51 protein-coding genes (2 of these 51 only partly in view) are annotated in these 55,746 nt (G+C 75.4%); 26 read left to right on the forward strand and 25 right to left on the reverse strand.

All coding sequences use genetic code 11. The features are described 5' to 3' along the window. The 3 genes in view from AC4OR8_RS01355 to AC4OR8_RS01365 are tightly spaced (at most 37 nt apart) and all read left to right on the forward strand, a layout consistent with a single transcriptional unit that may run on beyond the window. Positions 1–683: the 3' portion of a DICT sensory domain-containing protein gene (locus AC4OR8_RS01355; protein WP_492163771.1), read on the forward strand. The gene continues 250 nt to the left of window position 1, outside the view; 683 of the gene's 933 nt are visible here — the last part of the coding sequence; its start codon lies off the left edge, out of view; its stop codon occupies positions 681–683. A gap of 37 nt (positions 684–720) precedes the next feature. Beyond that, a complete protein-coding gene (locus tag AC4OR8_RS01360; protein WP_492163772.1) occupies positions 721–2,067 on the forward strand; it encodes a flavin monoamine oxidase family protein in 1,347 nt (448 codons plus the stop codon). Further along, positions 2,064–2,519 carry a hypothetical protein gene (locus AC4OR8_RS01365; RefSeq protein WP_492163773.1) on the forward strand — a complete coding sequence of 152 codons (456 nt, stop codon included), beginning with the start codon at positions 2,064–2,066 and terminating at the stop codon, positions 2,517–2,519. Before AC4OR8_RS01360 ends, AC4OR8_RS01365 begins: the two co-directional genes overlap by 4 nt. 261 nt (positions 2,520–2,780) lie before the next feature. On the opposite strand, the gene AC4OR8_RS01370 is transcribed toward AC4OR8_RS01365, so the two are convergent. Further along, positions 2,781–5,069, reverse strand: coding sequence for a SpoIIE family protein phosphatase (locus tag AC4OR8_RS01370; protein ID WP_492163774.1), 2,289 nt, complete (start codon positions 5,067–5,069; stop codon positions 2,781–2,783). 148 nt (positions 5,070–5,217) lie between these two features. On the opposite strand from AC4OR8_RS01370, the gene AC4OR8_RS01375 reads away from it, so the two are divergent. Genes AC4OR8_RS01375 through AC4OR8_RS01385 form a run of 3 tightly spaced genes read left to right on the forward strand, consistent with a single transcriptional unit; the run spans position 5,218 to position 7,912 of the window. Continuing rightward, a complete protein-coding gene (locus AC4OR8_RS01375; RefSeq protein WP_492163775.1) occupies positions 5,218–5,649 on the forward strand; it encodes an SRPBCC family protein in 432 nt (143 codons plus the stop codon). After that, positions 5,646–7,286 carry a phytoene desaturase family protein gene (locus AC4OR8_RS01380; RefSeq protein WP_492163776.1) on the forward strand — a complete coding sequence of 547 codons (1,641 nt, stop codon included), beginning with the start codon at positions 5,646–5,648 and terminating at the stop codon, positions 7,284–7,286. Before AC4OR8_RS01375 ends, AC4OR8_RS01380 begins: the two co-directional genes overlap by 4 nt. After that, on the forward strand, positions 7,283–7,912 hold the full coding sequence (locus AC4OR8_RS01385; protein ID WP_492163777.1) for a methyltransferase: 630 nt from the start codon (positions 7,283–7,285) through the stop codon (positions 7,910–7,912). The genes AC4OR8_RS01380 and AC4OR8_RS01385 overlap by 4 nt, the downstream gene beginning before the upstream one ends. 49 nt (positions 7,913–7,961) lie before the next feature. Here AC4OR8_RS01385 and AC4OR8_RS01390 read toward each other — a convergent pair whose 3' ends face one another. The 3 genes from AC4OR8_RS01390 to AC4OR8_RS01400 all read right to left on the reverse strand — a co-directional run bounded on the left by AC4OR8_RS01390 (position 7,962) and on the right by AC4OR8_RS01400 (position 11,146). Continuing rightward, positions 7,962–9,740, reverse strand: coding sequence for a hypothetical protein (locus tag AC4OR8_RS01390; protein WP_492163778.1), 1,779 nt, complete (start codon positions 9,738–9,740; stop codon positions 7,962–7,964). Positions 9,741–9,806: 66 nt separating this feature from the next. After that, the gene (locus AC4OR8_RS01395) at positions 9,807–10,160 is read right to left on the reverse strand and encodes a CDGSH iron-sulfur domain-containing protein (protein WP_492163779.1); all 354 of its coding nucleotides are present in this window, start codon (positions 10,158–10,160) and stop codon (positions 9,807–9,809) included. Continuing rightward, positions 10,157–11,146, reverse strand: coding sequence for an iron-containing redox enzyme family protein (locus AC4OR8_RS01400; protein ID WP_492163780.1), 990 nt, complete (start codon positions 11,144–11,146; stop codon positions 10,157–10,159). The genes AC4OR8_RS01395 and AC4OR8_RS01400 overlap by 4 nt, the downstream gene beginning before the upstream one ends. 201 nt (positions 11,147–11,347) lie before the next feature. Between AC4OR8_RS01400 and AC4OR8_RS01405 the strand changes: the two genes are divergently transcribed. Both AC4OR8_RS01405 and rraA read left to right on the forward strand, forming a co-directional pair. After that, positions 11,348–12,043 (forward strand): SDR family NAD(P)-dependent oxidoreductase, encoded by a 696-nt coding sequence (locus tag AC4OR8_RS01405; RefSeq protein WP_492163781.1) that lies wholly within the window; start codon positions 11,348–11,350, stop codon positions 12,041–12,043. A 39-nt stretch (positions 12,044–12,082) separates the two neighbouring features. Further along, on the forward strand, positions 12,083–12,568 hold the full coding sequence (gene rraA, locus AC4OR8_RS01410) for a ribonuclease E activity regulator RraA (protein ID WP_492163782.1): 486 nt from the start codon (positions 12,083–12,085) through the stop codon (positions 12,566–12,568). 31 nt (positions 12,569–12,599) lie between these two features. Here rraA and AC4OR8_RS01415 read toward each other — a convergent pair whose 3' ends face one another. Next, complete coding sequence (locus tag AC4OR8_RS01415) at positions 12,600–12,797, reverse strand: hypothetical protein (protein ID WP_492163783.1); 198 nt, start codon at positions 12,795–12,797, stop codon at positions 12,600–12,602. A 56-nt stretch (positions 12,798–12,853) separates the two neighbouring features. Continuing rightward, positions 12,854–13,855 (reverse strand): SMP-30/gluconolactonase/LRE family protein, encoded by a 1,002-nt coding sequence (locus AC4OR8_RS01420; protein WP_492163784.1) that lies wholly within the window; start codon positions 13,853–13,855, stop codon positions 12,854–12,856. A 118-nt stretch (positions 13,856–13,973) separates the two neighbouring features. Between AC4OR8_RS01420 and AC4OR8_RS01425 the strand changes: the two genes are divergently transcribed. Continuing rightward, positions 13,974–14,390, forward strand: coding sequence for a VOC family protein (locus AC4OR8_RS01425; RefSeq protein ID WP_492163785.1), 417 nt, complete (start codon positions 13,974–13,976; stop codon positions 14,388–14,390). A gap of 295 nt (positions 14,391–14,685) precedes the next feature. Here AC4OR8_RS01425 and AC4OR8_RS01430 read toward each other — a convergent pair whose 3' ends face one another. Then, complete coding sequence (locus tag AC4OR8_RS01430) at positions 14,686–15,069, reverse strand: STAS domain-containing protein (RefSeq protein ID WP_492164459.1); 384 nt, start codon at positions 15,067–15,069, stop codon at positions 14,686–14,688. Positions 15,070–15,297: 228 nt separating this feature from the next. Here AC4OR8_RS01430 and AC4OR8_RS01435 point away from each other — a divergent pair, with 228 nt between their 5' ends. Then, positions 15,298–16,497 (forward strand): homogentisate 1,2-dioxygenase, encoded by a 1,200-nt coding sequence (locus AC4OR8_RS01435; RefSeq protein ID WP_492163786.1) that lies wholly within the window; start codon positions 15,298–15,300, stop codon positions 16,495–16,497. A gap of 292 nt (positions 16,498–16,789) precedes the next feature. On the opposite strand, the gene AC4OR8_RS01440 is transcribed toward AC4OR8_RS01435, so the two are convergent. From AC4OR8_RS01440 to AC4OR8_RS01460, 5 genes are all read right to left on the reverse strand, one after another. Then, positions 16,790–17,785, reverse strand: a complete 996-nt coding sequence (locus AC4OR8_RS01440; protein ID WP_492163787.1) for a zinc-binding dehydrogenase — start codon at positions 17,783–17,785, stop codon at positions 16,790–16,792. 255 nt (positions 17,786–18,040) lie between these two features. Then, positions 18,041–19,441, reverse strand: coding sequence for a flavin monoamine oxidase family protein (locus tag AC4OR8_RS01445; protein WP_492163788.1), 1,401 nt, complete (start codon positions 19,439–19,441; stop codon positions 18,041–18,043). A 23-nt stretch (positions 19,442–19,464) separates the two neighbouring features. Next, positions 19,465–20,892: an NAD(P)/FAD-dependent oxidoreductase gene (locus AC4OR8_RS01450; RefSeq protein WP_492163789.1), complete on the reverse strand. Its 1,428-nt coding sequence runs from the start codon at positions 20,890–20,892 to the stop codon at positions 19,465–19,467. Beyond that, positions 20,885–22,249 (reverse strand): aspartate aminotransferase family protein, encoded by a 1,365-nt coding sequence (locus tag AC4OR8_RS01455; RefSeq protein ID WP_492163790.1) that lies wholly within the window; start codon positions 22,247–22,249, stop codon positions 20,885–20,887. Before AC4OR8_RS01455 ends, AC4OR8_RS01450 begins: the two co-directional genes overlap by 8 nt. After that, positions 22,242–23,804: a CoA-acylating methylmalonate-semialdehyde dehydrogenase gene (locus AC4OR8_RS01460; RefSeq protein WP_492163791.1), complete on the reverse strand. Its 1,563-nt coding sequence runs from the start codon at positions 23,802–23,804 to the stop codon at positions 22,242–22,244. Before AC4OR8_RS01460 ends, AC4OR8_RS01455 begins: the two co-directional genes overlap by 8 nt. A gap of 35 nt (positions 23,805–23,839) precedes the next feature. Here AC4OR8_RS01460 and AC4OR8_RS01465 point away from each other — a divergent pair, with 35 nt between their 5' ends. Then, positions 23,840–25,516, forward strand: a complete 1,677-nt coding sequence (locus tag AC4OR8_RS01465) for a PucR family transcriptional regulator ligand-binding domain-containing protein (RefSeq protein WP_492163792.1) — start codon at positions 23,840–23,842, stop codon at positions 25,514–25,516. A 39-nt stretch (positions 25,517–25,555) separates the two neighbouring features. Here the strand turns inward: AC4OR8_RS01465 and AC4OR8_RS01470 are convergent, their stop codons facing one another. Continuing rightward, positions 25,556–26,440 (reverse strand): aldo/keto reductase, encoded by an 885-nt coding sequence (locus tag AC4OR8_RS01470; RefSeq protein WP_492163793.1) that lies wholly within the window; start codon positions 26,438–26,440, stop codon positions 25,556–25,558. Between the two features lie 183 nt (positions 26,441–26,623). Here AC4OR8_RS01470 and AC4OR8_RS01475 point away from each other — a divergent pair, with 183 nt between their 5' ends. Beyond that, positions 26,624–28,087: a protein adenylyltransferase SelO gene (locus tag AC4OR8_RS01475; protein WP_492163794.1), complete on the forward strand. Its 1,464-nt coding sequence runs from the start codon at positions 26,624–26,626 to the stop codon at positions 28,085–28,087. Between the two features lie 302 nt (positions 28,088–28,389). On the opposite strand, the gene AC4OR8_RS01480 is transcribed toward AC4OR8_RS01475, so the two are convergent. Beyond that, positions 28,390–28,566, reverse strand: coding sequence for a hypothetical protein (locus AC4OR8_RS01480; protein ID WP_492163795.1), 177 nt, complete (start codon positions 28,564–28,566; stop codon positions 28,390–28,392). Between the two features lie 93 nt (positions 28,567–28,659). Next, the gene (locus tag AC4OR8_RS01485; RefSeq protein ID WP_492163796.1) at positions 28,660–29,406 is read right to left on the reverse strand and encodes a siderophore-interacting protein; all 747 of its coding nucleotides are present in this window, start codon (positions 29,404–29,406) and stop codon (positions 28,660–28,662) included. Positions 29,407–29,633: 227 nt separating this feature from the next. Here AC4OR8_RS01485 and AC4OR8_RS01490 point away from each other — a divergent pair, with 227 nt between their 5' ends. The 3 genes from AC4OR8_RS01490 to AC4OR8_RS01500 all read left to right on the forward strand — a co-directional run bounded on the left by AC4OR8_RS01490 (position 29,634) and on the right by AC4OR8_RS01500 (position 33,667). Continuing rightward, the gene (locus tag AC4OR8_RS01490) at positions 29,634–31,808 is read left to right on the forward strand and encodes an ATP-binding protein (RefSeq protein WP_492163797.1); all 2,175 of its coding nucleotides are present in this window, start codon (positions 29,634–29,636) and stop codon (positions 31,806–31,808) included. A gap of 215 nt (positions 31,809–32,023) precedes the next feature. Then, positions 32,024–33,241 (forward strand): pyruvoyl-dependent arginine decarboxylase, encoded by a 1,218-nt coding sequence (locus tag AC4OR8_RS01495; protein WP_492163798.1) that lies wholly within the window; start codon positions 32,024–32,026, stop codon positions 33,239–33,241. A gap of 30 nt (positions 33,242–33,271) precedes the next feature. After that, complete coding sequence (locus AC4OR8_RS01500) at positions 33,272–33,667, forward strand: response regulator (RefSeq protein ID WP_492163799.1); 396 nt, start codon at positions 33,272–33,274, stop codon at positions 33,665–33,667. 11 nt (positions 33,668–33,678) lie between these two features. On the opposite strand, the gene AC4OR8_RS01505 is transcribed toward AC4OR8_RS01500, so the two are convergent. After that, on the reverse strand, positions 33,679–34,680 hold the full coding sequence (locus tag AC4OR8_RS01505) for an SDR family oxidoreductase (RefSeq protein WP_492163800.1): 1,002 nt from the start codon (positions 34,678–34,680) through the stop codon (positions 33,679–33,681). Positions 34,681–35,060: 380 nt separating this feature from the next. On the opposite strand from AC4OR8_RS01505, the gene AC4OR8_RS01510 reads away from it, so the two are divergent. Beyond that, the gene (locus AC4OR8_RS01510; protein WP_492163801.1) at positions 35,061–35,237 is read left to right on the forward strand and encodes a hypothetical protein; all 177 of its coding nucleotides are present in this window, start codon (positions 35,061–35,063) and stop codon (positions 35,235–35,237) included. Positions 35,238–35,244: 7 nt separating this feature from the next. On the opposite strand, the gene AC4OR8_RS01515 is transcribed toward AC4OR8_RS01510, so the two are convergent. Continuing rightward, a complete protein-coding gene (locus AC4OR8_RS01515) occupies positions 35,245–35,697 on the reverse strand; it encodes a DUF309 domain-containing protein (RefSeq protein ID WP_492163802.1) in 453 nt (150 codons plus the stop codon). Between the two features lie 224 nt (positions 35,698–35,921). On the opposite strand from AC4OR8_RS01515, the gene AC4OR8_RS01520 reads away from it, so the two are divergent. Beyond that, positions 35,922–36,593 carry a Crp/Fnr family transcriptional regulator gene (locus AC4OR8_RS01520; protein ID WP_492163803.1) on the forward strand — a complete coding sequence of 224 codons (672 nt, stop codon included), beginning with the start codon at positions 35,922–35,924 and terminating at the stop codon, positions 36,591–36,593. 38 nt (positions 36,594–36,631) lie between these two features. On the opposite strand, the gene AC4OR8_RS01525 is transcribed toward AC4OR8_RS01520, so the two are convergent. Continuing rightward, positions 36,632–37,303, reverse strand: coding sequence for a DUF4396 domain-containing protein (locus tag AC4OR8_RS01525; protein WP_492163804.1), 672 nt, complete (start codon positions 37,301–37,303; stop codon positions 36,632–36,634). Positions 37,304–37,499: 196 nt separating this feature from the next. Between AC4OR8_RS01525 and AC4OR8_RS01530 the strand changes: the two genes are divergently transcribed. Further along, positions 37,500–38,987 carry a sensor histidine kinase gene (locus AC4OR8_RS01530; protein ID WP_492163805.1) on the forward strand — a complete coding sequence of 496 codons (1,488 nt, stop codon included), beginning with the start codon at positions 37,500–37,502 and terminating at the stop codon, positions 38,985–38,987. Between the two features lie 37 nt (positions 38,988–39,024). After that, on the forward strand, positions 39,025–40,116 hold the full coding sequence (locus AC4OR8_RS01535) for a threonine aldolase family protein (protein WP_492163806.1): 1,092 nt from the start codon (positions 39,025–39,027) through the stop codon (positions 40,114–40,116). Between the two features lie 6 nt (positions 40,117–40,122). Here AC4OR8_RS01535 and AC4OR8_RS01540 read toward each other — a convergent pair whose 3' ends face one another. After that, on the reverse strand, positions 40,123–41,448 hold the full coding sequence (locus AC4OR8_RS01540; RefSeq protein ID WP_492163807.1) for an HNH endonuclease signature motif containing protein: 1,326 nt from the start codon (positions 41,446–41,448) through the stop codon (positions 40,123–40,125). A gap of 272 nt (positions 41,449–41,720) precedes the next feature. Further along, on the reverse strand, positions 41,721–41,924 hold the full coding sequence (locus AC4OR8_RS01545; RefSeq protein WP_492163808.1) for a hypervirulence associated TUDOR domain-containing protein: 204 nt from the start codon (positions 41,922–41,924) through the stop codon (positions 41,721–41,723). 112 nt (positions 41,925–42,036) lie between these two features. Here AC4OR8_RS01545 and AC4OR8_RS01550 point away from each other — a divergent pair, with 112 nt between their 5' ends. Next, positions 42,037–43,119, forward strand: coding sequence for a spore photoproduct lyase family protein (locus AC4OR8_RS01550; protein ID WP_492163809.1), 1,083 nt, complete (start codon positions 42,037–42,039; stop codon positions 43,117–43,119). Here the strand turns inward: AC4OR8_RS01550 and eutC are convergent. From eutC to eat, 3 genes are read right to left on the reverse strand one after another with little or no spacing between them, the layout of a single operon-like run. Next, positions 43,107–43,931, reverse strand: a complete 825-nt coding sequence (eutC, locus tag AC4OR8_RS01555; RefSeq protein WP_492163810.1) for an ethanolamine ammonia-lyase subunit EutC — start codon at positions 43,929–43,931, stop codon at positions 43,107–43,109. The genes AC4OR8_RS01550 and eutC overlap by 13 nt on opposite strands. Then, positions 43,928–45,352, reverse strand: a complete 1,425-nt coding sequence (locus AC4OR8_RS01560) for an ethanolamine ammonia-lyase subunit EutB (protein ID WP_492163811.1) — start codon at positions 45,350–45,352, stop codon at positions 43,928–43,930. Before AC4OR8_RS01560 ends, eutC begins: the two co-directional genes overlap by 4 nt. Then, a complete protein-coding gene (gene eat, locus AC4OR8_RS01565; RefSeq protein WP_492163812.1) occupies positions 45,349–46,833 on the reverse strand; it encodes an ethanolamine permease in 1,485 nt (494 codons plus the stop codon). Before eat ends, AC4OR8_RS01560 begins: the two co-directional genes overlap by 4 nt. 193 nt (positions 46,834–47,026) lie before the next feature. Here eat and AC4OR8_RS01570 point away from each other — a divergent pair, with 193 nt between their 5' ends. Both AC4OR8_RS01570 and AC4OR8_RS01575 read left to right on the forward strand, forming a co-directional pair. After that, positions 47,027–47,824 carry a thermonuclease family protein gene (locus tag AC4OR8_RS01570; RefSeq protein ID WP_492163813.1) on the forward strand — a complete coding sequence of 266 codons (798 nt, stop codon included), beginning with the start codon at positions 47,027–47,029 and terminating at the stop codon, positions 47,822–47,824. Between the two features lie 49 nt (positions 47,825–47,873). Beyond that, positions 47,874–48,566 carry a haloacid dehalogenase type II gene (locus AC4OR8_RS01575; RefSeq protein WP_492163814.1) on the forward strand — a complete coding sequence of 231 codons (693 nt, stop codon included), beginning with the start codon at positions 47,874–47,876 and terminating at the stop codon, positions 48,564–48,566. A gap of 29 nt (positions 48,567–48,595) precedes the next feature. Here AC4OR8_RS01575 and AC4OR8_RS01580 read toward each other — a convergent pair whose 3' ends face one another. Continuing rightward, a complete protein-coding gene (locus AC4OR8_RS01580; protein ID WP_492163815.1) occupies positions 48,596–49,822 on the reverse strand; it encodes an acetyl-CoA hydrolase/transferase C-terminal domain-containing protein in 1,227 nt (408 codons plus the stop codon). A 139-nt stretch (positions 49,823–49,961) separates the two neighbouring features. Between AC4OR8_RS01580 and AC4OR8_RS01585 the strand changes: the two genes are divergently transcribed. The 4 genes from AC4OR8_RS01585 to AC4OR8_RS01600 all read left to right on the forward strand — a co-directional run bounded on the left by AC4OR8_RS01585 (position 49,962) and on the right by AC4OR8_RS01600 (position 53,664). Beyond that, entirely contained in the window at positions 49,962–51,305 is a 1,344-nt protein-coding gene (locus AC4OR8_RS01585; protein ID WP_492163816.1) for a glycosyltransferase 87 family protein, read from the forward strand. A gap of 408 nt (positions 51,306–51,713) precedes the next feature. Continuing rightward, positions 51,714–52,121, forward strand: coding sequence for a hypothetical protein (locus AC4OR8_RS01590; RefSeq protein WP_492163817.1), 408 nt, complete (start codon positions 51,714–51,716; stop codon positions 52,119–52,121). Continuing rightward, positions 52,118–52,267, forward strand: coding sequence for a hypothetical protein (locus AC4OR8_RS01595; RefSeq protein WP_492163818.1), 150 nt, complete (start codon positions 52,118–52,120; stop codon positions 52,265–52,267). Before AC4OR8_RS01590 ends, AC4OR8_RS01595 begins: the two co-directional genes overlap by 4 nt. Before the next feature lie 131 nt (positions 52,268–52,398). Next, on the forward strand, positions 52,399–53,664 hold the full coding sequence (locus AC4OR8_RS01600; protein WP_492163819.1) for a ferredoxin reductase family protein: 1,266 nt from the start codon (positions 52,399–52,401) through the stop codon (positions 53,662–53,664). Positions 53,665–54,387: 723 nt separating this feature from the next. Here AC4OR8_RS01600 and AC4OR8_RS01605 read toward each other — a convergent pair. Then, positions 54,388–55,746, reverse strand: the 3' portion of a protein-coding gene (locus AC4OR8_RS01605; protein ID WP_492163820.1) for a carboxylesterase/lipase family protein. 219 nt of this gene lie beyond the right edge of the window; the window shows 1,359 of its 1,578 coding nt (coding positions 220–1,578); the start codon falls outside the window, past its right edge — the gene reads right to left on this strand; its stop codon occupies positions 54,388–54,390.

A 55,746-nucleotide genomic window follows, 5' to 3' on the forward strand; every position in this document is an offset into this window, starting at 1 on the left:
CGGACGCCGAGCCCACGACCCCGTCGGTGTACGCCGAGCTGCGCCGCCTGCACCCGAGCCTGCGCAGCTACCGGCTGCGCAAGTCGACGCTGCTCGCGCTGTCGTGGGCCATCGAGGACGAGTTCTGCGCGATGGCCGACCGGCCCTACCTCTTCGGCGCCTTCCAGCACGCGCGCTACTTCGACCACGCCCGCAAGCGCTGGGACGAGCTGAGCCGGGTGGCGCGCGAGACCTTCGTCTTCGCCGAGCTCGACGACGCGGGCGACGCCGGCGGTGCCGTCGACGGGGCCGTCGACGGGGCCGCTCCCGCCGGTCCCGGCACCGCGCGCCGACGCCCGGTGATGGTGCCGCTGGCCGACGACGCCCCGATGCGTCGGGAGTGGACCGTGGTGTGCGACGCCCGCGACCTCTCGGCCGCACTCACCGCCTGGGAGCTGCCCGGCCAGGACGACGTGCCCGACCGCGACCGCGTCTTCGAGGCGATGTGGACCGTGGAGCCCGGGCCCGTGCGCGACGCCGCCCGGGTGTGCGCCCGGGTCGCCACGGCCGCCGGCGTGGAGGCGGCGCGGCCCGTGCTGCAGGACCTGGCCACCGCCCCCGACCCCGGCCTGGCCGACCTCGCCTCGGTGACCGCGATGTTCAACCGCGTCGTGTCGTACGTCGACCGCCACGCCGTGCGCTGAGGTGGGCGCTGAGGTGGGCGCTGAGGTGGGCGCTGAGGTGGGCGCTGAGGTGGGCGCCGACGTGGCGGGTGGGGCGGCCGGTGGCGCGGCCGGGACCGACGTCGTGGTGGTGGGCGCCGGCCTGGCAGGACTGCGCTGCGCGCGGGTGCTGGTCGACGCGGGCCTCGACGTGCAGGTGTGGGAGGCCGCCGACGCGGTGGGCGGGCGCATCCGCACCGAGGCCGTCGACGGTCACCTCGTCGACCGCGGCTTCCAGCTGCTCAACCCCGGCTACCCCGCGGTGCGCGCGTGGGTCGACGTCGCGGCCCTCGACCTGCAGCCGTTCGGCGCAGGGGTGGTGGCCGGCACCGACGACGGTCCGCTGCTGCTCGGCGACCCCCGGCGCGCGCCCCGCACGCTGCCGGCGACGCTGCGCCAGGTGGCACCGCGCCCCCGGGAGGCGGCCGCCCTGGCGCGGTGGGCCGCGCCGCTGCTGCGCCACCCGTCGGGCCGGGCGCTGGCGCGGGGTCGCGGCGACGACACCGACCTGCGCACCGCCCTCGACACGGCGGGGGTCGACGGGCTCCTGCGCCGGGTGGTCGACGGGTTCCTCGCCGGGGTGGTGCTGGACGACACCGGCGCCACCTCCAGCGACTACGCACTGCTCCTGCTGCGCACCTTCCTCACCGGCACGCCCAGCCTCCCCGCTCGGGGCATGCAGGCGCTGCCCGAGCAGCTCGCCGCCCCGCTGGGCGACCGGGTGCGGCTCGGCCACCCCGTGGAGCGGCTCACCCGCGCCGACGGCGCCGGGCCCGGGGATCGGGTCACCGTGCACGGGCCGGGCGGGTCGGTGCGGGCCCGCCACGTGGTGGTGGCGGCCGACGGCGCGGCCGCGGCCGGCCTGCTTGGGGCGCCGGAGCCGCTCGTGCGGGGTGTGGTCACCGAGTGGTTCACCTCCGACGAGCCGGTGCGACCGGTGCCGGGCCCCGCGGCGCGCCGGATGCTCCACGTCGACGCCCGCGAGCGCCGGGCCGGCCCGCTGGTCAACACCGCGGTGGTCTCCGACGCGGCTCCGACGTACGCCCCGGCGGGTCGGCACCTCGTGCAGGCCTCCGCACTGGTGGCCCGCAGGGCCCCAGCGCCGAGCAGCGCCGAGATGCGGGCGCACGCCGCCCTGCTGCTGGGCGCCGACCCCTCGCCGTGGCGCACCCTGGCCCGCCACGAGGTCGCCCACGCGCTGCCCGCGCAGCCCGCCCCGCTGGTGGCGCGCGGCGCGATGGGCGTCGACCGCGGCGTGGTGGTGTGCGGCGACCACCGCGACACCGCCTCGATCCAGGGTGCGCTGGTCTCCGGGCAGCGGGCCGCCCGGGTCGTGCTGGCCGCGCGCGGCGCGACCGCCCCGTGACCTGGCTCGACGCGGCGACCGCCCGCGACGCCCTGCTCGCCGCCACCTGGCTCCACCTGGGCTTCCAGGCCGTGGTCACCGCGCTGGTCTACCCCGCGCTGGCCCGGGTGGCCCGGCAGACCCCCGACCGCTGGCCCGACGCGCACGACCGGCACAGCCGCGCCATCGCCCCGCTGGTCGTCGTCGTGTACGGCGCGCTCGTGGTCACCGGCGCCGCCGCGGTGTGGCGCTCCCCCGACTCGGCCGAGCTGGTCGCCGCCGTCGCCTCGGCGGGCGCGGTGCTGCTCACCGCCACCCTCGCCGCCCCCACCCACGTGCGCCTCGGCACCACCCCCGCCGGCCGGGCCCCCGACGCCGCGCTGGTCACCCGGCTGCTGCGCGCCGACCTCGGCCGCACCGCGTGTGCCCTCGTGGCCGCCCTCGCCGCCACCGCGGCCGTGCTGCTCCCCTGACCCTCGCCTCGCCCCGCGCGGCGGGCCGGGTCGTGCGTCATACGGATCGTGGATGCGACTGCACCATTCGGATGACGCAAGCCACCCTCACCCCTGACCGGGGGTGTGCGTCATGCGACACGTGGATGCGACTCCACCGTTCGTATGACGCAAGCCCCACCACCCCGGGTCCGCAGCGGCACGTCGTACGAAACGTGGATGCGACCCCACCACTCGCACGACGCAGAGCCCCCCAGCCGGACGACCAGCACCCGGCCCGGCTCAGCCCCGCGGGCGCAGCCGGATCGCGAGCACGGTGGTGTCGTCGTCGCGCACGCCGTCGACGGCGTCGACGAGGTCGTCGACCCACTGCTGCATGCGGTCGCCGGGGCCGCGGCCGGCGGCGGCGCGCAGCTGCTCCACCGACTCGTCGAGGTCGACGCCGCGCCGCTCGACGAGGCCGTCGGTGTACATCAGCAGCGTGTCGCCACCCGACAGGTCGACGACCTCGACGTCGGCGCGGCCCACACCGATACCGAGCAGCGGGCGCTGTCGCACCACCAGCTCCACGGCGGCGTCGCCGTCGCACAGCAGCGGGGGCAGGTGGCCGGCCGAGGAGAGCTCGAGACGGCCGGTGGCGAGGTCGAGCACGGCGACCAGCGCGGTGGCGACGCGCTGGTCGAGCAGGCCGTCCATCAGCCGGTCGAGGCGGTCGAGGCAGTCGGCGGTGCTGTCGCCGTCGAAGAGGTAGGCCCGCAGTGCGGTGCGGACTTGGGTCATCGCGGTCGCGGCCTGCACGCCGTGGCCGGCGACGTCGCCGACCACGAACGCGACGCGCCCGTCCTGCAGCTCGAAGGTGTCCCACCAGTCGCCGCCCAGCTGGTAGGTGGAGGCGGGCAGGTAGCGCGCGGCGATCTCGACACCCGGCAGCACGGGGGCCACCTCGGCCACGACGCTGCGCTGGATCGACTCCGCCATCGCCACCTGCTCGCGCGAGCGGCCCAGCAGCAGGCTGGTGACGTGGGCGCGCAGTGCCTCCGCCGCCCCGACCTGCCACGACGGCCACCGCTCGCTGCGCCCGCGCACCACCTGGCGCCAGCGGTCGAACGACTTGCGCGGGCTCAGGCGCACCTCGGGCCCCTCGGTGGCGTACAGCAGCTTGTTGGTGGGGTCGCCGCCCCAGTCGACGACCTCCTCGAGCTCGGGCCGCAGCCACATCAGCCAGGCGTCGGGGGCGGTGCCGAGCACGAGCGCGCCGGCGGCGACGTGGGCCACCGGGGCGAGGTCGGGAGCGAGCAGGCCGAGGTGGTGGCTGTGCACGGCGCGCCCGTCGGGGCGGTGCATCAGCGTGCCGATGCGCCGCAGCACCGACTCGTCCGGCACCGGTCCGGCGCTGGTGACCACGCCGTCGACGCAGACCGCGGCGGCGCTCGCGCCCACCAGGCGCAGCAGGGCGGGGTCGGCCATCATCGCGGTCACCGGGTCGCGCTCGGAGGCCGAGAGCGCCGCGGTGAACCGGTTGAGCTCGCCCTGCGCGGCCAGCGCCGCCTCGCGTGCGTCGGCGCGCTCGCGGTCGGCCACCATCTGCGACGACACCTGGCCGAGGAACTCCACGGCCGCGCGGGCGTCGTGCGTGGGTCGGTGGGGGCCGGAGTAGTGGTGGCAGGCCACCAGCCCCCACAGCTCGTCCTCGACGACCAGCGAGACCGACATGGAGGCGGTGACCCCCATGTTGGCGAGGTACTCCACGTGGATCGGCGAGACGCTGCGCAGCGTGGAGTGCGACAGGTCGAGGGGTGCACGGGTGTGCGGGTCGAGCACCGGGTCGAGCGCCACCGGGGCGTACGACACGTCGGCGATCAGCCGCGTCCAGTTCACCGTGTAGAGCCGGCGGGCCTGGGCGGGGATGTCGGTGGAGGGGTAGTGCAGGCCCAGGAACGGGTTGAGGTCGTCGCGCCGGTCCTCGGCGACCACCTCGCCGTTCCAGTCCTCGTCGAAGCGGTAGACCATCACCCGGTCGAAGCCGGTGAGGCCGCGCACCTCCTGGGCCAGCTGGTCGGCGAGCTCGACGACGGAGCCCGCGCTCGACAGCCGGGCCATCGCGCCCCGCGCCGAGCGGTAGGACATGGTGGCCGCGCCCGACCCGCCCAGCGCCTCGAGCTCGACCACCACGCGGTCGCCGGAGCGGTGCACGGCGACGTCGACCGCCGTCCCGGCGAGGGCGGCGGGCTGCCGGGGGTCGGCCCCCGGCAGCACCTCCGGCAGGTGCAGCACCACCGCCTCGCCGCGGCGCTCGCTGGCCGCGCGGGCGCCCACCAGCGCGGCGGCGGCCGGGCCGACGACGTCCTCGAGCCGGCGTCCGAGCAGCTCCCTCGACGGCGTGCCGAGCATGGTCTCGCAGTTGGCGGAGGCCACCGCCACCTCGAGCTCGTCGTCCCCCGCCCGCGTCAGCGCCAGCAGCACGCCGTGCGGCTGGATCGCGCCGGGCACGTGGATCGGCTCGCGGTCGCACGTCGTGAGGTCGACTCCGCCGTACGCCGGCGTGTGCGACGAGGCGTGCAGGTCGGTCAACTGCGGGCTCCCAGCCGGTGGCGGTGGCGGCCGGTGGGCCGCGGTCCGTCGAGCCTAGGCGTACGTCGGGCCCCGCCGCAGCCCGGGACGACCCGCCTGACCCGCGCGGGTGAAGCCCCCGCGGGGTGCGACCCGGAAGGCTGGGGGCATGAGCCGCACCCTGCGACACCTCGACGCCACCCCCGACAAGGTCTGGGAGGTGCTGTCCGACGGCTGGCTCTACCCGCTCTTCGTGGTCGGCGCGTCCCGCATGCGCGACGTCGACGAGTCGTGGCCCGAGGCCGGCGCGCAGCTGCACCACTCCGTGGGGTCGTGGCCGGTGCTCCTCGACGACAGCACCGAGGTCGTCGAGTGCCGACCCGGCAAGGCGCTGACCCTGCTGGCCTACGGCCGCCCCTACGGCCGGGCCCGCGTCACGTTCCACCTGGAGGCCTCCGGCGCCGGCACCGAGGTGGTGCTCGAGGAGGACGTCGACCGCGGCCCGGCCCGGCTGGTGCCGAAGCCCGTGCGCGACGTGTCGATCACGTGGCGCAACACCGAGACCCTGCGGCGCCTGGCGTTCGTGTGCGAGCGCCGGTGAGCACCCACCGGGCGGTGCGCACGCGCGGCCACCACAACGGCCCCGGCCACGGTCCCGACTCCCCCGACGTCGTCGTCATCGGCAGCGGTCCCAACGGGCTGGTGGCGGCCAACCTGCTCGCCGACGCCGGCTGGTCGGTGCTGGTGCTGGAGGCGCAGCCCCACCTCGGCGGTGCGGTGCGCAGCAGTGACGACGTCGCCGAGGGCTTCGTCCACGACACCTTCAGCGCCTTCTACCCCTTCGCCCTGGCCTCGCCGGTGATCCGGGCCATGCGCCTGGAGGACCACGGCCTCAGCTGGGCCCATCCGCCCGCGGTGCAGGGACACCCGTTCCCCGACGGTCGCTGGGCGCTGCTCCACCGCGACCGCCAGGTCACCGCCGACCTCGCCGAGCGGGCGCACGCCGGCGACGGTGAGGCCTGGCTGCGGCTGTGCGCCGACTGGGACACCATCGGCCCGGCGCTCGTCGACACCCTGCTCACGCCGTTCCCGCCCGTGCGCGGCGGCACCGCCGTGCTGCGCCGGCTGCGCCAGGTGGGTGGGCTCGACTTCGTGCGGCTGCTGCTCTCCCCGGCGCTGACCGCGCTCGACGGCCGCCTCGAGGGCGACTCCATGCGCACCCTGGTGGCCGGCAACGCCGGGCACGCCGACATCCCCCTCGACGCCGCCGGCTCCGGCTTCCTCGGCCTGCTGCTCACGATGATGGGCCAGAGCGTCGGGTTCCCCGCGCCGGTGGGCGGCTCGGGCCGGCTGTCGGCGGCCATGGCGCGCCGCCTCGAGAGCCTGGGCGGCGAGGTGCGCTGCGACGCCGAGGTGGTCGGCATCGACGTCGACCGCGGTCGCGTCACCGGCGTCCGCACCGCCGACGGCGAGCGGGTCGCGGCGCGCAAGGCGGTGGTGGCCGACACCTCGGTCGACGCGCTGTTCCGTCGGCTGCTCGACCCCACCGACGTGCCCGACCGCATCGCCCGCGGGCTGCGCACCTTCGAGATGGACCCCGCGACGTTCAAGGTCGACTGGGCCCTCGACGGGCCGATCCCGTGGGCCAGCGAGCCCGAGCACGCCCCCGGCACCCTCCACCTCGCCGACTCGCGGGCGCAGATGGCCGAGGCCACCGCCCAGGTGGCCTCGGGGTTCGTGCCGTCCCACCCCTTCATGCTGGCGGGGCAGATGACCACCACCGACCCCACCCGCTCACCGGCCGGCACCGAGTCGGTGTGGGCCTACACCCACGTCCCGCAGGTGGTGCACGGCGACGCCGGCGACGGTGGCGTGCAGGGCACCTGGGGCGCCGACGACCTCGAGCGCTTCGCCGACCGCATGCAGGACCGCTTCGAGGGCCTGGCCCCCGGCTTCGGGTCCCGGGTGCGTGCCCGCCGCGTGCTCGGGCCGCGCGAGCTCGAGAGCCGGGACGCCAACCTCGTCGGCGGCGCCGTCGGCGGCGGTACGTCGCAGCTGCACCAGATGCTGGTGTTCCGGCCCGTGCCCGGCATGTGGGGCCGCGCCGAGACCGGCATCCGCGGGCTCTACCTCGGCTCCGCGGCGGCCCACCCCGGCGGCGGCGTCCACGGTGCCCCCGGCAGCAACGCCGCCCGCGCCGCTCTCGCCCACGATCGCATCCCCCGGAGGAACCGATGACCGAGACCACCGTGGCCTTCGGCCCCCTGACCATCACCTACGACGAGCGGGTCCTCGAGCCGCGCCCCTGGACGCTGGCCCAGTCGGCGTGGGCCGCCGAGCTGCTCGCCGACGCCCCGGCGGGTCCGGTGCTCGAGCTGTGCGCCGGGGCCGGGCACATCGGCCTGGCCGCCGTGGTCGGCACCGACCGCCGCCTGGTCTGCGTCGACGCCAACCCGGTGGCCTGCGAGCTGGCGCGGCGCAACGCCGAGGCCAACGCCCTCGACGGGCGTGACGCCGGGCTGGTCGACGTCCGTGAGGGCGACCTGCGCGGCGTGCTGGCCGACGACGAGCGCTTCGTGCTGGTGGTGGCCGACCCGCCGTACCTGCCCTCGGCGCAGACCGGACGCTTCCCCGCCGACCCGCTGGTCGCCATCGACGGCGGCGACGACGGCCTCGACCTGGCGTGGACCTGCCTAGAGGTGGCCGAGAAGCACCTGCTGCCGGGTGGCTCGGTGGTGCTGCAGCTCGCCGACGCCGCGCAGTGCGACGCCGTCGAGGCCGCCCAGGGCACGCGCCACGGGCTGACCGCGGTGGAGCGGCGGGTCGTCGGCCGCGGTGCGCTGCTGCGCCTCGACCTGGCCTGAGCCCGCGGCCTGCCGGGCCATCGCCAACCCCTGGCCGTTCGCCGGTCCGCTACCCGCGCTGCTCGAAACGGGCGCCGCGCGAGGTCGCAGCCGGGTAGGTCTCTGATCCCTCCCACACGACGCGGATCCGGTCGTAGCCATAGCTCTTGGTCGACATGCTGAACCGCCCGTCGGCTCCGACGATGTACCGGGGCGTCACCGACCGACGCCACGAGCCCTGGCTCTGCCTCTCGAGGTAGACCAGGGCACCGCCGGGCAGGCGTCGCCCTTCCGGAACGCGCAACCCGCCCTTCACCTCGACCCGCTGGGGAGTGCTCGGGTCGGTGGACGGTCGGACCCGCACGTCGGCAGTGGTGGGGATGACGATGGCGTCAGGGGTGTCCGGAAGCCCCCCCAGCGCTGAGATGGCGAAGGCCCCCCTCATGTCGTCGAGGTCGTCGTGGCACCGGAAGCGGAAGTCGACCGAGGTGCCGAGCAGCGAGCCGTCGAGGCCGTACCGGGCCTCGTGCACGGTGAAGCGGCCCGTCGAGCTCCCGTCCGCCGTGTCGCAGGACAGCGCCTGGTTCACCAGACGCATGAAGGACCCGGGCTTGCGCGAGGTGGGCGTGAACCGGGTGGTGGTGCCCGGCAGGAGCACGTCGTCCTCGCCCAGCACCAACGTGGCGCCCGCTCGGGCGTCGTCGCGGTAGCGGTCGAAGGTCACCGACAGCGCGTGGTCGGAGACGACCGCCCTCTGGAAGCCAGCCGCACCGAACGAACGTCGCGGAGCCTCGCGCGCCATGGACTCCGGCCCTCCGACATGGCGCCATCCGCTGATCCCCTCGGGGTCGACGGGCTCCCCGTCCGACGACTGCGTCACGGCCGCACCAGGCACACCCCTCGGTCGCAGGTGGGCCTCGGCTTGGGCGGACGACGGCGGGCCCTGGCTGTGAGAGCGCGCCGGCGTTGTCGTGGAGCCGCGCAGCGGCACCGCCCGCGTGCCCTGATCCGTGGTCACCAGCAGCCGGGCCCCTACGGGGTCGGCGGCTCGCGGGACGAACTGCACCCACACGTGGCAGTACCCGCCTACCTCCACCTCCTCACACGAGGAGTGCACGACCTCGAACGGAGCCGCTCCCGCGTCGCCGGCCTCCACGACCACGTCGCGCACGGTCATGTCCCGGGTCCCCGTGTTCATGATGGCCACCGGGATGACCCGCCCCCGCTGGCCCACCGGCTCCTCCGGCCACTGCACCTGTGTGGGAGCGACCTGGAAACCGTCGGCCGGCGCCTGGCCGAGGTGCACCTCGCCAGTGGCCACGGCTCCGTCGCCGCACCGCACCTCGAAGGTGATCCAGATGCGGCTCAGGTCGGGCTCGATGTCGTGCACGGTGAAGTATCCCGGTGTCGAACAGCCGCCCCCCGGCGACATGGCGACCGAGGCCTCGCCGGAGCCGGTGTTCGACGTCGCTTGATAGGTCCCCTCGGTGATCGATTCCCCCTGCGCTGCCGTGAAGCGCAGCTCGGGCCCGCTGATGGATCCGGGGCGGACGAGCTCGATGACGAATCCGCCATCCACCGAACCTCGCACCGTGATGCCTGCCTCAGGGCTGTGGTAGAGGCGCGCCATCCCCAGAGTTTCGTGGTGCCCGCGTTCGCCCACCAACGCCACCCAGGAGGCGCCGCTCCATTCGTGTCGGATGATCTCGGTGGTGGCAGCCCCGGCACGCGACGCAGACACCGGCGCCAAGATGAGAGTCGACGCGACGACCAGCGCGAGCAGGGCGCGCCAGAGCACCGGACTGCGGCAGGAGTGGGCACCAACTTGGTCTTGCACGTCGACCGTCACGCGCTCATGGTGCCAGGACGCCGGCGGCCGGGCAGGCGATCACGGGCACGCACCGTCGATCGTCGGTCAGGGCTGCGGGCGCAGGCGCTCGGGCAGCGCCTTGTGGGTGCCGTCGCACCACGGGCTGGTGGCGGTCTTGGCGCAGCGGCAGATCGCGGAGACCGGGCGGCGGGTGGGGTGCGCGACGCCCTGGTCGTCGTCGACCAGCGCCTCACCGCGCACGAGCAGCGGCCCGCCGGGGCAGACCACCACCTCGGGGCGGGCGACGTCGAGCCACCCGTCGGACGACGGCTCCGCAGGAGCCGGGCCGCTCGGCGCCAGGCCGGCGACCGGCACCCCGTCGACCACAGGACCGTCGGGCCCGCGGGTGACGCGCAGCGGCGGACGGCCGCCCGGGCGGCGGGCCGCGGCGGCGCTCACGCGGAGGCGCCCCAGCGGTCGAGCAGGTCGTGGGCGGTGCGGGCCTCGAGGTCCATGCACACCGCCGCGCCGAGCAGCACGTCGGCGGCCAGCTCGGGCTCGCGCTCCACGAGCGCGCCGCAGATGGCGCGCACCGCGAGCTGCTCGTGCACGGCGTCGGCCTCGACGTGCTCCGTGTAGTAGCCCACCATCACCTCAGGGAAGTCGAGGCGGGCCAGGCCGCGGGCCATCCGGCGCGACGGCACCGAGCTGCTGGCCTCCACGGCGGCGAGGTGGCCGAGCGCGGCGCCGCGCAGGCGGCGGTGCATCCCGAACAGCGACAGCGCGTTGTTCTGCTCCAGCACGGCGGCCGACGCCTCGTCGACGTACGCGCCGTAGTCGGGACGCAGCCCGGAGGCCGCCATCCCCTCGGCGAAGAGGTGGTGGTGCAGCCGCACGGGGTCGCCGTTGCCGTACTCGTCGAACTGGACCTCCATCAGCGCGGCCTTGACCGTGGCGTCGAGGCGCGGCACGACCCACGACGTGGGGTCGGCCTCCTTGAGGTGGTAGACCGAGCGCTGCCGCAGCAGCTCCTCGACCTGCTCGCGGGTGGCGAGGTCCTGCACGTGGCGGGCCATCGACGGGCCGTCGTCGTCCTCGACCATCGCGAAGAGCCGCTCGGAGATGCCCTCGGCGGTGCGGTCCTCGGGGCGGGGCGCGAGGTCGGGGTGGCGGGCACGCAGGCGGCGCTCGAGGTCGGCCTCGAGCTCCCAGCGCAGGCGGTGCACCGCGGGGTGCCACTCGGCGGCGTCGTCGACGTCGTCGAAGCCGCGGTAGTGCAGCTCGTGCAGCGCCCACAGCGTGATCGCGGCGTCGTCGGGACCGTCGGCGTCGTCGACACCGAGGCCCTGCAGCACGTCGGCGCCGGCCCCGGCCAGGTCGAGGCCTCCGGTGAGCAGGGGGAAGACCGCCTCGCTCAGCGTTCCTCGGGACTTGGGGAGCAGCATCAGCAGTCCTTCCAGTCGGGGGGCGGAACGGGGGCAGCCCGCAAGGGGCCCACGTCGTTCCGGGGTCGTCCTCAAACGTAGCCAGCGCCCCTGCCAGACCTCCCACCCCTGTGGGTGGAAGTCGTGGGCGGGGCGTCGGTGCGCAGCCTAGCGTCGCTGCAGGGCCCCGTTCCGGGGGCCCGCGGAGGCGAGGAGCACACCGTGGAGCTGGCCGGTTCGAAGGCGTTGGTCGTCGGCGCGACAGGAGTGCTCGGAGGTGGGGTCGCCCGCCGCCTGGCCGAGCGCGGCGCCACCGTGACGGTCACCGGACGCGACCCCGACCGGCTCGCCGCCGTCGCGGCCGCGTGCGGCACCGCCCCCCTCACCCTCGACGTGGTCGACGTCGAGGCCTGCCGTACGACCGTCGCCGACGCCGCCGACGCCATGGGCGGGCTCGACCTGCTCGTCGTCGCCACCGGGGTCGCCGCCTTCGGCCCCGCCACCGCGACCGACCCGGTGGTGGCCGAGGAGCTCTTCGCGGTCAACACGCTCGGCCCGATGGCGCTGGTGCGCGCCGCGGCCGGGCGCTTCGAGGACGGCGGGACGGTGGCGGTGCTGTCGGCGATCCTGGCCGACCTGCCGACCAACCAGATGGCGGAGTACTCCGCCTCCAAGGCGGCGCTGGCCACCTGGCTCACCGTGCTGCGCCGCGAGAACCGCCGCGCCTTCACCGTGCTCGACGCCCGTCCGCCCCACCTCGACACCGGCCTGTCCGACCGTGCCCTCGCGGGCCGGCCGCCCCGCCTGCCCGACCCGCTGGCCGGCGACGCCGTCGTGGACGCGCTCGTCGACGCCATCGCGGCGGGCTCCACCGAGCTGGTCTGGGACAAGGGCGCCGGCGGGCTGGTCGCGCGCTGAGCGCCGTGCGACGGGGGCGCGGGGTGGTGTGATGGGGGCATGACCCGCGACCACGCCGTGACCCCGACCGCTGACCTCGTCGACGAGCACGGCGAGGCGTTGCAGTCGTGCGACCTGCAGCTGCGCCAGTACGGCGGGCGCCCGGCGTTCGCCGGCACCGTGTCCACCGTGCGTTGCCACCACGACAACGCACTGGTGAAGGACGCGCTCACCGAGCCCGGCGTCGGGCGGGTCCTGGTGGTCGACGGCGGCGGCTCGCTGCACACCGCGCTGATGGGCGACCAGATCGCCGCCTCCGCGGTGCGCCACGGGTGGGAGGGCGTGGTGGTGAACGGCGCCGTGCGCGACGTCGCGGAGCTGCGCGGGCTCGACCTCGGCGTGAAGGCGCTGGGCAGCAACCCGCGCAAGAGCGCGAAGGACGGCGCGGGCGAGCGCGACGTCGTCGTCGAGGTCGGCGGCGTGGTGTTCACCCCCGGCGCGACGTTGGTCAGCGACGACGACGGCATCGTGGTGCTGCCGGGCTGACTTCTCGTCCCTGTGCGGGGGCGGGGCGGCCTCAGTCGTCGAGCTCGTCGCCCAGCTCGAGCTCGCGGACGAACTCGATCGTCGCCGTCAGCTCCGCGGCGCGCTCCCGGGCGCGACGGGCGTCGGCGCGCACCTGCTCCTCGCGGGCCAGCCGAGCCCGCCGCTCGGTGTCGCTCTCGCCGGGCGCTCCGGGCGATCCGGGGCCGGCCGGGGGGTCGTCGTCGTCCACCACCCCAGCCTGCCCCAGGTCGGCCCGCCCGGCGAGCGCGTCCCCCTCGGCCGGGGTCAGTCGAGGCGGGGCACGGCCACCCGGGTGACCCAGTACTCGGTGTCGGCGGTGGGCGGCGTGCTGAACCGGGCGTTGGGCAGGTACAGCCGGTCGCCGAGGCGCGCGACGGTGGTCGGCACGTCGAACTGCGGCGAGCGCACCCGGGAGAGCAGCCGACCGCTGGTGCCGTCGGCGCGCAGGCGCAGCACGGTCACCCGGTTCTGCGCGTTCTGCACGACGTAGAGGCGCCGGCCCTGCCGCAGCATGCCGTCGCCGTTGCTCAGCGAGGTGCCGCCCAGGCCCACCCTGGTCGCGTCGCCCGTCGCGGGGTCGACGCGGAAGAGGTCACCGGTGCCGGAGTTGACCACCAGCAGCGCGGAGCCGTCGGGGGTGGTGGTGATGCCGTTGGCGCCGAAGCCCTCGCCCTGCACCCAGTCCCCGCCCAGCGGCAGCTCGACGACGTCCTCGGCGGCGGGCAGCTCACCGTCGGGGCCGAGCGGCAGGCCGAAGAGGCGCGCGTCGGCGGAGTCGGTGAACCACGCGGCGTCGTCGGTGAGCACGACGTCGTTGACGAACGCCGGACCGTCGGCGAGCTGGTAGGTGGCCAGCACCTCGCCCGAGCCGGCGCCCACGACGCGGGCGTCGCCCGCGTCGCCGCCGGCGACGAAGAGCCGGTTGCGCGCGTCGACCTTCAGGCCGACCGACGACGTGCCGGGGCCCTGGCTGACGACCCGACCGGTGCCGGCGCGCAGGTTGGCGCGGTAGATGTCGCCGTCGGCGCGCGAGCCGAAGAACGCGGCGTACCCCCGGCCGATCGTGATGCCCTCGGGCTGGAACCCGTCGGGCAGCGCGACGCGCTGGGGGAACGGGCCGTCGGTGGGCGCCACCACCGCGGTGGCCGTCGGGCCGGCGAGCACGGCGCCCGCGGCGAGCGCGGCGGCGGCGAGGCCGCCGAGCAGGCGGGGCGCGCGGCGGGCCGTCGGGCGGGTGCGGGACGGGCGGGCGGGTCGTGCGGTCATCGACACTCCTGGGTCGGGCGCAGGGCGGGCCCGAGCGCCGGTGGACGGGTCGTCGTCGACGGTAGCCAGGGCGCCGAAGGGTGAGCCGCGGTCGCGGACGCGCTGCGACGGTGGGGGCATGCCCATCCAGACCAGCGCCTACGCGCACGTCCGCCTCACCGTCACCGACATCGAGCGGTCGCGGAAGTTCTACGACGACGTGTTCGCGCTGCCCGTGGCCTTCGAGCTGCCGCCGGACGCCGACGAGGCCACCCGTGAGCAGCTGTCGTTCCTCTTCGGCGGCGTGATCTACCAGCTCGGCGACTCCCTGCTCGGGCTGCGACCGGTCTCCGACGACCAGTTCGACGAGGACTCCACCGGCCTCGACCACGTGTCGTTCGCCGTCGCCGACCGCGCCGCGATCGAGGCGGCCGTCGGCGTCCTCGACGACCTGGGCGTGGCCCACGGCGGCGTCAAGGACATCGGCGCGGGCTGGATCCTGGAGTTCCGCGACCCCGACGGCATCGCCCTCGAGATCTTCGCCCCCGCAGCCTGACCCACGCGCCGTACGACGCGATCGGGAGATTTACCCCGGATCCGGTGACAGACCACCACTGGACCCGTACTGTTCATGTTGAAGGCGCCGGGGACCCGAGACCCCGGCGCCTTCCTCCATGTCCGGACGACTCCACCCCCGGCCCGCGCCGAGTGGCCCGAGCTCGACCGTCATGAGCGCCCTCGGTGGTCGAGTGCCGTGCCCGACCGGCGGAAGCGCCCTCGGTGGTCGAGTGCCGAGGAGCGCCAGCGACGAGGTGTGTCGAGACCACCGACGAACGAGTGACCGCCGCGCCCTAGTCGACCAACGAGCCGGGGCCGCGCCGAGCGTCCCGGACGGGAGCGAGGCCCGGCGAGCGCCGCGGGGTCCGGAGCGGCTCGCCGACGAGCTGCAGCAGGCGTCGTACGGCGGGAGACTGCGTGACGACCTGCACGTCCGCACCGGTGTCGTCGAGGGTCCGCAGCACCCGGCGCAGCCAGGTGAGGCCGCCGGTGTCGAGGAAGGTGACGTCGCCGAGGTCGACCCGGACGACCGGGGCGGCGATGCGGGCGAGGTCGGCGGCGGCCCCGGCGAGGGCGGGGCCGAGGTCGAGGTCGACCTCGCCGCGGACGACGACGGTCGTGGCGGGACGGCCCCGGAGGTCGGGCACGAGCCGCACCGACCCGTTCCTGCTCTGCATCACGCGTCTCCGATCAGGCCGTGCGGGGCGCCCGGCGTCGAGCCCAACGACGCACCGGGGCCGGGGTCGCGGGTGCGGACCCGAAATGGCCCGACCTGACCAGGTGGCATGGCCCGTCCGGGCCATCCGGCCCGCCCGTTCAGGCACGCGTTGACAGGTCCGGGGCGGCCGAGCAGCATCGGGCGGGCGGGGACGACGAGGTCCTCGCCGGGCAGTGAGGCGGACGGCGTGGCGTACTACCGACAGGTCGGGAGCGTGCCGCGCCAGCGGCACACCCAGCACCGCGACGAGCAGGGTCGCCTGTTCCACGAGGAGCTGATGGGCGAGGAGGGCTTCTCCTCCGACTCCTCGCTGCTCTACCACCGCGGGGTGCCGTCCGCGATCGTCGCCAGCGAGGTCTGGGACCTGCCCGACCAGGCCACCACCCCCAACCACCCCCTCGCGCCGCGCCACCTGCGCCTGCCCGACCTGGTGCCGGCCGACGTCTCGCAGGTCGACGCCGTGACGGGACGCCGGCTCGTGCTCGGCAACGCCGACGTGCGCCTCTCGTACGTCACCGCTGCCGCCACCTCGCCGCTCTACCGCAACGCGCTGGGCGACGAGTGCGTGTTCGTGGAGGCCGGCGCGGGCACGGTGGAGACCGTGTTCGGGGTGCTGGCCTACCGCCCCGGCGACTACGTCGTGGTCCCGCGGGCCACGACGCACCGCTGGGTGCCCGACCCGGCGTCCGGGCCGAGCCGCCTCTACGCGATCGAGTCGACCAGCCACGTGGCGCCGCCGAAGCGGTACCTCTCCCGCTACGGGCAGCTGCTGGAGCACGCGCCGTACTGCGAGCGCGACCTGCACGGGCCGAGCGCCGTCCACGAGGCGGAGGGCGACGACGTGGAGGTGCTGGTCAAGCACCGCGGCGCCGGCCCCGGCGGCGTCGTCGGCACCCGCCTGGTGCACGCCACCCACCCGTTCGACGTGGTGGGCTGGGACGGCTGCCTCTACCCCTACACGTTCAACGTGGAGGACTACATGCCGATCACCGGCAAGGTGCACCAGCCGCCGCCCGTGCACCAGGTCTTCGAGGGCCACGGCTTCGTGGTCTGCAACTTCCTGCCCCGCAAGGTCGACTACCACCCGCTGGCCGTGCCGGTGCCGTACTACCACTCGAACGTCGACTCCGACGAGGTGATGTTCTACGTCGCCGGCGACTACGAGGCGCGCAAGGGCTCCGGCATCGGCGTCGGCTCCGTCACGCTGCACCCCGGCGGGCACGCCCACGGCCCGCAGCCCGCCGCGATCGAGGCCTCCCTGGGCGCCGAGGCCTTCGACGAGACCGCCGTCATGGTCGACACCTTCCGCCCGCTCGAGCTCGGCGAGGCCGGTCGCGCCGTGGACGACGGCGTCTACGCGTGGTCGTGGGCCGGTCGGCGGCTCTGAGGCTCCTGGGCCGGTGTGGGGCCGGCGGTGGTCGGGGCCGGACGTCATACGAATGGTGGAGTCGCAACCACGATCCGTATGACGTCCCGGCCTGCGCCGCGAGCCACCGCCGTCGCAGGGCCGGACGTCATACGAACCGTGGAGTCGCAGGCGCGATCAGTATGACGCCCCGGCCTGACGCCGCGAGCCACCGCCGTCGCAGGGCCGGACGTCATACGGATCGTGGAGTCGCAGCCACAGTTCGTATGACGCACCACCGCGGGGCGGCCACCCGGGCGCGGAGCGAGCAGCGCTAGGGCCGGTCGAGCCCGGGCCGCACCACGGTGACCCCGCCGACACCGGCGCCGGGGTCGCCGAGGGCAGCCAGGCGCGGACCAGCGTCGGCGAGACCGATCCGCTCGCGCAGCAGCCGCTGCGGGGCCAGCGCACCGGAGACCACCAGGTCGAGCAGGGCGGGGTAGTCGGCGGCGGCCATGCCGTGGCTGCCGAGCAGCTGCAGCTCGCGCGCGACCACGTCGCCGACGTCCACGCGCGGGCGCACGTCGTCGCCACCGAGCAGCCCGACCTGCACGTGGCGACCGCGCGGGCGCAGGCAGCGCAGCGACGCCGCCAGCGTCGCGGCCGAGCCGTAGGCGTCGAGCGACACGTCGGCGCCGCCGGCGGTCAGGTCGGCCACGGCCGCCGCCGCGTCGTCGGGTGCGACGGCCGTGGCGCCCAGCTCCCGGGCCAACGCGCGCGACGGCGCCGCGGGGTCGACCGCCACCACCTCCGCACCCAGCGCCCGCGCCACCATCACCGCCGCCAGCCCCACGCCGCCGCAGCCGTGCACCGCCACCGTCTCCCCCGCCCGCACCTGCGCCACCCGGGCGACCGCGCGGTAGGCCGTCGCGACGCGGCAGCCCAGCGAGGCGGCGGTGTCGGCGTCCACGGCGTCGGGCACCCGCACCAGGTTGACCTCCGCGCGCGGCAGCGCGACCAGGTCGGCGAAGGAGCCCCACAGCGTGAAGCCGGGCTGCAGCTGCCGCTCGCACACCTGCGCGTCGCCGCGCGCGCACGTCGCGCAGTCGCCGCAGGCCAGCACGAACGGTGTGGTCACCCGGTCGCCGGCCCGCCACGAGCGCACCTGCGGACCCACCGCCACCACCGTGCCGGCCAGCTCGTGGCCCGGCACGTGCGGCAGCCGCACGCTGTCGTCGTGGCCCACCCACGCGTGCCAGTCGCTGCGGCACAGTCCGGTGGCCTCCACCGCCACCACCACGCCGTCGTCGGGGCAGTCAGGGTCGGGCACGTCCGCCAGCTCCGGGACCCGGCCGAGCTCGTGGACCATCACCGCACGCATGCCCCGAGCACACCACACCGGCGCCCGACGCCCGTCGTCGCGTACGCCGGCACGCCAGGGGTCTCGACACGCTCGCTGGCGCTCGCTGCTCGACCAACGAGGAAGGCCGACCGAGGAGCGGACCGGAAGCCGTTCGCTGGTCGAAGGCCGACGAGCGCCGGCGACCAAGTGAGTCGAGACCCTCGGCGTCAGCGAGCGAAGGCGTCAGCGAGCGAGGGCGGCGGCGATCCGGTCGGCGGCAGCCAGGCCCATGCGCAGGGCACCGTCGACGTGCTGGAAGCCGAGGCCGGCGGTGTCGCTGCTGGCGATCTCGACAGGCCCGACGGGCTCGCGCAGGTGGGGGCCGAAGCGGGTGAGGCCGCCGAGGTCGAAGCTGACGCCGTAGGCGCCGGTGCCGAGGTCCTCCGACGTCCAGTCGCTCTCGGCGTACGACAGCGGGGCGAGCGCGCGCGGGCCGAAGTAGCGCGCCAGCGACGCCAGCACCTGCGCACGCCGCTCGGTGGCGGGCAGTGCGAGGAGGCGGTCGGCGGTCTCGTCGGAGACGAAGCCGACGAGGGTGCCGCGCGGGTCGCCGTGGGTGGTGTTGTCGTAGGCCTCGTGCACCGGCTCGTAGGGGCTGAACGCCGTGCCGGACAGCCCGTCCTCGCGCCAGAACGCGGTGTCGTAGGTGACGTGCAGCTTGATGACCTGCCCGAAGGACAGGTGCTGGCGCAGGTGGCGCTGCACGAACGGCAGCGGCGGGTCGAAGCGCACCCGTCCGACGGCGGTCGGCGGTACGGCGAGCAGCAGCCGCCGGGCCGTCCACGTGCCGTGGTCGGTGGTCACCGCGACGCTGTCGTCGCCCCAGGTCACGGCGGTCGCGTCGTGGCCGGTGCGCACCCGCGCGCCGAGCCGCTCGGCGAGCCGCAGCGGCACCTGCTGGAGGCCGCCCACCACCCGGCGGTCGAGGATGAACTCGGAGTCGACGAGGTTGGTGAACCCGCCGGCGCTCGCGGCCATGTGCACGGCCTGCAGCGCGGAGAACGCGTGGGTGGGCTTGGTCAGCATCGCAGCGCCGACGAACAGGCCGAGGTTGTCGCGGGCCTCCGCGGTGAGGTCGTGCAGCCGCAGCCACGCGTCGAAGGACACGCGGTCGAGGTCGGCGGCGCCGTCGAGGTCCCAGGGCCGGTCGGGGTCCATCGCCGCGCTCAGCTCGTCGAGGCGGGCGATCACCCGCTCCATGCCCTCGCGGGTGCGCTCGTCGACGGGGAAGATCTCGCCGGTGAACCGCCGGGTCTCGCCGTCGCGCCCGACGTAGACCGACTCGCCCTCGCGGTGACGCTCGTAGGTCTCCAGCCCGAGGCGCTCGAGCACCGCGAGGAGCGCGGTCTGGTCGGGCGAGACCCACTGCCCGCCCAGCTCGAGGTCGACGCCGTCGACGGTGTCGCTCCACAGCCGACCGCCCACGCGGTCGCGGGCCTCGAGCACCACCACGTCGAGCCCGGCGGCGACGAGCGCGTCGGCCGCCGAGAGCCCGGTGGCACCCGCGCCGACCACCACGACGTCGACCGCCCCGTCGACGGCCCCGTCGACCGGGTCCGGCCCGGCTGCTGCGCTGCTGCTCATGCCCCGATCATCTCGCGCCCCGCTCAGGAGTCGAAGCCGAGGCCGAGGCGGTCGAGCAGGCGCAGCCACGCGTTGCGCCGTCCGGTGGCGTCGGCGCGGGCCAGCGACCACCGCGTGAGCTGGATGCCGACCCAGGCCAGCGGCTCGGGCGGGAACGGCAGCGGACGGGTGCGCACCATCTGCAGGCGGGTGCGCTCGGTGTCGGCGCCGGCCAGCAGGTCGAGCACCACGTCGGCGGCGAACCGCGACGCCCCGACCCCGAGCCCGGTGAAGCCGGTGGCGTAGGCGACCCGGCGTCCGCGGGTGACGCCGTAGAAGGCGCAGAACCGGGTGGAGGTGTCGATGACGCCGGCCCAGCGGTGGGTGAACCGGACGTCGGCCAGCTGCGGGAACGTGCGCGCGAAGTTGGCCGCCAGCGTCGTGAAGGTGGCGGCGCGGTCGTCGTGACGGGGGTCGATGGAGCGGCCGAAGTGGTAGATCGCGTCGTAGCCGCCGAAGAGGATCCGCTGGTCGGGGGTGAGCCGGTAGTAGTGGAACTGGTTGCCGCTGTCGGCGATGCCGAAGCGGTCGGTCCACCCGATGGCGGCGACCTGCGCGTCGGTGAGCGGCTCGGTGGCCAGCACGTAGTCGTAGACCGGCACGGTGGCCAGCCGCAGCCGGGCCAGCGGCGAGCGGAACACGTTGGTGGCCAGCACCACCTGGCGCGCGTGCACGGTGGCCTGCTCCCCGGCCGACGACGTGGCCGACGACGTGCTGACCACGCTGCCGCCGCGCACCCGGCGCAGGCCCTCCACGCGGGTGCCCTCGGCGAGGCGGACGCCGAGCCGCTCGGCCACCTGCGCCAGCCCCCACGCGAGCCGCGCGGGGTCGAGGGTGGCGCACTCGTCGCGCTCGAGCCGGCCGGCGAGGTAGGTCGGTGAGTCGACCAGGCGTCGTACGGCGCTCGCGTCGAGGAACCCGTCGACGTCGGGCTCCAGCGCCGCGACCTCGTGGAGGCGGGTGGCCACGGCGAGCGCGCCGCGCCGCTCGAAGCCGCAGTCGATGCCGTGGCGCGCCACGGTCTCCTCGATGGCGTCGAGGTTGGCCAGGCCGAGCCGGGCGAGCTCGTCGTACTCGTCGGGCCAGCGGTTGCGGCCGTTGTCCTCGCCGTGGGTCAGGCTGGCCTCGCAGAACCCGCCGTTGCGGCCGGTGGCGTGCTCGGCGACGCGGTCGGCCTCCACGAGCACGACGTCGCGGCCCGGGTCGCGCTCCTTGGCGCGCACGGCGGCCCACAGCCCGGTGAAGCCGCCGCCCACCACGAGCAGGTCGGTGCGCAACTCGCCCACCAGCGGGGGGCGCGGCGCGGGCCGGTCGGGGGTGTCGAGCCACAGCGGGCGCAGCACGCTGCCGGCCAGCGCCTCGCCCGGCGACAGCGCCGGGCCCGACGCGGCCGAGACCGCGGGATCAGCCACGCTGCGCCGCCGCGGTCAGGGCACGGTCGAGCATGGCCACGGCGAGCGCCGCGTCGTCGTCGCTGGTGGTCAGCGGCGGCACGACGTGCACGCGGTTGAAGTTCGAGAGCACCAGCAGCCCCTCCGCGGCGCAGGCGGCCAGCACGGCCGCCATCTCCGGGCTGCTCCCGCCGTACGGCGCCAGCGGCGCGCGGGTCTCCCGGTCGGCGACGAGCTCGACGGCCCAGAACGCCCCCAGGCCCCGCACCTCGCCGACCCACGGGTGGCGCTCGGCCAGGGCGCGCAGCCGCGGGCCGAGCACGTCGCGACCGAGCCGGGCGGCGTGCTCGACGACCTGCTCGTCCTCCATCGCACGGATGGTGGCCACCGCGGCCGCGCAGGCCAGCGGGTGGCCGGAGTAGGTGAGCCCGCCGGGGTAGGCGCGGGTGGCGAAGGTGGCGGCGACGGCCGGCGAGATGGCCACCCCGCCGAGCGGCACGTAGCCGGAGTTGACGCCCTTGGCGAAGGTGAGCAGGTCGGGGACGACGTCGTGGTCGTCGACGGCGAACCAGCGCCCGGTGCGACCGAAGCCGGTCATCACCTCGTCGGCGACGTAGAGGATGCCGTGACGGTCGCAGAGCTCGCGCACACCGCGCAGGTAGCCCGGCGGCGGCACCATGATGCCGGCGGTGCCCGGCACCGTCTCCAGCACGATCGCGGCGACGGTCTGCGGTCCCTCCATCGCCACGACCTGCTCGAGGTGGGCCAGCGCGCGCTCGCACTCCTCCGCCTCCGTCGTGGCGTGGAAGGCGCTGCGGTAGAGGAACGGGCCGAAGAAGTGCACGGTGCCGGTCGAGGCGGTGTCGTTGGCCCAGCGGCGCGGGTCGCCGGTCATGTTGACCGCCAGCTGGGTGCCGCCGTGGTAGCTGCGGTAGGTGCTGAGCACCTTCTGCCGACCGGTGTGCAGCCGCGCCATCCGCACGGCGTGCTCGTTGGCGTCGGCCCCACCGTTGGTGAAGAACACCCGGTCGAGGTCGCCGGGGGTGTGCGAGGCGATCAGCCGGGCGGCCTCGGAGCGCGCCGCGTTCGCGTGCGACGGCGCCACCGTGCACAGGGTCGCGGCCTGCTCCTGGATCGCGGCGACCACGCGGGGGTGCTGGTGGCCGAGGTTGGTGAACACCAGCTGCGAGCTGGCGTCGAGCAGCCGGCGTCCCGCGCCGTCCCAGACCCAGGAGCCCTCGGCGCGGGTGACGACCATCGGGTCGACCAGGTCCTGCGCCGACCAGGAGTGGAAGACGTGGGCGCGGTCGAGGGCGTGCGCACGCGCGGGGTCGGGGTCGATCGACGGCACGGCGGGTGCATCGGTGAGGTCAGTCATGGCGGGGGAACCCCAGCTGCAGGCCGCCGGCCGGGCGGGCCGCGGGGTCGATCCACCGCGACGTCACCACCTTGCCGCGGGTGAAGAAGTGGACGCCCTCGGTGCCGTGGGCGTGGGTGTCGCCGAACAGCGAGCGGCCCCACCCGCCGAAGGAGTAGTAGGCCACCGGCACGGGCACCGGCACGTTGATCCCGATCATCCCCACCTCCACGTCGGACTCGAAGCGCTTGGCGGCGCCGCCGTCGTCGGTGAAGACCGCGGTGCCGTTGCCGTAGGGGTTGGCGTTGACCAGCGCCACGGCCTCGTCGTACGTCGCCACGCGCACGACGCTGAGCACGGGCCCGAAGACCTCCTCACGGTAGACCTCCATGTCGGGCGTGACGTGGTCGAGGACGGTGGGGCCGAGGAAGAACCCGCTCGAGGCGTCCCGCGGCTGCACGTCGCGACCGTCGACGACCACCGTGGCGCCGTCGCGCTCGCCGCCGGCGACCAGGTCGGCGACCCGGTCGCGGTGGGCGCGGGTGACCAGCGGGCCCATGTCGACCTCGGGCCCCTCGCCGCGGGCGCCGTCGCCCACGACGATGCCGCGGGCGCGCTCGGCCACCCGGGCCACCAGGTCGTCGGCGACCGCACCGACCGCCACGACCACGCTGATGGCCATGCACCGCTCGCCGGCGCTGCCGAAGCCGGCGCTGACCGCGGCGTCGGCGGCGAGGTCGAGGTCGGCGTCACCGAGCACGACCATGTGGTTCTTGGCCCCGCCCAGGGCCTGCACGCGCTTGCCCGAGCGGGCGGCGCGCTCGTAGACGTACTCCGCCACCGGGGTCGAGCCCACGAAGCTCACCGCGGCGACGTCGGGGCTGTCGAGCAGCACGTCGACGGCCGTCTTGTCGCCCTGGAGCACCGACAAGACGCCGTCGGGCAGGCCCGCCTCGCGCCACCGCTCGGCCAGCCAGAGCGAGGCCGAGGGGTCCTTCTCGCTGGGCTTGAGCACCACCGCGTTGCCGGCGGCGATCGCCACGGGGAAGAACCACATCGGCACCATCGCCGGGAAGTTGAACGGGCTGATCACGCCGACCACGCCCAGCGGCTCGCGCCGCGAGTGCACGCCGACACCGGTCGAGACGTTCTCGGAGTGGCTGCCCTTGAGCAGGTGGCCCACGCCGCAGGCGAACTCCACGACCTCGAGCCCGCGCACCACCTCGCCCACCGCGTCGGAGTGCACCTTGCCGTGCTCGGCGGTGATCAGCGCGGCCAGCTCGTCCTTGCCGGCGTGCAGCAGCTCGCGGAAGGCGAACATCACCTGGGTGCGCCGCGCCACCGACGTGGCGGCCCAGGCGGGCGCCGCGGCCGCGGCCCGGGCGACCACGTGGCGCGCGTCGGCCTCGTCGGCGAGCACCACCCGGCCCGAGGTGGCGCCGGTGGCGGGGTTGGTGACGTCGGCCGTGCGGCCGGACGCACCGGCCCAGGGGGCGCCGTCCACCCAGTGGCTGACGGGGTCGGGGGTCTGCGTCGACACGGGCTCTCCTCGGGGTGCGGCTGGGCGTCCGTCCATCGTCGCGGGCGCGCCGTCCGCCTAGGGTGAGCACCATGTCTCTCCCACCGGCCCAGGCATTACACAGTGACAGCCTGAGGGACGAGCCGGGCGACCTGCCCACGCTGGCCCAGGTGCTGGCGCTGCCGATGGTCCGCACGGCGCGCGCGACCGTGCTGGCCGGGGACGACGCCCTCGACCGCCCGGTGCACTGGGTGCACCCCGCCGAGCTGTCCGACATCGCGCCGCTGCTGCGCGGTGGCGAGCTGGTGCTGACCACCGGCATCGCGCTGCCGGGCGACCCCGACGGCCTCACGGCGTACGCCGCCAGCCTGGCCGGCGCGGGCGCCGCGGGGCTCCTGGTCGAGCTGGGCCGGCGCTGGACCGGGGAGGTGCCGCCGGCGCTGGTCGAGGGCTGCCGCACCCACGGCCTGCCGCTGGTGACGCTGCGCCACGAGCTGCCGTTCGCGGCGCTCACGCAGGTGCTGGCCGAGCGCATCGTCGACGCCCGCCTGGGCGAGCTGCGCGCCGTGGAGCACCTGCACGAGGTGTTCACCGAGCTCACGGCCGCCGACGCCGGCGCCGAGCAGGTGCTGCGCGCCGTCCACCGGCTCTCGGGGCGCACCGTGGTGCTGGAGGACGACGACCACCGCGTGCTCGACCACGTGCTCGACGACACCCTCGACGACACCGTGGGCGGGTCGGGCGACGGCGCCACCTGGATGGCCGACTGGGCCCGCCGCTCCCGGCGCATCGAGGTGGCCGCCCCCGGCGCCACCGGCTGGGACGCCGCCCAGGAGGCGCTGGTGACGCCGGTGGGCCGCCCCGGCCAGCGCACCGGCCGGCTCGTGCTCCACCAGGACACCGCCCCGTCGCCGCGGCACACCGCCCTGCTCGAGCGGGCCGCGGCCACCCTCGCGCTCACCCGGCGCCACGCCCGCGACCGCGACAGCGCCGTGCGCCGCAGCCACCTCGCGCTGCTGCTGGGCCTGCTGGCCGACCCGACCGCGCTCGACCTGCCGCGCCGGTGCGAGCTCGCCGGGCTGCCGGTGGCCGGGCGCACGCTCACCGGCCTGAGCCTGCGCCCGACGGACGACGACGGGCCCGGCGCGCCGGGCGGGCTCGACGCCGTGCTGGGGGCCGTGCTGGCCGCGGGACGGCGGCTGCGGCTGCCGCTGCTGGCGGCGGCGGTCGACCGCGACGTCCGGGTGCTGGTGTCGACCGGTGCGGGCGACGACGACCGCGCGCTGGTCGCCGTGCTGCACGAACAGGTACGGCGCACGGCGGCCGTGCGCAGCTGCGCGGGTCGCTCGGTGCGCGACCTCGGACAGGTCGACCGCACGCTCGCAGAGGCCCAGCACGTGCTGGGCTCGCTCAGCGGCACACCGGCCCCCGACGCGCAGGTGCACCGGGTGGAGGACACCCACGTCCGGGGGCTGGTGGCACTGCTGCAGCGCGACCAGCGGCTGGTGGAGTTCGCCCGCCGCGAGCTCGCCCCGCTGCGCGCGCCCGACGTCGCCCGCGGTGACGACCTGCTGGCGGCGGTGCGGGCGCTGGTGACCCACCCGGGCGGCAAGGCCGGGGCGGCGGCGAGCCTGCACGTGTCGCGCCCGGCGTTCTACCACCGCCTCGCCCGGGCGCAGCACCTGCTGGGCGTCGACCTCGACGACGCCGAGACCCGGCTGTCGCTGCACCTCGCGCTGCTGGTCGAGGAGGTCGTCGACCTGGGCTGACGCCGGGGCGGGCGGGCCCGGGCGGGCTGGGCGCCCTCGTCAGTCGGCGTCGAGCGAGGCCAGCTCGTCGGGGGTGAGCTCCAGGTCGGCCGCGGCGGCGGAGTCGGTGATCGACTGGGGCCGCTTCGCGCCGGGGATCGGCACGACGCACGGCGACTGCGCCAGCTCCCAGGCCAGCGCCACCTGCTGCGCGCTGACCCCGCGGCTCTCGGCCACCCGCTTGAACGCGGGGTGCCGCTCCGAGAGCTCCTTGGCACCACCGAGGCCGCCGAGCGGGCTCCACGGCAGGAACGCCAGGCCGAGCTCCTCGCACACCTCGATCTCCGGGGCGCTGCTGCGGAAGGCCGGGGAGAACTGGTTCTGCACGCTCACCAGCGCGTCGCCCAGCGCCGCGTGGGCGAGCCGGATCTGCGCGGGGTCGGCGTTGGACAGGCCGACCCGGGCGACCTTGCCGGAGTCGGCGATCTCCCGCAGCGTGCCGACGACGTCCTCGTAGGGCACCTCGGGGTCGGGACGGTGGTGCTGCCACAGCGCGACCTGCTCCACCCCCAACCGCTCGAGGCTCGCGTCGACGGCGGCGCGCAGGTGGGCCGCCGAGCTGTCCACGGCCCAGCCGCCTCCCTCGGTGCGCACGTGGCCGCCCTTGGTGGCCAGCAGCACCTGGTCGCGCACGCCCAGCTCGTCGAGCAGGCTCGCGACCAGCCGCTCGTTCGCGCCCTGCGCGTCCGCCCCCAGCTCCTCGCCCGGGCCGTAGGCGTCGGCGGTGTCGAGGAGGGTGACGCCGGCGTCGAGGGCGGCCCGCACGGTGGCGGCGAGCTGCTCGCGCGGCTGCGTCCCGGACTGGTCGAAGGTCATCAGGCCCAGGCCGATCGCGCCCACCTGCACCCGGCCGACGGTGTCGTTGCCGATCTCTCGTGTCTGCATGACCCCTGTCTACCCGGCCGCCCCCGTCAGCAGCACCCGCCCGAGGGGTGAGCGGACGCCGCGCGCCGGCCGACATGGAGGCGGAAACTGCCACTGGGTGGCCGAAATTTCAGCCACCCAGTTCCGGTTTCCCCGGCCGGCCGGGGAAACCGCCCGCAGTCGCCCCCGACGTAGGCTCGAGAGATGGACGTCGCGACCCCCTCGACCCTCTCCCTGGGCCACCGGTTCGCCGACGCCGTGCCCGAGCTGGCGCTGCCGTGGCAGGCCGAAGAGGCTCCCGAGCCGCGACTGCTGGTGCTGAACGAGCCACTGGCGCGCGACCTGGGCCTCGACCCGGCGTCGCTGCGCGGACCGGACGGCGTCGCGCTGCTCGTCGGTGCCCACGTGCCGCCGGGCGCGACGCCGGTGGCGCAGGCCTACGCCGGGCACCAGTTCGGAGGGTTCAACCCCCGCCTCGGCGACGGCCGCGCGCTGCTGCTCGGCGACCTCGTCGACACCCGGGGCGCGCTGCGCGACCTGCACCTCAAGGGCTCGGGGCGTACGCCGTTCGCCCGCGGCGGCGACGGGCGCGCCGCGGTGGGCCCGATGCTGCGCGAGCACGTGATCAGCGAGGCGATGCACGCCCTCGGCATCCCGACCACCCGTTCGCTGGCCGTCACCGCCACCGGGCGCCGGGTGCAGCGCGAGACCGCCCTGCCCGGGGCCGTGCTGGCCCGGGTCGCGAGCAGCCACCTGCGGGTCGGCACCTTCCAGCTCGCCCGCGCCACCGACGACGTCGAGCTGCTGCGCCGCCTCGCCGACCACGCCATCGCGCGCCACCACCCCGAGGCCGTCGGTGCCGACCACCCCCACCGCGCGCTGCTCGACGCCGTCGTCGCGGCGCAGGCCGACCTCGTGGCGCAGTGGATGCTGGTGGGCTTCGTGCACGGCGTGATGAACACCGACAACATGACGATCTCGGGCGAGACCATCGACTACGGCCCCTGCGCCTTCATGGAGGCCCACGACCCGGCGACGCTGTTCAGCTCCATCGACGAGGGCGGTCGCTACACCTACGGCAACCAGCCCTGGATCGCGGAGTGGAACCTCGCCCGGCTCGCCGAGTCCGTCCTGCCGCTGCTGCACGACGACCAGGAGCAGGCCGTGGCGCTGGCCATGGAGTCGCTCGGCGCCTTCCGGCCGCGCTACGCCGCCGCGTGGGCGGCGGGCATGCGCGCCAAGCTCGGGCTCCCGACCGACGTCGACGACGCCGACGTGACCGCCCTCGCCGAGGACCTGCTCGCGCTGCTCGTGTCAGGACACGTCGACCACACCACGGCGTTCCGAGCCCTGGGCGGCGCTGCCCGCGGCGACGACGAGCCGCTGCGTGAGCTGGTGCTCGACCTCGCGGCCCTCGACACGTGGCTCGCGCGCTGGCGTGCGCTGGGCCCCGACGCCGCCGCCATGGACCGCGTCAACCCCGTCTACGTGCCGCGAAACCAACTCGTCGAGGAGGCCCTCGACGCCGCCACGGCCGGCGACCTCGCGCCGTTCCAGCAGCTGCTCGAGGTGGTCACGTCGCCGTACGACGAGCGACCGGGGCTGGAGCGGTACGCCGCTCCCGCCCCGCCCGACTTCGGCGCCTACCGCACCTTCTGCGGCACCTGACCGCAGCGGGCTGCTGGCGCCGGGCTCGGGGGTGTGCGTCATGCGAAGGGTGGAGTCGCCTCCACGATCCGTATGACGTCAGACCCCGGACGCGGATGGCGCCTGCGCGAGCGGTCGGTGCGTCATACGAACCGTGGAGTCGCACCCACCATCCGGATGACGTCCGACCCCGGACGCGGGTGACACCTGCGCGAGCAGTCGGTGCGTCATACGAACCGTGGAGTCGCACCCACCATCCGGATGACGCAAGCGCCGCCGCCCGACCCCCGCGCCCCGAGCGCGAGGGTCAGCGGCGGGGTGGGTCAGCGGCGGCGGCCGAGGCGACCGGCGAGGCCGCGCACGCCGCGGCCGATGGCCTCGTCGGTGCTGCGGCCACGGGTGCCGCCGACGGTGCCGCCGGCGGGGCGGGTGGCGGGGCGGCCGGTGGTGCCGGTGGTGCCGGCACGGCCGAGGACACGCGAGACGATGCTGGTGATCATGGTGCTCCCTCCGGGACGGCGGGGGTCGCCGACCTCCTGCTCACCCTCGCGCTGACACACCTCGGGCGCCACCACCCGCAAGGATGCGTCGGCTCAGCCCGGGCCAGCCGCGGCGGCCTCGCGCCGCTTCCACTCGCGGAAGGCCTCCTCGGAGCGGCCCTGGCGCCAGTAGCCCGAGATCGACAGCTGCTCGCGCGACAGCCCGCGCTCCTGCAGCAGGTGGGGGCGCAGCTGCCGCATGACCGTGGCGGCCTCGCCGTGCACGAACGCGTGCACCCGGCCGGCGGGCCAGTCGAGGCCGCGCACCGCGTCGAGCAGCGTGGCGCCGCCGGAGCGGTGGACGACGACGACCTCCCCGCCCGCGGGCAGCGCCAGCGCCGGCTCGTGACCGGGCGCGGCCACCTCGAGCACCACCCGCACCACCGCCCCGTCCGGCAGCGCGGCCAGCGCCGCCAGGGCGGCGCCCACCGCGGGCAGCGCCGACTCGTCGCCGACGAGGAGGTGCCAGTCGGCGGTGGCGTCGGGGGCGTAGCCGCCGCCGGGCCCGTTGGCCACGAGGCGGTCGCCGACCTGCGCCCGGGCCGCCCAGGGCCCGGCCACGCCCTCGTCGCCGTGCACGACGAAGTCGATGGCGAGGGTGCCGGCGTCCACGTCGGGTGCCAGAGCGGTGTAGGTGCGCACGACCGGCGCTTCGACGTCGGGCCGGGGGAAGGCGAGCTTGACGTAGCGGTCGGTGTGGGTGCTGCCGGCGAACGCCGAGAGGTCGTCGCTGTGGAACCACACCCGGCGCAGGGCAGGGGTGACCATCTCGGTGCCGGTCACCGTGAGGTGGGTGGCCATCGTTCCTCCAGCTCTCCCGGCGGACGTCGACGTGGGGTCGGGCAGGGCTCCCGCACGGTGAGGCGACCCTAACCTCGACCGCTGAGCACCACCTGAGGACGCCGGTCCGCCGCCGGTCGGCCGCCGAGCCGCGGACGCGGCGCGGGTGCCACCACGTCGTCGGGGCGGGGTGACCCGGTCCCCCGAGTGGCCGGTGCGCCCGAGGCCCCTTTGGTAGCGTGCCCGGCATGGACTCGGGCGTCAGCACGGCGCCCGGACATCCCGAGCGCACCGGCGACTCCGACCCGTCCGGACGCGCCACGCTGACGACGGAGCGGCGCCGCTTCGAGGTGGCCCGGCTCGTCGCGGGCGTCCTCGCCGCCGTCACCGCGCTGCTGCTCCTGCCGGTGGTCCCGGCCGACCTCCGCGCGGTGGTCACCCCGACCGGGCTGCTGGTCGCCGGCGTCCTCGGCACCGTCAGCGCGCTGCTGCGCGTGCGCCGCACGACCGACGACCGGCTCCCCTGGCTGCTGCTCGCGGTGGCCGGCGTGGTCGCCGTGCTCGGCAACGCGTGGGTCGGCCTCACCGGCGCCGACCCGGTCGACTCCCCCAGCCTGGTCGGCGACGGCACCATCGCGGCCGCGCTGGTGCTGGCCACGGCCGGGTTGCTGGCCTTCCCGCGCTCGCGGCGGCGCGGCGCCGAGCTGAGCGTGATGTTCCTCGACGGGCTGGTCGCGGGCGGCGCGCTGCTGGTCATCCTGTCGCTGCTGGTCTTCCCCGAGCTGCTGGAGTCGTCGCAGCGCACGGGCGCCGCCGCGCAGCTCTCCGCGCTGGTCTTCCCGGTGCTCGACGTCGTGCTCGGCACCGTCGCGGTGCTGCTCATCCTGCGGGCCACCCCGGCCCAGCGGCTCACCTTCGGCCTCGCCGCCACGGGCTTCCTGCTGTACGCCGTCGGCGACCTCACCTTCGCCGTGCGTGCCGCGCAGGGCACGTTCGAGTTCGGCACGCTGCTCGACCTGGGCTGGATCGCGGGCTACCTCACCTTCGGCCTCGCGGCGTGGGTGCCGCTCACCGGCGGCCCGCCCGAGGACGCCCCCGACACCGGGCTGTCCGACTCCGTCGGCACGATGATCGTCTTCGGGGTGCTGCTGGTGGCGGCGATCGTGCAGATCGCGGAAGGCGAGCCGGGCGGTCCCGCCGGGGCGCAGGCCGTGGCCTGGGTCGTGCTGGTCGTGGCCGCCGGCGCCCGGCAGGTGCTGCTCACCGCCGACAACGCCGCGCTGCGGCGCGGGCTGGAGCGGCGGGTGGCCGAGCAGACCGCCGGGCTGCGCCAGCTCGCCCGCCAGAACGAGCTCCTCCTCGACTCCGTCGGCGACGGCATCTACGGCGTCGACCGCGACGGGCGCGTCACGGTGGTCAACCGCTCGGCCGGCGACCTGCTCGGCCACGCCCCCGACGACCTCGTCGGCCGCCCCGCCCACGAGGTGGTGGGGGTGTCCGTCGACGCCGACGAGCCGCTGCGCTGGATCGACGCCCCGGTCAACCGCGCGATGGCCACCGGGCGGATCACCGCGGGCGACGGGACCTACCGCCGCGCCGACGGCACGACCTTCCCGGTGGAGAGCACCGCGGCCCCGCTGCTCGACGACGACCGGGTGGTGGGCGGGGTGGTGGTGTTCCGCGACGTCACCCAGCGCCGCGAGGTCGACCGGCTCAAGGACGAGTTCCTCTCGATCGTCAGCCACGAGCTGCGCACACCGCTCACCTCGATCAGGGCCTCGCTCGAGATGGTGGCCGACGGCCACCTGGGCAGCCTGTCGCCCGGCGCCACCCGCATGGTGGCGGTGGCCCTGGAGAGCAGCGAGCGGCTCACCCGCCTGATCAACGACCTGCTCGACATCGAGCGCATGGAGTCCGGCGAGCAGCCGGTCGACCTCGCCGTCGTCGAGTCGCGGGAGCTGCTCGAGACCGCGGCGCGGCAGATGGAGGGCATGGCGGGCTCGGTGGGGGTCACCGTGCAGGTCGGCGCCAGCGACGGGCCGGTGCTGGCCGACCACGACCAGGTGCTGCAGACGCTCACGAACCTCCTCGGCAACGCCTGCAAGTTCTCCGAGCCCGGGTCGGTGGTGGTGCTGGAGTCGCGCCCGCGGGGCGGCCAGGTCCTCTTCGAGGTGCGCGACCGCGGCCGCGGCATCCCGGTCGAGAAGCTCGAGTCGGTCTTCGAGCGCTTCGAGCAGGTCGACTCCTCCGACACCCGGGAGAAGGGCGGCACCGGCCTCGGTCTCACGATCAGCCGCAGCATCGTCACCCGCCACGGCGGGCGCATCTGGGCCGAGAGCGAGCTCGGCGTCGGCACGTCGGTGTTCTTCACCCTGCCCGCGGCTCCCCGACGTACGGACGTCGGGCGACCGCTCGCGCCGTGACCACGGTGACACCGGCGGATCGGTGACATCGGCCACGCGTCGGCGTGGCCTGTGGTAGCGCCGTCGTGGCGGCAGGGGATACTGGCGTCGCTGCACGACACCCTGCTCGGCTCGGGGTCCGGCTCCGGGAGGGCGTCGGTCGCCACGCGCCGCCGGGTCGGGCGCGGCCCGGGTCGTGTCGCGGCCCGGACAGCAGAGGGCACACGGGGGCACACATGCAGCAGGCGTCGACGCGCGCGCACGGACACACCAGCCGGGCCGGGGGCACCGGCGACGGGGAGGCCCTCGACATCACCGTTCGCACGGGGTCGGGCACGGGACGCACGGCGCTCTCGGCCTACGACAGCGCGCTGCAGGGCGCCGGGGTGGCCGACTTCAACCTGGTGACCCTCTCCTCGGTCATCCCGCCCCGCAGCCGGGTGCGGGTGGTCGACTCGGTGCTCACCGGCGGCCACGGCGACGTGCTGTTCTGCGTGCAGGCCCAGGCGAGCGTCGAGCAGCCCGGCGAGTCGGGCTGGGCCGGGGTCGGCTGGTGCGCCGACGAGACCGGTGCCGGGCTCTTCGTCGAGCACCACGGCCCGACCGAGGAGTCGGTGCTCACCCAGATCGAGGCCAGCCTCGACGACATGCGGGCCACCCGGCCCGGCCGCTACGGGCCCACCAGCATGGCGGTGTCCTCCGCCCACTGCGTCGACCAGCCCGTCTGCGCCGTCGTGGTCGCCGCCTTCCGGGTCTCGCCGTGGTACGACCCGGGCGCGTCCGCCGCCCCGGCGCGGCTCGAGGCGCCCGAGCCGGTCCAGCCGGTCGAGGCGCCGGCGTCCACGACCCCGGGTGCCCGCCCGCTGCCCGCACCCGTCACGACGGCCGGCATCACCGTCACGGTGGAGACCGCAGTCGACGAGGCCACCGCGCGCCACTACCACGACCTCTACCGCGAGACGTTCAGCGACCTGGAGACGCGGGCGGCCGCCCGCCAGGTGCTGCACGAGGAGGAGTTCATGGCCGAGATGGTCGACGAGCGGGTGCAGAAGTACGTCGCGTGGGACGAGCACGGCCGCGCCGTGGGCCTGGCCACGCTGACCGACGACCTCGAGACGGTGCCGTGGATCAGCCCGGCGTACTTCGCCCACCGCTACCCCGAGCACCACGCCCGCGGGGCGATCTACTACCTCGGCTTCACCCTGGTGCACGCCACCCACCGCAGTGCCCGTGTCTTCCACGCGATGATCACGAGGATGGCCGACCTGATGGTCGCCGAGCGCGCGGTCGCCGCGTGGGACATGTGCGCCTTCAACGACGAGCGCCGCCTCGGCGGCAACGCCGGGCGCCTGCTCGGTCGCCTCGCCGAGGTGACCATCGAGGAGATCGACCGGCAGACCTACTACGCCGGCACGTTCCACGGCCCGCGCGTCGTGGAGGCGGCGCACCAGTAGGGTGATGTCTCACCCATCTCGGAGGTCGTTGTGCCCGTCCCCACCGTCCTGGTCACCGACGACGACGAGTCGATCCGCGAGGTGACCCAGCTGGCCCTCGAGCTCATCTCCGGCTGGACCGTGGTCACCGCCGACGGCGGGGCCGCAGCCCTGACGATGGCCCGCGAGCACCAGCCCGACGTGATCCTGATGGACATGATGATGCCGGGCATGGACGGGCTCACCGCGGTCGCCCACCTCAAGGCCGACGACGCCACCCGCGACATCCCCGTCATCCTGCTCACCGCCAAGGCACAGGTCGGCCCCAGCCAGCCCTGGGACGGCCACCCCGTGCAGGGCGTCATCCCGAAGCCGTTCGAGGCCCGCCAGCTCGGCCACCAGATCAGCGCGATGCTCGGCTGGCCCGAGGGCGACCGACCCGCCTGACCCGGCGGCCGTCAGCGGCGCACGGCGCGCAGCAGCCCGCCGGCCGCGGTGAGCGCCAGCAGCGCCGTGCCGGAGCGGCGGTGGCGCCCGACGAACGACACCGGGTCGCGCTGGCCCGACTGGTCGGAGAACGCGCCGCGGGCACCGCGGTCCTCCTCGGCGTCGCGGGGCTCGAACAGGTTGGAGCCCCAGTGGGGCGCGTCCTGGTCGGTCTGCTGCGCGTCGACGCCGGTGCGCGCCAGGTAGCGGTCCATGAACGCCGGCGCCACCCGGTTGCCCAGCACGGTGTAGACGGTGGCGACACCGACCCAGGTGTTGCGCCGCGGGTGCTCGGCGGCGTGGCGGATCGCGCGAGCGGCCACCTCGGGCTCGAGCAGCGGCGGCACCGGCATGGGGTGGCCGGGCATCTTGTTCAGGTTCCAGTTGAACTGCGGGGTGTTCACGCCGGGCAGGGTCACCAGCCCGACGGTGACCTTGCTGCCGGTGGCCAGCAGCTCGGTGCGCACCGACTCGGTGGTGCCCTTGATGGCGTGCTTGGCACCGCAGTACGCCGACTGCAGCGGGATCGAGCGGTGGGCCATCGCCGACGACACGTTCACGATCGACCCGCGGTCTCGCGGGCGCATGTGCCGCAGCGCGGCGCGCATGCCGTGCACCTGGCCGAAGTAGGTCACGTCGGTGAGCCGGCGGAACTCCTCCGGCGTGGTGTCCCAGAAGTACGACAGGGCGCCGACGAACGCGCTGTTGACCCACACGTCGATCGCGCCGAGCTCCTCCTCGACCCGGTCGGCGGCGATGTCCATGCCGGGGCCGTCGGCGACGTCGACCTCCAGCGGCAGGCAGCGCTGCCCGGCGGCCTCCACCTCGCGGGTGGTCGCGGCCAGGCCGGCGGCGCCGCGGGCGAGCACGGCCACGTCGTACCCCGCAGCGGCCAGCTCGCGCACCGTCGCGCGGCCGATGCCTCCGGTGCCTCCGGTGACGACGGCGACGCGCCGCCTGGTGGTGTTGCTCATCGTGGTGCCTCCCGGTCGGGGGCGCCGCGAGGGCGGCGCGTCGGCGTGGTGCCGACCGGCCCAGCCTCGCCGCGACCGAGCGCGCCCACCACACCCCTGCGGCGAGGCCGGCGCCACGCCGCAGAGTGACGCACATCACTCCCCGGACGACCCGTCCCGCACGGGCGCGGCGACGAACACCTCCCAGGACAGGTCGGTCTTTGCTTCCGGGGGGGAGCAAAGCGCGGCCGTGCCTCCTGGCCGCTCGGCGGCCGCGGGTCGCCGTCCCCCTCCTGTCGAGGGGGGTGGCGCCCCCAGGGCCCTCCTCCCCCGCCACCGGCGTCCGCCCCTCGGGCGCGAGCGCCTACCGTGTCGCCCACGTCGAGGAGAGGACACCCACCGTGTACGTCGACACCAAGCCGTGCCGCGCCTGCGGCTCCGAGGTCAGGCTGCAGGCCCGCGACGACACCGCCCGGCGGGCCGAGCGCCATCCCGACGGCACCGTCGACCTGCGGGTCTGCACCAACACCGACTGCCCCACCAACCGCACCGGGCCGGCCGACGACCCGACGCCCTGAGCAGCGCCTAGTCGGCGGTGCCGCGGACCCGCTCGCGCGCGCAGCCGACCAGCGCGTCGAGGTCGAGGCCGTACGTCGGGCCGCCCGCGGCCGCGTGGGCCGCGAGGTGGCCGGCGGCGCGCTCGACGAGCCGGGCGGCGCCCACGGTGTTGCCGCGTTCGCCGTGCGTGAGGCCGACGCACAGCTGGGCCAGCCCCTGCCAGAGCTCGCGCTCCTGCTCCGGGCACGACTTCCACCGCACCTCGAGCGCCTCGTGGGCGGCGAACGGCCGCCCCTCGTCTAGCAGCGCCCGCGCGTAGGCGAGCGTCTCGGCCGGCGGCAGAGGCTCCTCGGAGACCGGCTCGACGCCGGGTGAGCCGTAGGGCAGCGGGCGCCCGAGACGGTCGCGGGGCCGGGCCTGCTCGGCACGCCCCCGGGCGTTGCGGTCGCGGTCCGCCGCGGCCCCCGGCTGCTGCTCCACGTGCCTGCTCCCCTCGCTGCACCCGCCCCGGCGTGCCCGGGACCGTCGTCCCACCGTAGGCGTCGGCGCCGACCACGGCCCCACGTGGCGAACCTCATCCGGCGGCGACGTGCCCGCAGGGCCTGCCGTGCCCGATCATGGAGACCCGTCCCCCTCGTGCCCCACCCTCGCTGCCCCACCCTCGCTGCCCGACCTCGCTGCCCCACCCCTGCCCTGGAGGCCCCATGACGTCCGACGAGACCCAGGCCGCCGCCCCCGACGGCGCGCACGCGCTCGACGAGCTGGTGGCGGTGATGACCCCGGTGCGGGTGCAGCGCGGCCAGGACCTGTTCCGCCAGGGCGACGAGGACCGGGCGCTGTTCCTCGTCCAGCAGGGCGCGCTCAAGGTGGCCCGGGCCAACCGCGACGACCGGCCCACCATCCTGGCGCTGGCCGGTCCCGGCGACATCCTGGGCGAGATGGCGCTGCTCGACGGGCGCCCGCGCGGCGCCACGGTCACCGCGGTCGTACCGACCACGCTGCTGCGCCTCTCGCTGGAGGCGTTCGAGAGCGAGCTGGAGCGGCGTCCCGCCCTGGCCGCCGTGCTGCTGCGCGACCTCGCCCGCCGGCTGCGGGCCTCCAACGACACCGTCGCCGACCTGGTCTTCGCCGACGTCCCGAGCCGGGTGGCCCGGGTGCTGATGCAGCTGGCCGACCAGCTCGGCGTCGCCCAGGACGACGGCCGCGTGGTGGTCGACCACCGGCTGACCCAGGAGGAGCTCGCCCAGCTGGTGGGCTCGGCGCGCGAGACCGTCAACAAGGCGCTCGGCGCCCTCGCGTCGCGCGGCGTGATCGAGCTGCGCCAGCGCAGCGTCGTCGTGGTCGACGGCGAGGCGCTCCGGCGCCGTGCCGGCTGACCCGCCGCGTCACCCCCGCCGCACGGACGGGGCCGGCGTCAGGCCGGGGCGACCGTGCGTCGGCGCTCGGTCAGCCACCGCACGGCGGGGTAGCCGGTGACCAGGCCCAGGACGACGCCGAGCTGCATGAGGAACCAGAACGTGCCGTCGGTGGCCGGCGGCATGAACGCGTTGTAGTGCAGGAGCAGCATCCACCCGCCCATGCCGACGTCGAAGGCCAGCACGGTCAGCACCGCGGCCACGGCCGCGGTGGACACCGACATCGGGCGATCGGCCTCGCGGGCCGCGGCCCGCTCGTAGGCGAACAGCAACGCGATCGCGATCAGGCCGATCACGATGATCATCACCCACAGGTCGATGCCGGCGATGGTGAGGCCCGAGGCGACGACGAGCGGCACGCCGACCAGGTGGGCGACGGCCGACGCCCCGCCGCCGGGCAGACCGGCCACCGCGGCGGACCGGTCCCGACCGTCCGCGCGGCCCGTGCGTCCGTGGCGACGGTGCAGGAGCACGGCGAGGGGCCCGAGGTAGAGCCCGGAGGACACCCACGCCAGGTCGCTCGCGACCCCGGTGCGGGCGCCGATACCGGCCCGGTGGTCGCGCAGGACCGCGACGGCCAGGTAGGCGGTGGCGGCGAGCGACAGCACCAGGTAGGTCCAGGCGACAGGGGTGAGCCAGTCGGGCACGCGGCTGTCCATCTGCATGTCCATGGGGCTCCTCGGGGTCGGCCGCGACGGCGGCTCCGGGCCGTGGCCGGCCGGCCGGTCGCGGCGCTGCGGCGAGGGTAGCCGGGCGCTCCGCACACCAATCCTTCGCCGTTGCCCTGACGACACCGCCGCAGCGTGCCATCGTGGGGGTCCGCGACCTCCGCGAGCCCCATGAGCCCCGTGAGCAAGGACGCCGACGATGGACACGCAGCAGGGTGCCGAGCCCCTCTGGCAGCTCACCGCGGAGCACTCCCCGGTGGGGATGAGCCTGGTCGGGCCCGACGGCACCGTGCGGATGGCGAACCGGGCGCTGTGCGCGATGCTCGGGCGCACCGAGGACGAGCTGCGCGGGCTCACCTACGAGGAGCTCACCCACCCTGACGACCTCGCGGAGGACGCCGCGCTGCTCGCCGAGACGCTCGCCGGCCTGCGCGCGACGTACCGCATCACGAAGCGCTACCTGCACGCCGACGGGTCGGTGGTGTGGGGCGACCTGTCGGTGGCGCTGCTGCGCGCCGACGACGGCACCCCGCTGCACTTCATCAGCCAGGTCCTCGACGTGACCGCCCAGCGCCTCGACCAGGAGCGGCTGCGTCGCGCGGTGGAGGTGATCGACCACCAGCGCCGCACGGCGCAGGCCATCCTCGACACCGTCGACGTGGGCCTGGTGCTCATCGACGAGCAGGGCCACTACGAGCAGGTCAACCGCCGCCACGCCGACTTCATGGCGCTGGCCTTCCCCGACGGTCACCAGGACCAGGCCGGCCAGCTCGGCGAGGTGTACGCCGCCGACGGCAGCCGGCTGCTGACCCACGAGCAGATGCCGTCGTCGCGGTCGATGCGGGGCGAGGAGTTCGACGACCAGCGCATCTGGGTGGGCGCCGAGCCGCTGACCCGGCGCGCGCTGTCGGTGTCGGGGCGCAGCGTGCGCGGGCCGTCGGGTGCCGTCGTCGGCGCTGCGCTGGCCTACAGCGACATCACCGACCTGATGCGGGCGGTGGAGTCGCGCGACGACCTGCTGGCCACCGTGTCCCACGAGCTGCGCACGCCGCTGACCTCGATCCTGCTGCACACCGAGCTGCTGCTCGCCACCCCCGGGCTGCCGGAGGAGCACGTGCGCCACCTCGAGGTCATGCACCGCAACGGCGCCCGCCTGCGGCTGCTCGTCGCCGACCTGATCGAGAAGGCGCTGCAGCGCCGCGGGGTCGCGGTCACCATCACCCCCAGCGACACCGACCTCGCAGCACTCCTGCACGAGTGCGTGGAGGCCGCCGGGCCCCACGCGCGTGGAGCGGGGGTCGAGCTCGTCACCCGCACCCCGGGACCCGTGCGCGCCGAGGTCGACCCCGTCCGTCTGCGCCAGGTCGTGGACAACCTGCTGTCGAACGCCGTGAAGTACACCGACCGCGGCGGACGCGTCACCGTGGTCCTCGAGAGCCAGGACGGCGGCGAGGTGCGCATCGCGGTGAGCGACACCGGCATCGGCATCCCGCCCGCCCACGTCGCCCGGCTGTTCGAGCCGTTCTTCCGCGCCCCGCAGGCCCGCGAGCGGTGCGTGCCGGGCATCGGCCTCGGCCTCGGCGTGGTGCAGCGCATCGTCGTCGCCCATGACGGCCGCATCGAGGTCGACAGCCGCCCCGGCGAGGGCTCCACCTTCACGCTCACCCTCCCCCGCCGCGCCGGCTGACCGGCCACCCTGGTCGGGCGCCTGCTTGGCTGGGGTCATGGACGACGACCTCGCTGCGCGGCTGCGCGCCGCCGCCCGCCACAGCACGGCCCTGCTCGGTCCCGAGCGCCGCACGCCCGCCGAGGCGCTGGCGCTGGTGGCCCGACAGGCCGAGGAGCTCGATGTCGACACGTGGGACGTCTACGGCGAGCACGGCCCGGTGGCCCGGCTGGAGACCGAGGTGGCCGCGCACCTCGGCACCCCGGCGGCCGCGTTCTTCCCGACCGGGGTGATGGCCCAGCAGGCCGCGCTGCGGGTGTGGTGCGAGCGCAGTGGGTCGCGCCGGGTGGCCCTGCCCGACCTGAGCCACCTGGTGCGTCACGAGGACGACGGACCGCGCCTGCTCCACGGCTTCGAGGTCGAGCACCTGACCACCGGCCGGGTGACCGCCACCGCCGACCACCTGCGCGGGTCGTCGCCGGGGCTGGGCGCCGCGTTGGTGGAGCTGCCGCTGCGCGAGGCCGGCTGCCTGCTGCCGTCGTGGGAGGAGCTGGTCGCCCTGTCGGAGGCCGCCCGCGAGCTGGGGGTGCCGCTGCACGCCGACGGTGCCCGGCTGTGGGAGTCGCAGCCCTACTACAACCGCCCCCTGGCCGAGATCGTGGCGCTGGTCGACTCGGTCTACGTCTCGTTCTACAAGGGCCTCGGTGGCCTGTCCGGCGCGGTGCTGGCCGGCCCCGAGCACCTCGTGGAGGAGTCGCGGCGCTGGCGCCGGCGCATGGGCGGCACGCTCTACCACCTCACGCCGTACGCCGTCTCGGCGCTGGCCGGCCTGCGCGACCAGCTGCCGCGGATGGGCGAGCGGGTGGACGGGGCCCGCACGTTGGCGGCCGACCTCACCGCCCGTGGCCTGCGGGTCCAGCCCGACCCGCCGCACACCGACACGTTCCTCCTGCACGCCGAGGCCGACGCCGACGAGGTCAACCGCCGCCTGGTCGCGACTACCGAGGCCGAGCAGGTGCAGCCGTGCGGCGTGTGGCGCCGAGCCGACGTGCCGGGCTGGGCGGTCACCGAGGTGGTGGTCGGCCCGACCGCGCTCGCGCACGGCCTCGCCGACGTGGCCGACCGGATCGCGGGCCTCGTCGGCGGCTGACGACGCTCAGGTGAGGTGGGTGGTGCCGGTCGGGTCGACGGCGTAGCGGTGCCCGTGGGGACTGACCCACTCGTACGTAGCTGCGGCGGTGCGGGTGCAGTTCCAGCCGTCATGGGTCTTGGCCCGGTGGTGGCGTCTGCAGAGACAGGCGAGGTTGGCTGTCGTCGTCTGGCCGGGTGGGCCGTCGTCGGCGAGCGCTCGGTACGGGCGGGTGTGGTCGACGTCGGCCGACCTGGCCGGGCGGGTGCAGTGCGGAAAGCGGCAGGTGCCGTCACGCTGCACCACCTGCTCGCGCAACCTGTCGGGGACCTCGTAGGCGTCAGTCGAGATTTGCTCCGCGAGGTCCAGCACCGGGCGCACCGTGACCGCGGTGCCGCTGCTGGCGCACCAGCTCTTGACCTGGTCGGCGGTCACGAACGAGCGGGTCTTCTCCACTCGCGCGAGGTGCAGGTCGGAGTCGTCGTGGAGGGCGGCGTCACTGAGGTGGACGTGGAGCACGACTTGGCGGGCGGGACGTCGTCGCTGCGGTATCGGCTCGGCCTCGGTGTCGTCGCGGGTCAGGTCGAGGGCGGTCTGGGCACGAGCGATCTCACCCACGGCCATCGCGCGGCGGGCGTCCAGCGACTCGGTGCATCCCAGCTCGGCCAGCTGAGCGGCGCAGTGCGCGACCGCGGCGTCCACGTCGAGGGCGTCGGCGAGGTCGAGGTCGCCCTGCACGTGCATGGTGCCGAACACCGACACCTGGGAGGTGTCGATGTCGAAACACCGGTCGTCGGCGGCTTTCGCCGCCCGCACCCGAGCCAGTGCCGGGTCGTGACGGACGATGGCCTCGTCGACCAGCCGATCGAGCGCACGGAAGCCGATCTTGGAGGCCACCGGCGCCACGTGACGGTCCACGAACGCCGCCGCATCCGGACTCAGCGCCAGGGTCTCCTCGGCCACCCGACGCGCCCGCCACACCTGCACGTCACCGGCGGTCACCCGCGACCACAGCCGCGGCAGACGGTGCGCGATCTCGAGGGCGTGACCGACGTACCGCATCCCGGCGTCGCTGCTCATCCCCAGCGCAGCAGCCAGCTCCACCACCGCGAACTCAGACACCAGCGGGGCACCATCGCCCGCGACCGCCAGCTGACGGTCGGTGCCGGGAACGGTCGCTGCGTCCTCGAGGACGTCGTCGTACGGCTCCAGCTCGTTCGCAGCCGCCCACCTGACTGTGGCCACCAGCTGCGCCACCTCAGCGACATCTGCCGCTGCCCGGTGCGCGCACACCTCGGTCAGGAGCGCGTCGGTCGACGCGTCCTGGCGGCGGTGGCAGAGGGCGCTGGGCATGCCCTCATTCTACTCGAACACGCGTTCGAGTGCAGTGGTTCTCCACCGGTCAATCAGCCCGGTTGCGGGGTCTCGATACACCTCGTCGCTGGGGCTCTGATCACCTCGTGCAGGAGTGGTTTCTGAAGACGAGCTGCTCGACGGGCTCCTCAGTACTCGACCACCGAGGCGAGCTCGCCCTTCGTCGGTCGAGTGGCGAGCGCCAGCGAGCGCAGCGAGACCCCTCGACGCCAGCGGGTCCCGAAACCTTCGCACCTCTCGACGTGCAGGGGTCAGCCGTCGCCGAGCGACGACTCCTTGTGGGCGGCGGTCTTGCCCGACTTCTCCGACTCCGCGATCCAGTAGGGGTCGTCGGAGCTGGCCTTGAACTTCTGCCCGTCGTGGTGGAACTCCTTGGTCTTCTTCTCGACGGCCTTGCCCGTGGTCTGGCCCTGCGGCGTGTTCCAGCTGACCTTGTCACCCTTGCTGATGCTCATGCCCCCGACCGTAGGAAGCGGCGCCGCACCGGGCACCACCCCCTCGGGCGGCCACCCGCAGCGGACCGGCGGGAGGGGAAGTGCAGGGCCGCGGGCGGTGTTCCACCTGGTGATGACGCCGACGACCGCCACCCGTTCCTGGACGCCCCGCCACGTGCAGGTCACCGCTGCGGCGGCCGAGCTGCCGCACACCGCCGAGATCCTGCGCCGCCTCGAGGCCGCGGGGGTCGACGACGTGCGCGTGCTGCCGGCCAACCGGCTCGTGGGCCTGGGCGAGGGCTCGGAGCGCGAGGTCTACGCGCGCGCGAAGAACACGCTGGCCGTGGTCGTCGCCCCGCCGAGCGCGATCAAGCCGCAGCCGATCCCGCCGAGCGCCGACTGGCGCATCGACCTGGCCAAGGGGTGCCCGGCGCACTGCCAGTACTGCTACCTGGCCGGCTCGCTGCAGGGCCCTCCGGTCACCCGCGTGTACGCCAACCTCGACGACGTCCTGGCCGGCATCGGCACCCACGTGGGGAGCGGCTCGGTCACCTCCGGCACCGCCGAGCGCGGCCACGAGGGCACCACCTTCGAGCTGAGCTGCTACACCGACCCGCTGGCGCTGGAGCACCTCACCGGCTCCCTGGCCACGGCGATCGAGCGCGTCGGCACCGGCGGGTACGGCGACGCAGCGCTGCGCTTCACCACCAAGTTCGACGACGTCGGCTCCTTGCTCGACCTTCCCCACGGCGGCCGCACCCGCATGCGGGTGTCGGTCAACGCCGAGGAGGTCGCGGGGCGCCTCGAGGGGGGCACCGCCCGCACCCCGGCGCGGCTCGCCGCGATGCGCCGGATGGCGCTGGCCGGCTACCCCGTCGGGCTGACCATCGCCCCGATCATGCCGGTCGACGGCTGGCGCGAGTCCTACGGCCGCCTGCTCGACGGCGTGGTCGAGGCGCTCGCCGACGTGCCCGACCCCGACCTCACCGTGGAGGCGATCACCCACCGCTTCACCCCGGTGAGCAAGGACGTGCTGCTCGGCTGGTATCCCCGCACCCAGCTCGAGATGGACGAGGACCTGCGCAGCCAGAAGCGCACCAAGTTCGGCAGCACCAAGTACGTCTACCCCGCCCCGGTCATGGCCGAGCTGCGCACCTGGTTCACCGAGACCCTCGCCGCCCGCCTGCCCGGCAGCCCGCTGCTCTACTGGACCTGAGCCACCGCGTCCCCGGGGTCGCTCCGCCCGGGGTCGTCCAGCCCGGCGGCCAGCGAGGAGTCCTTCAGCCGTACGCCGGACGCGCCCAGCTCGCGGGCCCCGCGCACGAGCCCGGCGACCACGGCCGCGGCGCGCTGGTAGCCCAGGCCGTCGGGCGGGTGCACGTTGGACACGCAGTTGCGCTCGGCGTCGCTGCGGCCTGGCCGCGGGTCGTGGGTGAGGTAGACCCCCAGGCTGTCGGCCACCGAGAGGCCCGGCCGCTCCCCGATGACCACGAGCAGCGTCTGCACCCCCATCGCCAGGCCCACGTGGTCGGCCAGCGCCACCCGCGCCTGCGTGGCGAGCACCGGCGGGGCGAGCGTCTCGCCGGGGTCGCCGCCGCCGCCCGCGCCCAGCGCGGCGGCGATCGCCGCCAGCAGCCCCGGGCCGTGCTCGAGCAGGGCCCGCGGCGAGAGCCCGTCGGCCAGGACGACCCCGACGCGGGCGTCGGTGCGGGGCAGCCCCGCGAGGTCGGCCGGCAGGCGCCCCAGGTCGGGGCGGCGCAGGTACTCCGCGCGCGAGGTGGCCCGGCTGGTCACCCGCAGCGGCTCGCCCAGTCCGAGCGAGGACACCGCGGTGGCCAGGGCGTCCACGTCGAGCGGCTCGTGCACGGCGTCGCGGGCGGCGGCGTGCGCGGCCTGGTGCTCCAGGACCCGTCGGGTGGGCAGGGCGTCACCCGCGCGGCCCAGGCCGATGCGCGCCTGCGTCGTCGCGCGCAGGGCCGCCCACACGTCGGGCCGGGGCGCCGTCGTCGGCGGGTCGTCGGCGCTCACCGTGCCGTCAGCTCCCGCAGCGGGGAGGCGTCGAGGTCGGTCGGCAGGATGCGGCCGGCGTCGCCCAGCATGCCGAGGCCGTCGAGCCACGCCTCGAACTCCGGCGCCGGGCGCAGGCCCTGCACCTGCCGCAGGTAGAGCACGTCGTGGAACGACAGGCTCTGGTAGCCCAGCATCACGTCGTCGGCTCCCGGCACGGCGATGACGAACGACGCCCCCGCGGTGCCGAGCAGCGTGAGCAACGTGTCCATGTCGTCCTGGTCGGCCTCGGCGTGGTTGGTGTAGCAGACGTCGACGCCCATCGGCAGGCCGAGCAGCTTGCCGCAGAAGTGATCCTCCAGGCCGGCCCGCACGATCTGCTTGCCGTCGTAGAGGTACTCGGGCCCGATGAACCCGACGACGGTGTTGACCAGCAGCGGGTCGAGCTCCCGGCACACGGCGTAGGCCCGGGCCTCCAGGGTCTGCTGGTCGACGGGACGGCCGCCGACGCCGAGGTGGGCGCCGGCGCTGAGCGCCGAGCCCTGCCCGGTCTCGAGGTACATCACGTTGTCGCCGACCGTGCCGCGGCCCAGCGAGCGGCCGGCCTCGTTGCCCTCGCGCAGCAGGTCGAGGGTGACGCCGAAGCCGGCGTTCCCGCCCTGGGTGCCGGCCACCGACTGGAACACCAGGTCGACCGGCGCCCCCCGCTCGACCAGCTCGATGGTGGTGGTGACGTGGGAGAGCACGCACGACTGGGTCGGGATCTCGTAGCGCTGCCGGATGTCGTCGAGCAGGTGCAGGAGGGTGGCGGTGGCCTCCGGGGAGTCGGTGGCGGGGTTGATGCCGATCACCGCGTCGCCGCAGCCGAGCAGCAGCCCGTCGAGGGTGGCGGCCGCGATGCCGCGGGGGTCGTCGGTGGGGTGGTTGGGCTGCAGCCGGGTCGCCAGCCGCCCAGGCAGGCCGATGGTCGTGCGGAACGCCGAGGTCACCCGCACGGCCCGGCCGACCGCGATCAGGTCCTGGTTGCGCATGATCTTGCTGACCGCGGCCACCATCTCCGGCGTCAGGCCGGGCGCCAGCGCGGCCAGCACGTCGGCGGCGTCCGGACGCGCGCAGGTCTGCAGCAGCCAGTCGCGCAGGCCGCCGACGGTGAGGTGGGCGACCGGGGCGTACGCCGCGCGGTCGTGGCCGTCCATCACCAGCCGCGTCACCTCGTCGGTCTCGTACGGCACGACGGCGTCGGTGAGGAAGGTGTCGAGCGCGACGTCGGCCAGCGCCCAGGCGGCCGCGGCCCGCTGCTCGTCGGACTCCGCGGCGCACCCCGCCAGCTGGTCGCCCGAGCGCACCGGGGTGGCCCGTGCCAGCAGGTCGACCAGGCCGTCGAACTCGTACGTCGTGCCGCCGAGGGCCTGGGTGTAGCGCCGACCCGTCGTCCCGGTCACCGCACCGACTCCTCCGCCTCCGCCAGCGCTGCGAACTCCTCGTCGGGCGAGCCTGCCACCAGGTGGTGACGGCTGTACAGGCCGAAGTACGCCATGAAGGCCACGAAGACGCCGAGGCAGGCCAGCGCGGCCACCGTGTCGACCAGGAAGGTCGCCACCACCGCGAGCGCGGCGACCACCAGCGCGAAGCCGGTCGTGACCGCACCGCCGGGGGTGCGGTAGGGCCGCGGCATGTCGGGCTCGCGGCGGCGCAGCACGACGTGGCTGGCCATCATCAGCACGTAGGAGAGGGCGGCGCCGAACACCGCCATGTTGAGCAGCACGGCCCCCTGGCCGGTGAAGGTCAGCGCGAAGCCGATGACGCCCGGCACGACCAGCGCCAGGAACGGCGCCCCGCGGCTGCTGGTGATCGAGAGGACCCGCGGCAGGTAGCCGGCGCGCGACAGCGCGAACAGCTGGCGGGAGTAGGCGTAGATGATCGAGAAGAAGCTGGCCACCAGCCCCGCCAGCCCGATGTAGTTGACCGCTGTGGCCGCGGCGCCCGAGCCGAGGGCCTCCACGAGCGGGTTGCCCGAGTCCTGCATCGCCTCCGCGCCGCCCGCGCCGGTGACCAGCACCAGCACGGTCGCGGCGGCGACGAGCAGGACGCCCATCGCGGCGATGATCCCGCGCGGCACGTTGCGCTCGGGCTCGGCGGCCTCCTCGGCGGCCAGCGGGACGCCCTCGATCGCCAGGAAGAACCAGATCGCGTAGGGCACCGCCGCCCAGATGCCGAGCACGCCGTACGGCAGGAACGGCGAGGCCCCGACGGCGTCGGTGGGGGCGATGTCGGTGAGGTTGTCGAGGTCGAACAGCGGCACGGCGGCCACCGCGAAGACCACCAGCCCCACCACCGCGACGGCGGTGATCGCGAACATCACCTTGAGCGCCTCGCCGACGCCGGCGAGGTGGATGCCGATGAACACGGCGTACGCCGCGAGGTAGACCCACCAGCCGTCGGTGATGCCGAACAGGCCGAGCGACTCGACGTAGGCCCCGATGAAGGTGGCGATCGCGGCGGGCGCGACGGCGTACTCGATGAGGATCGCGGTCCCGGTGGCGAAGCCGCCCCACGGGCCGAGCGCGCGTCGGGCGAAGGTGTAGCCGCCGCCGGCCGCGGGCAGCGCCGAGGACAGCTCGGCCATGCCGAGCACGAGCGCGAGGTACATCGCGGCGATCAGCACGGTGGCGATGAGCAGGCCCCCGAAGCCGCCCTGCTCGAGGCCGAAGTTCCACCCCGAGTAGTCGCCGGAGACGACGTAGCTGACCCCCAGCCCGGCCAGCAGCACCCAGCCGGCCGAGCCCGAGCGCAGGCTCCGCTTCGCGAGGTACTCCTGGTCGGCGCTCCCGGGTGGCGGCGACCCGCCGGGGGACGACGACGCGGACGACGACGCGGACGACGGCGCCGCGGCGGCGGGCGAGGAGGTGAGGCGTTCCGACATGGTGACCAGCCTTGGAGGTGCGGCGCGGTGGGTGGGGTGCGGCGAGGCTAGGTCGCGGGTGTTGCGGACGTGGTCCGCGCACGTTGCGGGGCGATGACGCGCGACACCCCCGCCCGGGCCGTCACCGACGTCCGTCCGGGTGGTCCTGCCGGGTTCGGCCGCGCGGAGACGTCGCGAGACCCAGGCTGGGCGGATGACCTCCACGACTCGCGTCGCCGCGGTGGCCGGGCTGGTGCTGGCCCTCGCCGGCTGCTCGCTGCCAGTCGACCCCGCCGACGACCAGCGCCAGGACCGGCAGCGCCGGGGCGGGACGTCCGCCGCCGACCGCGCCGACGCGGGGCCCGACGCACCCCGGGCCGGCCGGGCGCGTGGCGGTCGGGCCGTCACGACGATCGAGGAGGTGCGCCCGCCCCGGTCGTACGTCGTGACCCGCGTGGTCGACGGCGACACCCTCGAGCTCGGCAGCGGCGACACGGTCCGCCTCGTCGGCGTCGACACCCCCGAGATCGGCGACTGCGGCTACCAGCAGGCCTCGGCGCGGCTGGCGGCACTCGCGCTCGGCGAGCGGGTCGAGCTGGGCGCGCCGGTCGACGACCGCGACCGCTACGGGCGGCTGCTGCGCTACGTCGACCTGGTCCCCGACCGGGTGGACGTCGGCCTGCGCCTGGTCTCCGCCGGTCTCGCCGTCGCCCGCTACGACTCCCGCGACGGCTACGACCCCCACCCGCGCGAACGGCGCTACGTCGCGGCCGACCGCGGCTCCCGGCCGGTCGGGTGCCCGCCGCCGGTGGCCCCGGCGGCTCCGGTGGCCCCGGCGGCTCCGGTGCGGGGCTTCGCCCCCGCCGCGGCCGGGTGCACCCCGGGCTACTCGCCCTGCGTCGCGCGCTCGGCGTCCGACCTCGACTGCGCCGACGTCGACGGGCCGGTGCGCGTCACCGGGCCGGACCCCCACCGGCTCGACGCCGACGGCGACCGCAGCGCCTGCGAGTAGCCGCAGGCGTCGGCTTGTGTGCCGCCCGGGCGTCGACCACTGTCGGGGCATGGCCACCCCACTCGACCGCACGCCCCGACCCGAGCTCGTCGTCCTCGACGTCAACGAGACCCTCGCCGACCTCTCCGGCCTGGAGGCGCCCTTCCGCGAGGTGGGCCTCGACCCCCGCGACGTGCCGGGGTGGTTCGCCGGGGTGCTGCGCGACGCGTTCGCCCTCACGCTGCTGGGCGCCAACCCGTCGTTCGCCGAGGTCGCCGCGGCGTCGCTGCGGGCCCGCCTGCAGGCCCACGGCGCCGACGACCCGGCGGCCGGGGCGCAGCGGGTGGTGGACGGGTTCGCCGCGCTCGAGCCCCACCCCGACGTCGTCCCCGGCCTGCTCGCCCTCGCCGAGGCCGGCTGCCGCGTCGTCACGCTGAGCAACGGCTCCGCCGAGGTGGCCCGGGCGCTGCTCGACGGCACGGCGGCCGCCGACGTCGTCGCCGACCACCTCTCCGTGGCCGAGGCCGGCGCCTGGAAGCCCGACCCCCGCGCCTACGCCTTCGCCGTGCGCCGCGGCTCGGTCTCCGCGGAGGCCGCGATGCTGGTGGCCGTGCACCCCTGGGACGTCGAGGGCGCCCGCAGCGCCGGCCTGCAGACGGGGTGGCTGGGCCGCGCCGGCGCCGCCTACCCCGACCACTTCGCCCCCGCCGACGTCACCGCCGGCTCGCTGGTCGAGCTCGCCGAGACCCTCGCCAGGCGCTGACCGGCGCGTTCCGGGCCCCCGCCTGGTGGTCAGGGAGGCGGCAGGAGGCCGAGGGCGGTGGCCTCCTCGCGCAGCTCCTCGCGCACGGCGGGGTGGGCGGCGTGCTCGATCAGGCCGAGGGCCTGGGCCCCCTGGTCGCGGCCGAACATCTCCGCGACGCCCTGCTCGGTGACCACCGCGCTCATCTGGAACGACGTCACCGGCTCGTCGACCAGCGGGACGATCGTCGAGACGTCGGCGCGCGGGTGCCAGGAACGCAGCGCGATGAAGGCCTGGCCCCCGGGGCTGTGCAGCGCGCCGACGATGAAGTCGGTCTGCCCGCCGAAGCCGGAGTGGATGCGCGCGTCGATCCGCGAGGCGTTGGCCTGCCCGAACAGGTCGACCTGCAGCGCGGTGTTGACGCTGGTCATCGCGGGGTTGGCGGCGATCCGTGCGGGGTCGTTGGCCACCTCGGTGCGCACCATCCGCACCCGCTCGTTGCCGTCGACCCACTCCAGCAGCTCCTCGGAGCCGAACAGGAACGAGGCGATGATCGGCGTCGAGGTGTCCAGCGCCCCCGCCTTCTCCAGCGCGAGCACCGAGTCGGAGAACATCTCGGTCCACACGTGCAGGCCGCGGCGGGCGACCAGGCCGTGCATGGTGGCGTCGGGCACCGCGCCGATGCCGGCCTGCAGCGTCGCGCCGTCGGCGACCCGCGCCGCCACCGCCTCCCCGATGCGCGCGGCGTCCTCGTCGATCGGGGCGTGCCCGGCCAGCGGCAGCACCTCGTCGGCCTCCACCAGGACGTCGACGAGGTCGAGGTCGAGCTCGGCGTCACCGAAGGTCCAGGGCAGCCGGTCGTTGACCTGCGCGACCACGACCCCGCCCCGCCGGCGGGCGGCCTCGACGGCCGCGGGCAGGACGTTGACCTCGATGCCGAGCGACACCTTCCCGTTCCTCGGGCGGGTGGTGTGCAGCACGACGAGGTCGGGCGCCTGCGACGTGCCGAGCAGCAGCGGCACCAACGAGAGCCGCGACGGCACGTAGCGCAGCCGCGGGTGGCGCCGCATGCCCGGGCCGACGAACGACGTCTCGAGCACCACCCCCTCCCGGTCGGGCAGCCCGCGCTGGCCGTTGAGCGCCCACAGCGCGTAGGAGTCGAGGGCGGCGTCGACGAGGCCGAGCGTGTGCCACGGCGTCGCGTGGTTGCCGCTCACGACGACGCGCGGGTCGGGGGGCAGACGGCGCAGGGCCGTGGTGAGGTCCACGGCACCCATGAGACCAGACCGGCCCACACCAGACCGGCCCACACCGGACGAGCCCGCGCAGCGTGCACGCGCGCGGCCCAGCGGTAGGTTCCTGGCCCATGAGGTCGCTCCCCCGCACGTGCTCGCCGGCGCGACCCTCGGACCCCGCGTGAGCGCCGAGCCCACCACGGCGTCGAGCAGCGCCCCGACGTCCGCTCGAGCCCCGTGGCTGACGGGGCTGACCGGGCGGGTCGGGTCACCGGGTGCGACCTGGCTCGCGTGGGTCCTCACCCGCGGGGCGGTCCTCGTCCTGCTGGTCGGGCTCGACCCGTGGTCGGCCGACGACCTCCTCTACTACCGGAGCTCGCTCTCGGAGGCCGAGGGACCGTGGTGGCTGGCCCTCGAGGAGTACCCCCTGCCCGCGGTGGTCCTGCTGGCCGTCCCCTGGGCGCTCACCGCGTCGCTCCCGGCTGCGGGCTTCAGCGTGCTGGTGGTCGTCTCGCTGCTGGCGCTCGACGCCGCGTTCGGGGCGGTGCTGTGGTCGGCGTCCCGCCCGGGCAGCCACGGCCGGCTGATGTGGCTGTGGGGTGTCCCGCTGCTCGGGGCCACGACCTACGGCCGGTTCGACCTGGTGCCCGGGGTGCTGGCGGGGTACGCCGTGCTGGCCGCCGCGACGCGCCCGCGGCTGGCCGCCGCCGTCGTGGCCGTCGCCGCGGCGCTGAAGCTGTGGCCGGCGGCCGTCGTCCCGGCCGTCGTCCTGGCGGCGCGCTCCCGTCTCGCGGCGCTGGCGACGGTCGTGGTCGTCTCGGGTGCGGCCGCCCTCGCCTCCCTGTGGGTCGGCGGCTGGGCGCGGCTCCTGTCGCCGCTGACCTGGCAGTCGGACCGCGGGCTGCAGGTCGAGTCGGTCGCCGCCACGCCCGTGGTGCTGACGTGGTCCGTGCACCCGGGTGACCACGTGGTGACCAAGTCGCCCTACAACGCCTACGAGATCTCCGGGCCCGGTGTCGGGCTCGCCGAGGCAGCGTGCAGCGCTGCGCTCCTCGCTGCGGTCGTCCTCGGCGCCGTGCTGGCCTGGCGGGTGCTCCGCTGCCGCGACACCGCCCCGCCGCAGCTCTACGGCTGGCTCGCGACCTCGGCGGTCCTGCTCCTGGTGGTGACCAGCAAGGTCCTCAGCCCGCAGTACCTGCTGTGGCTGCTGCCGGTGACGGCCGCGACGATGGTGCTCGGCGAGCGTGCCGGTGACCGGTGGGCCCGCCGGCGCCTGTGGACGGCCGGCGTGCTCGCTGCGACCGCCGCCACCCAGCTCGTGTTCCCGCTGTTCTACGGCACCCTCATCGACCACACGGCGGGCACGCCGGTGATCACCGCGGTCCTCGCGCTGCGCAACCTGCTCCTGGTCGCCCTGACCGCCGCCGCGGTCACCACCACCTGGCGGCTGGCGGCCCTGCGCCCGGGCGGCCCGGGTGACCCGGCCGAGCGCAAGGGTGCGGCGTCCGACCGCCGGGCCGCCTGAGCGCTGGGGCTCGCCCGCAACGTGGGCCGTGCGTCATACGGACCGTGGAGTCGCACCCACCATTCGTATGACGTCCGCCCCCGCCCACCGCCGACACGGGCCGTGCGTCATACGAATCGTGGAGTCGCACCCACCATCCGTATGACGTCCACCCCTGCCCACCGCCGACGTGGGCCGTGCGTCATACGAATCGTGGAGTCGCACCCACCATCCGTATGACGTCCACCCCTGCCCACCGCCGACGGCCCGCTCGCCCCCGGCGACCGGGCCAGCTGGTGCGCCGGCGGCGACACCGGCCACCCCACCCGCCTCGCGCTCGCTCACAGGAGGTGCACAGCAAACGCACGGGACCTGCTGATCCCGCCCGGCGAGGCTGCACCCTCAGCCGAAGCCCACCGGAGGCCCACCATGACCGACGCACCGCACGACCCGACCCAGCCGGCGCCCCCGGCGACCGCACCCCGCCGACCCGACGAGCCGGTCGACCCCGTCAACCGTTGGGCGACCGAGCACTACGGGTTCGCCGACGACGCAGCCCCGGCGACTGCCGCCGCCCGGCCTGCCGGTGAGCCCACCACCCAGCCCGCCGGCGCGCCGGTGGGGGCTGCCGCCCGCATCCGGGCGCGGGTGCCCCGCGGCCGCGCCCTGGTCGGGGCCGCCGCCCTGTCGGTGCTGCTCGTCGGCGGGGCCGGCGGGGCCGCGCTCGCCGCCGGCGCCGACGACGGCGGCGGTGACGGCGGGCGTGACGGCACGACGCAGGTCGACGGTCGCGACGACGGCGACGGCGGCGGCGGTCGCGGCGGAGGGTTCCGATGACCCGGCCGCTCGACATGGTCAGCCTGCTGATCGCCGTCCTCGCCGTGGTGGTCGGGGTCTGGATCGGCCTGTCCGGGCCAGACGTCTCCCCCGTCTTCACCGAGGCGCCGCTGCCAGGCGGACCGCGCGACGGAGGGCCACGATGAGCCTCGACCACGCCCCGGTGACGTCCCCCTCACCCCCGGCGTCATCCCCGGCGCCACCCCAGCCGCCACCGACGGCCCGGCTCGCCGCGACCACCCGCCACCGTGGGCCGGCGCGGGCGGTGCTCGCCGCCATGTCCGTGGGCGCCGTCCTCGTCGCCCTCTGGCCGGCGCTGGCGGTGCTCCTCGACGGGGCCGAGATCGACCCCGTCGCACTGGTCGCCCACGTCTGCGGCATGCTCGCCGGCTACGGCGTCCTGGTGATGATCGTGCTGATGTCACGGTGGCCCGTGCTCGAGCACGGCATCGGCGCCGACACCCTCGCCCGCTGGCACGCCACCGGGGGACGCACGGTGCTCTCGCTCGTGCTGGTGCACGCCGCCGCCGCGGTGCTCGCCTGGAGCCTCCTCACCGGTCAGGACCCCCTGTCCGCCACGGCGCAGGTGATGACCTGGCCCGGCCTGGTCACCGCCACGCTCGCCACGGCGCTGATGGTCGCCGTCGCCGTCGTGTCGGCCCGGTCGGCCCGTCGGCGCGTCCGGTGGGAGACCTGGCACGCGCTGCACCTCACCATGTACGTCGCCGTCGCCCTCTCGTTCAGCCACCAGCTCGCCGGCCCCGACCTGGCGGGCCGGCCGTGGCTCCAGGTGACCTGGGGACTGCTGTACGCCGCCACCTTCGCCCTCGTGCTGCGACACCGCGTGCTGGCCCCGGCGCTGGCTGCGCGGCGCCACCGGCTGCGGGTCGTGGCCACCGTCGCCGAGGCCCCGGGGGTCACCTCCGTCGTGGTGCAGGGCCGCCACGTCCACGAGCTCGAGGCCGAGCCCGGGCAGTTCTTCCGCTGGCGCTTCCTGACCCGCCGCACCTGGTTCACCGCGCACCCCTTCTCGCTGTCGGCCCCGCCCGTCGGCGACCGGCTCCGGCTCACCGTGAAGGCCTTGGGCGACGGCTCCTCGCTCGTCCAACAGGTGCCGGTCGGCACCCGCGTGGTGGCCGAGGGTCCCTACGGCGCGATGACGGCAGGTCGGCGCACCCGCCGCGACGTCCTGCTCGTCGCGGGCGGTGTCGGCATCACGCCCATGCGCGCCCTCTTCGAGACCGTCCCCCTCGCACCGGACCAGGACCTGGTGCTGCTCTACCGCGCCGACCGCCGCGAGGACGTCGTCTTCCGCGCCGAGCTCGACGCGCTCGCCGCGAGCCGCCGCGCCCGTGTGGTCTACCTGCTCGGGCGCGACCCGCACCTGCTGTCGTCGGGGTCGCTGCAGCGGCTCGTGCCGCACCTCGCCGACCGCGACGTCTACCTCTGCGGGCCGCCGGGCCTGGCGGCCGCCGTACGTCGTTCGCTGGCCGAGGCGGGCCTGCCCGCGGGGCAGCTGCACGAGGAACGGTTCGTGCTGTGACCCTCGTGGCCTCGTCGTCCCGGACCCCGTCGACCCGCGCGTCAGCCGCGCTGGTCGTCGCAGCGGCCGCGACGACCGCGCTCGCGCTGACCTACGTGGTGGCGGTGCACACCCGCCTCGGGCAGGCCGTCGACACCCACGCGATGCTGCTGGCCGCCGACGTGCTGGCCCGCGCCGGCTGGACCGAGGCCCTGCTCGCCGTGGTGTCGCCGGCCTCCGCGGCGCTCGCCGCCGTCGTGCTCGCAGGCGCGACCGCGCTGCTGCGCGGTGGGCGTGACGCCGTGGTCGTGCTCGCCACCGTGGGCGCGACCGCCCTCGCGGCGACCGTGCTGAAGCCGTTGCTGGTGCGGCCCGACCTCTGGGACGACACCGCGAACAGCCTGCCCAGCGGCCACGTGTCGGCAGTGGCCGGCCTGGGCGCTGCGGCGCTGCTCGTCGCACCCGCTCGCTGGCGGACGGCGGTGGCGTGGGCGGCCGTGGCCGTCGTGGGCCTCACCGGTCTCGCGACCCTGGCCCCCTGCAGTGGCACCGCCCCAGCGACGTCGCCGCCTCGGTGTTCCTCGCGGTCGCCGTCGCCGCGGCGGTCAGGGCCGTCACCGAGCAGGGGTGGGCCGTACCGACGCACCCGGCGCGGGACCCGGGTCGTTGAGACCCCACCACCGGGCGCTTGTCGGACGGACGTGCCTCGGCACCGGGCCCGCAGGCCCGGCGCCGAGGTGCTGCTCACTGCGGGGCGAGCCAGAAGTCGCAGTGGTGCTCGTCCTGGAGGGTGGTGGTCATCTCGCTGGCGCCACCGGGGCGCAGCGACATCACGCGCTCCTGGGTGCCGTACTGCTGCCACCGGGGTGACCCCGGGAAGTTGGGGGTGCCGTCGGTGGCGAAGGAGCCCCAGTACTTCATCATCTGCGTCGAGAGCCGCTCCTGCGCGCGGGTGAGCGGCTGCGCCCCGAGGGTGAAGTCGAACAGGTACTGCAGCTCGGCGCTGTGGGCGTTGGACATGTCCTCCTCGCCGGTGCCGAAGCCGTACAGGGTCGGTGACGTCGGGTCGTCGAACTCGTAGCGGTAGGTCGGCACTTTGCCGGTGAGCAGCCTGGCGACCGTCTCGGTCTGGCAGGCCCGGCCGGCGTCGGTCTGGATCTGGGTGAGCGCGTCGAAGGCCGAGTCGAAGTCCTCGAGCGGGTAGAGCTCCAGGACCTGGTCGGCGCGGGCGCCGTAGGTGCTGCGCACGCGGGGCTCGTACTCCTCGTCGGGGAGGCCGGACAGGGCCACCGACAGCAGCCGGTTCTCCGAGTACGTCGAGCCGGTGACCACCGGTACCTCGTTCCAGTCGCCCGCGGCGACCGCGTCGGGGAACGAGCGCGGCATCAGGCCGCTGCCGGCCTTGGAGTTGCCGACGTAGGAGGCCTGGTTGGCCACGGCGGTGCCCGGCCAGGTGCCGCGCAGGCAGGCCACCACGGTGGCCTCGTCGGTGCAGCCGACCGCGTTGGCGAACGTGACGCCGCTGGGCTCGGCGGAGGCCAGCGTGGGTCGCTGGGAGGTGCACACCTGGCTCTGCACGACGGCCTTGTCGAACAGCCCGCCGGCCGACGGGATGGCCATCAGGTCGCAGACCCCCTGGCCGCCGGCGGACTGCCCGTAGATCGTCACGTTGTCGCGGTCGCCGCCGAAGCGCCGAATGTTCTCCTGCACCCAGCGCAGCGAGGCGATCTGGTCCATCCGCCCGTAGTTCCCCGACCCCTGCGGGGTCAGCTCGCTCAGGGCCGGGTGGGCCAGGAACCCGAAGGCGCCCAGGCGGTAGTTGGTCGAGACCACGATGGTGTCGGTGAGGTCGGCCATGGTGCCGCCGCCGTAGATGACGCCCGTGCCCTGGGTGTGCCCGCCGCCGTGGAACCACACCATCACCGGCAGCCGGTCCTTCGGGGACGTGCCCGAGGGGCGGTACACGTCGAGGTAGAGGCAGTCCTCGCTGGTGGCCTGCTCCTCGCGGACGCCGGTCGGCTGGAACTGCACGCACGCCGGGCCCTTGCGGGTCGCGTCGCGGGTGCCGGACCACGGCGCGGGCGCCGCCGGGGGCGCGAAGCG

This window comes from Nocardioides sp. FY1077 (assembly GCF_058681775.1).

Bases quoted from the DNA above. Each gene is read 5' to 3' on its own strand.
- AC4OR8_RS01425 (WP_492163785.1), top strand. From the start codon at position 13,974: ATGCCCATCCAGACCAGCGCCTACGCGCACGTCCGCCTCACCGTCACC.
- AC4OR8_RS01400 (WP_492163780.1), bottom strand. From the start codon at position 11,146: ATGCTGCTCCCCAAGTCCCGAGGAACGCTGAGCGAGGCGGTCTTCCCC.
- AC4OR8_RS01505 (WP_492163800.1), bottom strand. From the start codon at position 34,680: ATGAGCAACACCACCAGGCGGCGCGTCGCCGTCGTCACCGGAGGCACC.
- AC4OR8_RS01455 (WP_492163790.1), bottom strand. From the start codon at position 22,249: ATGACTGACCTCACCGATGCACCCGCCGTGCCGTCGATCGACCCCGAC.
- AC4OR8_RS01490 (WP_492163797.1), top strand. From the start codon at position 29,634: ATGGACTCGGGCGTCAGCACGGCGCCCGGACATCCCGAGCGCACCGGC.
- AC4OR8_RS01545 (WP_492163808.1), bottom strand. From the start codon at position 41,924: ATGAGCATCAGCAAGGGTGACAAGGTCAGCTGGAACACGCCGCAGGGC.
- rraA (WP_492163782.1), top strand. From the start codon at position 12,083: ATGACCCGCGACCACGCCGTGACCCCGACCGCTGACCTCGTCGACGAG.
- AC4OR8_RS01375 (WP_492163775.1), top strand. From the start codon at position 5,218: ATGAGCCGCACCCTGCGACACCTCGACGCCACCCCCGACAAGGTCTGG.
- AC4OR8_RS01535 (WP_492163806.1), top strand. From the start codon at position 39,025: ATGGACGACGACCTCGCTGCGCGGCTGCGCGCCGCCGCCCGCCACAGC.
- AC4OR8_RS01600 (WP_492163819.1), top strand. From the start codon at position 52,399: ATGTCCGTGGGCGCCGTCCTCGTCGCCCTCTGGCCGGCGCTGGCGGTG.
- AC4OR8_RS01530 (WP_492163805.1), top strand. From the start codon at position 37,500: ATGGACACGCAGCAGGGTGCCGAGCCCCTCTGGCAGCTCACCGCGGAG.
- AC4OR8_RS01475 (WP_492163794.1), top strand. From the start codon at position 26,624: ATGGACGTCGCGACCCCCTCGACCCTCTCCCTGGGCCACCGGTTCGCC.
- AC4OR8_RS01485 (WP_492163796.1), bottom strand. From the start codon at position 29,406: ATGGCCACCCACCTCACGGTGACCGGCACCGAGATGGTCACCCCTGCC.
- eat (WP_492163812.1), bottom strand. From the start codon at position 46,833: ATGTCGGAACGCCTCACCTCCTCGCCCGCCGCCGCGGCGCCGTCGTCC.
- AC4OR8_RS01550 (WP_492163809.1), top strand. From the start codon at position 42,037: ATGACGCCGACGACCGCCACCCGTTCCTGGACGCCCCGCCACGTGCAG.
- AC4OR8_RS01540 (WP_492163807.1), bottom strand. From the start codon at position 41,448: ATGCCCAGCGCCCTCTGCCACCGCCGCCAGGACGCGTCGACCGACGCG.
- AC4OR8_RS01445 (WP_492163788.1), bottom strand. From the start codon at position 19,441: ATGAGCAGCAGCGCAGCAGCCGGGCCGGACCCGGTCGACGGGGCCGTC.
- AC4OR8_RS01590 (WP_492163817.1), top strand. From the start codon at position 51,714: ATGACCGACGCACCGCACGACCCGACCCAGCCGGCGCCCCCGGCGACC.
- AC4OR8_RS01420 (WP_492163784.1), bottom strand. From the start codon at position 13,855: ATGACCGCACGACCCGCCCGCCCGTCCCGCACCCGCCCGACGGCCCGC.
- AC4OR8_RS01525 (WP_492163804.1), bottom strand. From the start codon at position 37,303: ATGGACATGCAGATGGACAGCCGCGTGCCCGACTGGCTCACCCCTGTC.
- AC4OR8_RS01460 (WP_492163791.1), bottom strand. From the start codon at position 23,804: ATGGACGGACGCCCAGCCGCACCCCGAGGAGAGCCCGTGTCGACGCAG.
- AC4OR8_RS01470 (WP_492163793.1), bottom strand. From the start codon at position 26,440: ATGCAGACACGAGAGATCGGCAACGACACCGTCGGCCGGGTGCAGGTG.
- AC4OR8_RS01430 (WP_492164459.1), bottom strand. From the start codon at position 15,069: ATGCAGAGCAGGAACGGGTCGGTGCGGCTCGTGCCCGACCTCCGGGGC.
- AC4OR8_RS01385 (WP_492163777.1), top strand. From the start codon at position 7,283: ATGACCGAGACCACCGTGGCCTTCGGCCCCCTGACCATCACCTACGAC.
- AC4OR8_RS01595 (WP_492163818.1), top strand. From the start codon at position 52,118: ATGACCCGGCCGCTCGACATGGTCAGCCTGCTGATCGCCGTCCTCGCC.
- AC4OR8_RS01520 (WP_492163803.1), top strand. From the start codon at position 35,922: ATGACGTCCGACGAGACCCAGGCCGCCGCCCCCGACGGCGCGCACGCG.
- AC4OR8_RS01465 (WP_492163792.1), top strand. From the start codon at position 23,840: ATGTCTCTCCCACCGGCCCAGGCATTACACAGTGACAGCCTGAGGGAC.
- AC4OR8_RS01575 (WP_492163814.1), top strand. From the start codon at position 47,874: ATGGCCACCCCACTCGACCGCACGCCCCGACCCGAGCTCGTCGTCCTC.
- AC4OR8_RS01570 (WP_492163813.1), top strand. From the start codon at position 47,027: ATGACCTCCACGACTCGCGTCGCCGCGGTGGCCGGGCTGGTGCTGGCC.
- AC4OR8_RS01495 (WP_492163798.1), top strand. From the start codon at position 32,024: ATGCAGCAGGCGTCGACGCGCGCGCACGGACACACCAGCCGGGCCGGG.
- AC4OR8_RS01480 (WP_492163795.1), bottom strand. From the start codon at position 28,566: ATGATCACCAGCATCGTCTCGCGTGTCCTCGGCCGTGCCGGCACCACC.
- AC4OR8_RS01580 (WP_492163815.1), bottom strand. From the start codon at position 49,822: ATGGGTGCCGTGGACCTCACCACGGCCCTGCGCCGTCTGCCCCCCGAC.